The organism is Mesorhizobium loti (assembly GCF_003148495.1).
Classification (GTDB): domain Bacteria; phylum Pseudomonadota; class Alphaproteobacteria; order Rhizobiales; family Rhizobiaceae; genus Mesorhizobium; species Mesorhizobium loti.
Genome location: NZ_QGGH01000001.1, coordinates 973,621 through 1,028,973 on the forward strand (window position 1 = coordinate 973,621; position 55,353 = coordinate 1,028,973).

At 63.4% G+C, this 55,353-nt stretch carries 54 protein-coding genes (2 of these 54 cut by a window edge); 27 read left to right on the forward strand and 27 right to left on the reverse strand.

Translation table 11 applies throughout. The features are described 5' to 3' along the window. Both uvrB and C8D77_RS04930 read right to left on the reverse strand, forming a co-directional pair. Nucleotides 1-2,483, reverse strand: partial view of an excinuclease ABC subunit UvrB gene (gene uvrB / locus C8D77_RS04925; RefSeq protein WP_109659832.1) — the 5' portion only. Its footprint begins 685 nt before the window's first position; the window shows 2,483 of its 3,168 coding nt (coding positions 1-2,483); the start codon lies at nt 2,481-2,483; its stop codon lies beyond the left edge, outside the window. A gap of 125 nt (nt 2,484-2,608) precedes the next feature. Beyond that, on the reverse strand, nt 2,609-4,207 hold the full coding sequence (locus C8D77_RS04930) for a DUF2778 domain-containing protein (protein WP_109659834.1): 1,599 nt from the start codon (nt 4,205-4,207) through the stop codon (nt 2,609-2,611). A gap of 514 nt (nt 4,208-4,721) precedes the next feature. Between C8D77_RS04930 and C8D77_RS04935 the strand changes: the two genes are divergently transcribed. The 3 genes from C8D77_RS04935 to C8D77_RS04945 all read left to right on the forward strand — a co-directional run bounded on the left by C8D77_RS04935 (nt 4,722) and on the right by C8D77_RS04945 (nt 9,334). Next, a complete protein-coding gene (locus C8D77_RS04935) occupies nt 4,722-5,591 on the forward strand; it encodes a protein-L-isoaspartate O-methyltransferase family protein (RefSeq protein WP_109659836.1) in 870 nt (289 codons plus the stop codon). Between the two features lie 105 nt (nt 5,592-5,696). Then, nucleotides 5,697-8,402, forward strand: coding sequence for a hypothetical protein (locus C8D77_RS04940; protein ID WP_109659838.1), 2,706 nt, complete (start codon nt 5,697-5,699; stop codon nt 8,400-8,402). Then, nucleotides 8,402-9,334: a hypothetical protein gene (locus C8D77_RS04945; RefSeq protein ID WP_109659840.1), complete on the forward strand. Its 933-nt coding sequence runs from the start codon at nt 8,402-8,404 to the stop codon at nt 9,332-9,334. Before C8D77_RS04940 ends, C8D77_RS04945 begins: the two co-directional genes overlap by 1 nt. On the opposite strand, the gene C8D77_RS04950 is transcribed toward C8D77_RS04945, so the two are convergent. Beyond that, complete coding sequence (locus tag C8D77_RS04950; protein WP_109659842.1) at nt 9,331-10,587, reverse strand: hypothetical protein; 1,257 nt, start codon at nt 10,585-10,587, stop codon at nt 9,331-9,333. The genes C8D77_RS04945 and C8D77_RS04950 overlap by 4 nt on opposite strands. A 106-nt stretch (nt 10,588-10,693) precedes the next feature. On the opposite strand from C8D77_RS04950, the gene C8D77_RS04955 reads away from it, so the two are divergent. Both C8D77_RS04955 and C8D77_RS04960 read left to right on the forward strand, forming a co-directional pair. Further along, nucleotides 10,694-11,752, forward strand: a complete 1,059-nt coding sequence (locus C8D77_RS04955; RefSeq protein WP_109659844.1) for a CapA family protein — start codon at nt 10,694-10,696, stop codon at nt 11,750-11,752. A gap of 83 nt (nt 11,753-11,835) precedes the next feature. Continuing rightward, nucleotides 11,836-12,786 (forward strand): hypothetical protein, encoded by a 951-nt coding sequence (locus C8D77_RS04960; RefSeq protein WP_245951634.1) that lies wholly within the window; start codon nt 11,836-11,838, stop codon nt 12,784-12,786. Between the two features lie 17 nt (nt 12,787-12,803). Here C8D77_RS04960 and C8D77_RS04965 read toward each other — a convergent pair whose 3' ends face one another. Continuing rightward, nucleotides 12,804-13,298 (reverse strand): YegJ family protein, encoded by a 495-nt coding sequence (locus C8D77_RS04965; RefSeq protein WP_109661281.1) that lies wholly within the window; start codon nt 13,296-13,298, stop codon nt 12,804-12,806. 443 nt (nt 13,299-13,741) lie between these two features. Between C8D77_RS04965 and C8D77_RS04970 the strand changes: the two genes are divergently transcribed. From C8D77_RS04970 to C8D77_RS04985, 4 genes are all read left to right on the forward strand, one after another. After that, nucleotides 13,742-13,984 (forward strand): DUF1344 domain-containing protein, encoded by a 243-nt coding sequence (locus C8D77_RS04970; protein ID WP_013530037.1) that lies wholly within the window; start codon nt 13,742-13,744, stop codon nt 13,982-13,984. Nucleotides 13,985-14,176: 192 nt separating this feature from the next. Beyond that, on the forward strand, nt 14,177-15,799 hold the full coding sequence (locus C8D77_RS04975) for an FAD-binding oxidoreductase (protein ID WP_109659848.1): 1,623 nt from the start codon (nt 14,177-14,179) through the stop codon (nt 15,797-15,799). A gap of 96 nt (nt 15,800-15,895) precedes the next feature. Continuing rightward, nucleotides 15,896-16,519 carry a hypothetical protein gene (locus C8D77_RS04980; RefSeq protein ID WP_109659850.1) on the forward strand — a complete coding sequence of 208 codons (624 nt, stop codon included), beginning with the start codon at nt 15,896-15,898 and terminating at the stop codon, nt 16,517-16,519. Nucleotides 16,520-16,624: 105 nt separating this feature from the next. After that, on the forward strand, nt 16,625-17,155 hold the full coding sequence (locus C8D77_RS04985) for a dihydrofolate reductase family protein (RefSeq protein ID WP_109659852.1): 531 nt from the start codon (nt 16,625-16,627) through the stop codon (nt 17,153-17,155). 73 nt (nt 17,156-17,228) lie between these two features. On the opposite strand, the gene C8D77_RS04990 is transcribed toward C8D77_RS04985, so the two are convergent. From C8D77_RS04990 to C8D77_RS05005, 4 genes are all read right to left on the reverse strand, one after another. Then, nucleotides 17,229-17,750 (reverse strand): hypothetical protein, encoded by a 522-nt coding sequence (locus tag C8D77_RS04990; protein ID WP_109659854.1) that lies wholly within the window; start codon nt 17,748-17,750, stop codon nt 17,229-17,231. A 122-nt stretch (nt 17,751-17,872) separates the two neighbouring features. Continuing rightward, nucleotides 17,873-18,871: an alpha/beta fold hydrolase gene (locus tag C8D77_RS04995; protein ID WP_109659856.1), complete on the reverse strand. Its 999-nt coding sequence runs from the start codon at nt 18,869-18,871 to the stop codon at nt 17,873-17,875. A 15-nt stretch (nt 18,872-18,886) separates the two neighbouring features. Next, nucleotides 18,887-20,017 carry a hypothetical protein gene (locus C8D77_RS05000; RefSeq protein ID WP_109659859.1) on the reverse strand — a complete coding sequence of 377 codons (1,131 nt, stop codon included), beginning with the start codon at nt 20,015-20,017 and terminating at the stop codon, nt 18,887-18,889. 6 nt (nt 20,018-20,023) lie between these two features. Continuing rightward, nucleotides 20,024-20,458 (reverse strand): DUF4383 domain-containing protein, encoded by a 435-nt coding sequence (locus C8D77_RS05005; RefSeq protein ID WP_109659861.1) that lies wholly within the window; start codon nt 20,456-20,458, stop codon nt 20,024-20,026. A gap of 726 nt (nt 20,459-21,184) precedes the next feature. On the opposite strand from C8D77_RS05005, the gene C8D77_RS05010 reads away from it, so the two are divergent. Next, the gene (locus tag C8D77_RS05010) at nt 21,185-22,123 is read left to right on the forward strand and encodes a diacylglycerol/lipid kinase family protein (RefSeq protein ID WP_109659863.1); all 939 of its coding nucleotides are present in this window, start codon (nt 21,185-21,187) and stop codon (nt 22,121-22,123) included. Nucleotides 22,124-22,202: 79 nt separating this feature from the next. Here C8D77_RS05010 and C8D77_RS05015 read toward each other — a convergent pair whose 3' ends face one another. Genes C8D77_RS05015 through C8D77_RS05025 form a run of 3 tightly spaced genes read right to left on the reverse strand, consistent with a single transcriptional unit; the run spans nt 22,203 to nt 25,944 of the window. Beyond that, nucleotides 22,203-23,120, reverse strand: a complete 918-nt coding sequence (locus tag C8D77_RS05015) for an NAD(P)-dependent oxidoreductase (RefSeq protein ID WP_109659865.1) — start codon at nt 23,118-23,120, stop codon at nt 22,203-22,205. Continuing rightward, entirely contained in the window at nt 23,117-24,331 is a 1,215-nt protein-coding gene (locus C8D77_RS05020; RefSeq protein WP_057143496.1) for a mandelate racemase/muconate lactonizing enzyme family protein, read from the reverse strand. Before C8D77_RS05020 ends, C8D77_RS05015 begins: the two co-directional genes overlap by 4 nt. Further along, the gene (locus tag C8D77_RS05025) at nt 24,328-25,944 is read right to left on the reverse strand and encodes a GMC family oxidoreductase (RefSeq protein ID WP_109659867.1); all 1,617 of its coding nucleotides are present in this window, start codon (nt 25,942-25,944) and stop codon (nt 24,328-24,330) included. The genes C8D77_RS05020 and C8D77_RS05025 overlap by 4 nt, the downstream gene beginning before the upstream one ends. 259 nt (nt 25,945-26,203) lie before the next feature. Here C8D77_RS05025 and C8D77_RS05030 point away from each other — a divergent pair, with 259 nt between their 5' ends. The 3 genes from C8D77_RS05030 (at nt 26,204) to C8D77_RS05040 (ending at nt 27,967) form a co-directional block, all read left to right on the forward strand. Next, complete coding sequence (locus C8D77_RS05030; protein ID WP_109659868.1) at nt 26,204-27,145, forward strand: phosphoribosylaminoimidazolesuccinocarboxamide synthase; 942 nt, start codon at nt 26,204-26,206, stop codon at nt 27,143-27,145. Nucleotides 27,146-27,251: 106 nt separating this feature from the next. Further along, the gene (locus C8D77_RS05035) at nt 27,252-27,647 is read left to right on the forward strand and encodes an acyl-CoA thioesterase (RefSeq protein WP_056595507.1); all 396 of its coding nucleotides are present in this window, start codon (nt 27,252-27,254) and stop codon (nt 27,645-27,647) included. 116 nt (nt 27,648-27,763) lie between these two features. Then, nucleotides 27,764-27,967: a hypothetical protein gene (locus tag C8D77_RS05040; protein WP_109659870.1), complete on the forward strand. Its 204-nt coding sequence runs from the start codon at nt 27,764-27,766 to the stop codon at nt 27,965-27,967. Nucleotides 27,968-28,137: 170 nt separating this feature from the next. On the opposite strand, the gene C8D77_RS05045 is transcribed toward C8D77_RS05040, so the two are convergent. Beyond that, entirely contained in the window at nt 28,138-28,506 is a 369-nt protein-coding gene (locus tag C8D77_RS05045; protein ID WP_164548758.1) for a winged helix-turn-helix transcriptional regulator, read from the reverse strand. A gap of 89 nt (nt 28,507-28,595) precedes the next feature. On the opposite strand from C8D77_RS05045, the gene C8D77_RS05050 reads away from it, so the two are divergent. After that, the gene (locus C8D77_RS05050) at nt 28,596-29,201 is read left to right on the forward strand and encodes an NADPH-dependent FMN reductase (protein ID WP_109659874.1); all 606 of its coding nucleotides are present in this window, start codon (nt 28,596-28,598) and stop codon (nt 29,199-29,201) included. Nucleotides 29,202-29,276: 75 nt separating this feature from the next. On the opposite strand, the gene C8D77_RS05055 is transcribed toward C8D77_RS05050, so the two are convergent. Continuing rightward, on the reverse strand, nt 29,277-29,789 hold the full coding sequence (locus tag C8D77_RS05055) for a winged helix-turn-helix transcriptional regulator (RefSeq protein ID WP_425453706.1): 513 nt from the start codon (nt 29,787-29,789) through the stop codon (nt 29,277-29,279). Here C8D77_RS05055 and C8D77_RS05060 point away from each other — a divergent pair. Together C8D77_RS05060 and C8D77_RS05065 are read left to right on the forward strand one after the other, a co-directional pair. Next, nucleotides 29,788-30,768, forward strand: coding sequence for a quinone oxidoreductase family protein (locus tag C8D77_RS05060; RefSeq protein WP_109659879.1), 981 nt, complete (start codon nt 29,788-29,790; stop codon nt 30,766-30,768). The genes C8D77_RS05055 and C8D77_RS05060 overlap by 2 nt on opposite strands. Nucleotides 30,769-30,877: 109 nt before the next feature. Continuing rightward, on the forward strand, nt 30,878-31,804 hold the full coding sequence (locus tag C8D77_RS05065) for a DMT family transporter (RefSeq protein ID WP_109661283.1): 927 nt from the start codon (nt 30,878-30,880) through the stop codon (nt 31,802-31,804). Nucleotides 31,805-31,838: 34 nt separating this feature from the next. Here C8D77_RS05065 and C8D77_RS05070 read toward each other — a convergent pair whose 3' ends face one another. Next, complete coding sequence (locus C8D77_RS05070; RefSeq protein ID WP_109659881.1) at nt 31,839-33,347, reverse strand: winged helix-turn-helix domain-containing tetratricopeptide repeat protein; 1,509 nt, start codon at nt 33,345-33,347, stop codon at nt 31,839-31,841. Between the two features lie 130 nt (nt 33,348-33,477). On the opposite strand from C8D77_RS05070, the gene C8D77_RS05075 reads away from it, so the two are divergent. After that, nucleotides 33,478-33,732, forward strand: coding sequence for a DUF1127 domain-containing protein (locus C8D77_RS05075; RefSeq protein WP_109661285.1), 255 nt, complete (start codon nt 33,478-33,480; stop codon nt 33,730-33,732). Between the two features lie 27 nt (nt 33,733-33,759). Here the strand turns inward: C8D77_RS05075 and C8D77_RS05080 are convergent, their stop codons facing one another. Continuing rightward, nucleotides 33,760-35,070 (reverse strand): hemolysin family protein, encoded by a 1,311-nt coding sequence (locus C8D77_RS05080; RefSeq protein WP_109659883.1) that lies wholly within the window; start codon nt 35,068-35,070, stop codon nt 33,760-33,762. Nucleotides 35,071-35,145: 75 nt separating this feature from the next. After that, the gene (locus tag C8D77_RS05085; protein ID WP_109659885.1) at nt 35,146-36,060 is read right to left on the reverse strand and encodes a LysR family transcriptional regulator; all 915 of its coding nucleotides are present in this window, start codon (nt 36,058-36,060) and stop codon (nt 35,146-35,148) included. A 126-nt stretch (nt 36,061-36,186) separates the two neighbouring features. Between C8D77_RS05085 and C8D77_RS05090 the strand changes: the two genes are divergently transcribed. Next, nucleotides 36,187-37,209: a zinc-dependent alcohol dehydrogenase family protein gene (locus C8D77_RS05090; protein WP_109659887.1), complete on the forward strand. Its 1,023-nt coding sequence runs from the start codon at nt 36,187-36,189 to the stop codon at nt 37,207-37,209. Between the two features lie 13 nt (nt 37,210-37,222). On the opposite strand, the gene C8D77_RS05095 is transcribed toward C8D77_RS05090, so the two are convergent. After that, entirely contained in the window at nt 37,223-37,930 is a 708-nt protein-coding gene (locus C8D77_RS05095; RefSeq protein WP_109659889.1) for an LssY C-terminal domain-containing protein, read from the reverse strand. A 113-nt stretch (nt 37,931-38,043) separates the two neighbouring features. On the opposite strand from C8D77_RS05095, the gene C8D77_RS05100 reads away from it, so the two are divergent. Beyond that, on the forward strand, nt 38,044-38,763 hold the full coding sequence (locus C8D77_RS05100; RefSeq protein ID WP_109659891.1) for a gamma-glutamylcyclotransferase: 720 nt from the start codon (nt 38,044-38,046) through the stop codon (nt 38,761-38,763). 6 nt (nt 38,764-38,769) lie between these two features. Here C8D77_RS05100 and C8D77_RS05105 read toward each other — a convergent pair whose 3' ends face one another. The 3 genes from C8D77_RS05105 to C8D77_RS05115 form a co-directional block, all read right to left on the reverse strand. After that, nucleotides 38,770-39,573, reverse strand: coding sequence for an extensin-like domain-containing protein (locus C8D77_RS05105; RefSeq protein ID WP_109659893.1), 804 nt, complete (start codon nt 39,571-39,573; stop codon nt 38,770-38,772). A 117-nt stretch (nt 39,574-39,690) separates the two neighbouring features. Continuing rightward, nucleotides 39,691-40,767 (reverse strand): extensin-like domain-containing protein, encoded by a 1,077-nt coding sequence (locus C8D77_RS05110; RefSeq protein WP_170136695.1) that lies wholly within the window; start codon nt 40,765-40,767, stop codon nt 39,691-39,693. Between the two features lie 186 nt (nt 40,768-40,953). Continuing rightward, nucleotides 40,954-41,379 carry a DUF3775 domain-containing protein gene (locus C8D77_RS05115; protein WP_109659897.1) on the reverse strand — a complete coding sequence of 142 codons (426 nt, stop codon included), beginning with the start codon at nt 41,377-41,379 and terminating at the stop codon, nt 40,954-40,956. A 183-nt stretch (nt 41,380-41,562) separates the two neighbouring features. Here C8D77_RS05115 and C8D77_RS05120 point away from each other — a divergent pair, with 183 nt between their 5' ends. Both C8D77_RS05120 and greA read left to right on the forward strand, forming a co-directional pair. Beyond that, a complete protein-coding gene (locus C8D77_RS05120) occupies nt 41,563-42,099 on the forward strand; it encodes a tetratricopeptide repeat protein (protein ID WP_109659899.1) in 537 nt (178 codons plus the stop codon). Nucleotides 42,100-42,373: 274 nt separating this feature from the next. Beyond that, on the forward strand, nt 42,374-42,847 hold the full coding sequence (gene greA / locus C8D77_RS05125) for a transcription elongation factor GreA (protein ID WP_027039333.1): 474 nt from the start codon (nt 42,374-42,376) through the stop codon (nt 42,845-42,847). 243 nt (nt 42,848-43,090) lie between these two features. Here greA and waaC read toward each other — a convergent pair whose 3' ends face one another. The 3 genes from waaC to rfaD are packed head-to-tail and all read right to left on the reverse strand — an operon-like array spanning nt 43,091 to nt 46,007. Beyond that, nucleotides 43,091-44,080: a lipopolysaccharide heptosyltransferase I gene (waaC, locus tag C8D77_RS05130; RefSeq protein ID WP_109659901.1), complete on the reverse strand. Its 990-nt coding sequence runs from the start codon at nt 44,078-44,080 to the stop codon at nt 43,091-43,093. Further along, a complete protein-coding gene (waaF, locus tag C8D77_RS05135; RefSeq protein ID WP_109659903.1) occupies nt 44,077-45,084 on the reverse strand; it encodes a lipopolysaccharide heptosyltransferase II in 1,008 nt (335 codons plus the stop codon). The genes waaC and waaF overlap by 4 nt, the downstream gene beginning before the upstream one ends. Next, nucleotides 45,057-46,007, reverse strand: a complete 951-nt coding sequence (rfaD, locus tag C8D77_RS05140; RefSeq protein ID WP_109659905.1) for an ADP-glyceromanno-heptose 6-epimerase — start codon at nt 46,005-46,007, stop codon at nt 45,057-45,059. Before rfaD ends, waaF begins: the two co-directional genes overlap by 28 nt. A 164-nt stretch (nt 46,008-46,171) precedes the next feature. Here rfaD and C8D77_RS05145 point away from each other — a divergent pair, with 164 nt between their 5' ends. From C8D77_RS05145 to C8D77_RS05160, 4 genes are all read left to right on the forward strand, one after another. After that, nucleotides 46,172-46,804, forward strand: coding sequence for a LysE family translocator (locus tag C8D77_RS05145; RefSeq protein WP_109661287.1), 633 nt, complete (start codon nt 46,172-46,174; stop codon nt 46,802-46,804). Between the two features lie 157 nt (nt 46,805-46,961). After that, nucleotides 46,962-48,455 (forward strand): D-glycero-beta-D-manno-heptose-7-phosphate kinase, encoded by a 1,494-nt coding sequence (gene rfaE1, locus C8D77_RS05150; RefSeq protein ID WP_109659907.1) that lies wholly within the window; start codon nt 46,962-46,964, stop codon nt 48,453-48,455. A 7-nt stretch (nt 48,456-48,462) separates the two neighbouring features. Beyond that, the gene (locus tag C8D77_RS05155) at nt 48,463-49,035 is read left to right on the forward strand and encodes a D-sedoheptulose-7-phosphate isomerase (protein WP_109659909.1); all 573 of its coding nucleotides are present in this window, start codon (nt 48,463-48,465) and stop codon (nt 49,033-49,035) included. Further along, a complete protein-coding gene (locus C8D77_RS05160) occupies nt 49,028-49,687 on the forward strand; it encodes an HAD family hydrolase (RefSeq protein ID WP_109659911.1) in 660 nt (219 codons plus the stop codon). Before C8D77_RS05155 ends, C8D77_RS05160 begins: the two co-directional genes overlap by 8 nt. A gap of 4 nt (nt 49,688-49,691) precedes the next feature. On the opposite strand, the gene C8D77_RS05165 is transcribed toward C8D77_RS05160, so the two are convergent. Continuing rightward, on the reverse strand, nt 49,692-50,486 hold the full coding sequence (locus tag C8D77_RS05165; protein ID WP_109659913.1) for a glycosyltransferase family 2 protein: 795 nt from the start codon (nt 50,484-50,486) through the stop codon (nt 49,692-49,694). A gap of 264 nt (nt 50,487-50,750) precedes the next feature. Further along, nucleotides 50,751-51,230 carry an Lrp/AsnC family transcriptional regulator gene (locus C8D77_RS05170; RefSeq protein ID WP_057144879.1) on the reverse strand — a complete coding sequence of 160 codons (480 nt, stop codon included), beginning with the start codon at nt 51,228-51,230 and terminating at the stop codon, nt 50,751-50,753. A gap of 251 nt (nt 51,231-51,481) precedes the next feature. On the opposite strand from C8D77_RS05170, the gene trxB reads away from it, so the two are divergent. Then, entirely contained in the window at nt 51,482-52,456 is a 975-nt protein-coding gene (gene trxB, locus C8D77_RS05175; protein ID WP_109659915.1) for a thioredoxin-disulfide reductase, read from the forward strand. Between the two features lie 79 nt (nt 52,457-52,535). Next, nucleotides 52,536-53,432, forward strand: coding sequence for a LysR family transcriptional regulator (locus tag C8D77_RS05180; protein WP_109659917.1), 897 nt, complete (start codon nt 52,536-52,538; stop codon nt 53,430-53,432). 19 nt (nt 53,433-53,451) lie between these two features. Here C8D77_RS05180 and C8D77_RS05185 read toward each other — a convergent pair whose 3' ends face one another. Both C8D77_RS05185 and C8D77_RS05190 read right to left on the reverse strand, forming a co-directional pair. Beyond that, nucleotides 53,452-53,949 carry a methyltransferase family protein gene (locus C8D77_RS05185; RefSeq protein ID WP_109659919.1) on the reverse strand — a complete coding sequence of 166 codons (498 nt, stop codon included), beginning with the start codon at nt 53,947-53,949 and terminating at the stop codon, nt 53,452-53,454. A gap of 730 nt (nt 53,950-54,679) precedes the next feature. Next, nucleotides 54,680-55,353 carry the final stretch of an elongation factor G gene (locus C8D77_RS05190; protein ID WP_109659921.1) on the reverse strand. Its footprint extends 1,378 nt past the window's final position, so only the last 674 of its 2,052 coding nucleotides appear in the window; its start codon lies beyond the right edge, outside the window — the gene reads right to left on this strand; the stop codon is at nt 54,680-54,682.

Genomic DNA, 55,353 nt, shown 5'->3' on the forward strand with positions numbered 1-55,353 from the left:
CGGGCAGCTTTCTCGAAATCGAGATTGGCGGCGGCGTCGCGCATCTGCTTGTCCATGGCGTCGAGATGGGCTTTCAGATTGTTGCCCATCATGGCGCCGGCGTTGTCGGTGAACTGCGAGATGTCGGCGCGGACATGATCCTTCTCGTAGACCGAGTCCAGAATGTCGGAGATGCGCGACTTGACCGATTCCGGGGTGATGCCGTTGGCCTCGTTCCACTCCACCTGCTTTTCGCGGCGGCGGTTGGTTTCAGCCATCGCCCGCTCCATCGAGCCGGTGACCTGGTCGGCATAGAGGATGACCTTGCCGTCGACGTTTCTGGCAGCGCGGCCGATGGTCTGGATCAGCGAGGTTTCCGAGCGCAGAAAGCCTTCCTTGTCGGCATCGAGAATGGCGACGAAGCCGCATTCGGGAATGTCGAGGCCTTCCCGCAGCAGGTTGATGCCGACCAGCACATCGAAGGCGCCAAGCCGCAAATCGCGCAGGATCTCGATGCGCTCCAGCGTGTCGATGTCGGAGTGCATGTAGCGGACGCGGATGCCTTGCTCGTGCAGATACTCGGTCAGGTCCTCGGCCATGCGCTTGGTCAACACCGTGACCAGCGTGCGGTAGCCGGCCTTGGTGGTGTCGCGGATTTCGCCGACGACATCGTCGACCTGGTTCTTGGCCGGGCGCACCTCTACCGGCGGGTCGATCAGCCCGGTCGGGCGGATGACCTGTTCGGCGAAGACGCCGCCGGCCTGTTCCATTTCCCAGCCGCCCGGGGTCGCCGAGACGGCGACCGAAAGCGGGCGCATGGCGTCCCATTCCTCGAAGCGCAGCGGCCGGTTGTCCATGCAGGACGGCAGACGGAAACCGTATTCGGCCAGCGTCGCCTTGCGCCTAAAGTCGCCGCGATACATGCCGCCGATCTGCGGCACGGTGACATGGCTTTCGTCGATGAAGACCAGCGCATTGTCGGGAATGTACTCGAACAGCGTCGGCGGCGGATCGCCCGGCTGGCGCCCGGTGAGATAGCGCGAATAGTTCTCGATGCCGGCGCAGGAGCCGGTGGCTTCCAGCATTTCGAGGTCGAAACGGGTGCGTTGCTCCAGCCGCTGCGCTTCGAGCAGGCGGCCGGCCCGTTCGAGTTCGACGAGCCGGTGCTTGAGCTCTTCCTTGATCGACTTGATCGCCTGGTTGAGGGTCGGGCGCGGCGTCACATAGTGCGAATTGGCGTAGATCTTGACGCTTTTCAGCTCGCCGGTCTTCTGGCCGGTCAGCGGATCGAACTCGGTGATCTGCTCGATTTCATCGCCGAACATCGAGATGCGCCAAGCGCGATCTTCCAAGTGGGCCGGGAAGATCTCGATCGTGTCGCCGCGCACGCGAAACGAGCCGCGGACGAAGTTGATGTCCTGGCGCTTGTATTGCTGGGCGACGAGATCGGCGAGCAGAGCGCGCTGGTCGAGCCGGTCGCCGATCTGCATCTGGAAGGTCATCGCGGTATAGGTCTCGACCGAGCCGATACCGTAAATGCAGGACACCGAGGCGACGATGATGACGTCGTCGCGCTCGAGCAGCGAACGCGTCGCCGAGTGGCGCATGCGGTCGATCTGCTCGTTGATCGAGGATTCCTTCTCGATGAAGGTGTCGGTGCGCGGAACGTAGGCTTCCGGTTGGTAATAGTCGTAATAGGAGACGAAATACTCGACGGCGTTTTCCGGGAAGAATTTCTTGAACTCGGAATAGAGCTGTGCCGCCAGCGTCTTGTTCGGCGCCAGGATCAAAGCAGGGCGCTGCGTCTCCTCGATCACCTTGGCCATAGTGAAGGTTTTTCCGGAGCCGGTGACGCCGAGCAGCACCTGGGTGCGGTCGTTGTTGTCGACGCCTTCGACCAGATCTTTGATCGCGGTTGGCTGGTCGCCGGCCGGTTCGAAATCCGACACCATCTTGATGGTAATGCCGCCTTCGGATTTTTCCGGGCGGGCGGGGCGGTGCGGCGTCCACAGCACACCGTCCTTGTGCAGCGGATTGCCGGATTCGATCAGCGCCGACAGCGCGGCCACCGTCGCGGTGACGCTGCCCGAGGCCATCGTCTCGGCGTCTTCCAGCGAGATGTCGAGGCCGGCGACCGGATTGAGGCCGGCTGCCGTGCGCTCCCTGGCCGTTGCCGCGCCACCCATCGAGGTGCCGCGCGAACTGCGCCCCGGCGAGCTTGAGCGCTCGGGTATCTTCTTCGACGGCTTCGGCGATTTGCCGCCGTCGCCCTTGCCGACGAGACGTCCTTCCTTCTCGGCTTCCTGCTCGATCTGCTCGGCCCAATCCGCGATCGAACCGGTCAGCGGTGTGCCCGACAGTTCCGGCTGCGGCATCTCGGCGAAGCCGCCTCTGTGCAGCGGCTCCGAGGCGTCGAGGAAATCGGTCAGCGGACTGCGCCGCTTCGGCGCGGCGCGGTCGTCATTCGCCGTCGGCGGCGCTTTTTGATCGGGAGATTTGGCCATGTCCCGAATATGGGATTTCCTGGCCAAAATGGAAAGAGTGGGATGAGGTGAGGCGCCTCGCCGGATGCGGCTCCTGACAGAAGGCTGTCAGGAGGAGACAATGGTTGCGTGCCTGCCCAGGAGGATCAGGCGCCGCGTGCGTTGTCCGCCGCCACGCGGGTCGGCGATCCGTTCAGGCGCGGCACCACCACGAGGCGCTTGATTTTGCCCTTCTTGAAGGCGGCGAGGAAGCGCGCATAGTCCTTGAAGGCGACGCAACCGCTCGACTGGGCGTAGCGGCCCCGAAGCAGGTAGGTATGGGCCAGCAGGCCGTCGCGATTGTATTTGTTGCGGCCATCGACCGGTGTCAGGCGCAAGGCCTCCACACCATGAAAGCGCGACTCGCGCAGCGACAGATTGTAGGTGTTGGGCGGTGTCGGTCCGCGGTTCTTCTGGTTGGCATAGCGAGGCTGGTCCGCCATGGGGCCGATGCCCGAATGCGCCTCGAGCCTCGAGCCGTCAGGCATGTAGACGGTGCCGGCGCTGATGTCGTAGACGGCGACGCCATTGCTGGCTCCGCTGCTGGACCCTGGCGAGTTGAACAGGTTCCTGAATGCCTTGCCGAGGCCGCCCGAAGGCGTGTCCGGCTTGGCATAGGCCAGCACATTGCCGCCATCGGCCGGTCGGCCTTGCCGCGCCGGCTTGGTCGGCTGAGCCTGCTGGACGGTCTCGCGCGCCGGCTTCGGCTGCTGGACGGGCTTGGACTGCTGCTGCACGACCTTGGGCTGCTGCGGTGCGTCGAATTGCGGGCGGCGGGTCGGCAACGGCACGTCGTCGGTGAGCGCGTCCGGCAGCGAGGCGGCATCGCCGGGTTGGTCCTGCTGGGTTTCGACGGGCGAAACCGCGACGTCAGCCGACGATTCCTCGATCGGCAGCGGTGAGGCAAACGCCTCGTCGTCGACCGGCAGCGACTCCACGAGGGCAAGCGCCAGCTGCGAATTATCTGGCGTCTCCGACTGGGCAAAGCCTGTCGGTTGCGGCGCGGTCTGCACGACCACTGAGCCGGTATCCAGCCGGGCGAAGCGTTCCGCCGCCGGAGCCGGCATGTCATCCGACAGGCTGGCCATGACCTGGACGGATGGCACCAGCGACGCCTCGGCAATTTGCGGCGCGACCCTGGAAATGACCGGAAGTGCGGGTGTGTTGGCTGCCGGGGCAGGCTTGCCGGCACTCGCGAAGACAGCGGCGAGCTTCATCGGCGACAACGACGCTTCCATGCGTTCGAAGCGTTCCTGCGATTTCGATTTTGCAACGGTGGGTACGGGCTTTGCCTTCGCCACAAGGCGCTCGGATTTCTCCGCCAGGGGGCTCACCTCAGCCGGTTTGAAGCAGCTGGCGCCGCATTGCACGGCCTGGTCATGCAGCGCCTGAGCGCCGCCATGGGCATTGGCCAGCACGAAGGGTGCTTTCAAGAAATGCTGTTTCAGCGGATCGACAAGGGCGAGCGATCCCGACATCGACAGCGTCTGCGGCAGGCTACCCGAGGTCGCCGACAGCGAGGCGCCGACGGAGCTGAGGCCGGCCATGGTGCCGATCAGCCACAGGCCGATGGCGGTGCTGGCGCAAGGCAATGCGATCCAGCGGACGACCCGGCCAGTATTGAAGGAAGGGGAACGCGGGGCATCGACGAACTCGCCGCCTTCACGCTGGTCCCGGATTATTTTTTGTTTACTCGACAACGCCATGCAACCAATCTCGCTCCAATCGGTTTCCCCCGTACGTGGCCTTGTGAGCCGCGACGACCATTCTGCGAGTGATCCCAGGTGGTCCCCGACGCGTTTGCCGCGCCTGTCGTTGGTTGCCGATTGCTTCAAAATATGGACAAAGTTGGTTAATCAATCCCTCTCAAAACCAACGACGAGATGTGGATTTGGGCCAAATGAGGCTTCGTCCACAGCCAGGAAGTGGTGTTGTCGCCCTTCCGACGCAGTTTTGCTGCCTGTTTTTGACGGCCGAGTCAAGCAAAACAGCCCTTGCTAATTTTTTCGCAGTGCCCTGCAGTTGTACCTGCAGCGCAGCGACTGCCGACAGGAATTGCCTAAAAAGGCGCCTGGCGCCCGCAAAACTGTTGCTCGCCTGCCACAAATTCGCTGCCCGGACGGGCGCTTCCGGAGGGCCATTGACTCGTTTTGGGAGGCGGTGCAATCGAATTGAAGTGCTTGGTTTTGGGTGGCAAAGGCCACTTTGGGAGACTTTTCCATGAGGCGTCGGGACTTCTTGGCGCTGTCGGCGGGTGCGGCGGCGTTTTCCATTCTTCCGGGCGCCGCCAGGGCTGCCCTGCCAGCGCCCTACGATCGGAACGCCGAGGTGCCGGTGAACGACAAGAAGGCGTTCATCGAGTGGATGGTGGCCAATCGCGGCGAAGATCCGAAGTTTCTGGCTGAGCGATTCGATCGCTTCCAGATCATGGTCTACAACAAGGACGTGCTGGACGACCGCAACAAGCGCGCCTTCCTTTCCACACCGCGTGAAGAGTTCGTGCTGCCGCAGAATCTGGGGCGCGCCTATGATCACGCCTTTCTCGATATCGGCTATGGCGTGACCATTTCCGGTCCGCATCTGGTCGGGCGCATGACGACGGTCATCGACGTGCAGTTCGGCGAAGCCGTGCTCGAGATCGGCACCGGCTCGGGCTACCAGTCGGCCTATCTGGCCAATCTCACCGACAAGGTGCACACGATCGAGATCATCAACCCGCTGGCACAGCGCACCCGCCGGACCTATGACGCGCTGATCGAGCGCGGCTACAGTGTATTCGGCTCGGTCACCAGCCGGAATGCCGATGGCTATTACGGCTGGGAAAGCGTCGGCCCATTCGACAAGATCATCGTCACCTGCGGCATCGACCATATCCCGCCGTCTCTGTTGCAGCAGCTCAAGCCCAATGGCGTCATGGTCATCCCGGTCGGCCCGCCGGGCGCGCAGCATGTGCTCAAGGTGATCAAGCAGCAGCTTGCCGACGGCACGTTCAACATCGTCCGCTCGGATATCTACAATGGCAAGGTGGTGCCTTTCGTGCCCTTTACCAAGATGGAAGGCGACCAGATCGTCGGGACGCATAACAGCTGATTTGGCTATGCCGTGACGGCCTTTGTTTGTCGCAGGTTCTTGTCGCAAAACCGTGGGACACTTTTGCAGAACCTGCTGAGCTGAACCACCGCATCAAGGGGCCTCATGGCAGCCGTCGCATCGACCTCTCGACCAAGTATCGCCTCGCTTGAGGCGCCGCGGCTCGCCCACTATCTCGCGGTCGGGTTGATCGCCGGCGCCATCATCGCCTTGCAGATATCGGTCATGCGGGTGTTTGCCGTCGGCAGCTGGTCGCATTTCGGGTCGCTGGTGGTCAGCCTCGCCATGCTCGGCTTCTCGCTGTCCAGCGTCGTCATCTTTGCCGGCAAGGACTGGTTCGACAAGCACTGGCAAGGGGCCGCAACCGCCGCCCTGCTGCTGATCGGCCCGCTTGCCGTCGCCTCCAACCTCGTCGCCCAGACGGTGCCGTTCAACGCCATCTTCCTGGTCTCCGACCCCGAGCAGAAATGGCGGCTGCTGGCCAATTTCCTGCTCTACCTCCTGCCGTTCCTGGCCGGTGCGTTCTTCCTCGGCATCGTCTTCCTGAAAAGCCGCACGGCCTTTGGCCGCGTCTATTTCGCCGACCTCACCGGCTCGGGGCTCGCAGGCCTCGTCGTTCTGGTGTCGATGTATCTGTTTTCGCCGGAAACCATCATCGTCGTGCCGCTGCTGTTGTGGGCCGCCGGTTCGCTGCTGTGGTTCTTGGCCTTCGGTGCCTGGAAGAGCGTTGTCGCCGGCGTGGTCGTGGCAGCGCTGTCGATCGCCGGTTACCTCATGCTGCCCGGCCTGCTCGGCATCCCCGACATCGCCGTGTCGCAGTACAAGGGCGTCGCCTATGCCCGCAACTTCCCGGACGGCAAGCGCATCTACCGCAGCGTCTCGCCGTTCGGCGACCTGCAGGTCTATGCCAGCTCCTACATGCATTTCGCGCCGGGCCTGAGCGACAATGCCGCCTTCGGCATGCCCGAGGTTCCCGCCAACACCTATGTCGGCATGTATCGCGACGGCGACGGGCCGGAAGGCATCATGCGCAACCTGGCGCCGGCCGAGCAGGTCTATTTCCGCTATCTGCCGATGCACTACCCCTATGTCATCAAGGCTAGACCCAAGACCTTCGTCGTGCAGTTCGGCGGCGGCATCTCCACGCAGGCCGCGCTCGATGCCGGCTCGACCTCGGTGACTGTCGCCGAAAGCAACCCGATGACCTTGCGGGCGTTCCGCGACCCCATTCTCAGGGACGTCACCGGCGACATCCTGGCCGAGCCGCGCCTCAAGGTGATCGACTATGACGGGCGTCTTTTCCTCGCCAACACGACAGAGCGCTACGACGTCATCGATCTCAGCCTCGCCGACAGCGTCGGCCTGTCCAATCCGGGCGGCTTCGCCATCTCGGAGAAGTATGCCTACACGCACGAAGCGATGCTGAGCTACATGCATGCGCTGGCCGATGGCGGCGTGGTGTCTGTGACCTTGTGGAACAAGGAAGAGCCGCCGAAATCGGTGCTGAAGCTTTACTCGACCATCGCCGAGGCGGCCCGAACGTTCGACGGCCAAGGTGCCGCCAACGACATCTTCGCCGTGTCGAGCTATCTCTCGACGACGACGGTGCTGTTCAAGCGCGGCGGCTTCACCGAGGCGGAAATCAAGACGCTGCGCGACTACACCAGGTCGATGTCGTGGGAGGAGATCTATTATCCCGGCATGGCCTATGACGGCTCGGCGGCGCAAAAGATCCTCGACGATTATCGCGCCTCGATCTTCGGCAGCGGCGAGGATGCGACGCTGACCCAGCCCGCCGCCGATGCGACGGCGCCGGCCGATCCGACCGCCCCAGCAAATCCCGACTGCGATCCGACGGCGCCCGCCGATCCGACGCTCGATACCTGCGCGGGAGCTGGTGGCGACGCCGGTCCGCAGGTGCTGCCGGCGACGGCGCTGGAGCGCATGGCCTGGCACGCGCTGCTGACCGGCGGCTGGGAGAAGCTCGCCAGCGACTATGTCTTCGATGCACGTGCGCTGAGCAACGACCAGCCCTACTTCGCCGCCTATGTGAAGGTCGCCGACCTGCCGCGGACGCTGGACAGGCTCGACCTGTTCCAGGACGACTGGGGCTATCTGCTGATCTGGGCGACGCTCGGCATCGCCTGCATCACGGCCGCGTCGCTGGTGCTGCTGCCGGTCCTTTTCGGCTGGCGCATCGTGTTCTCGCGCTCGCGTGGCAAGCTCGGCACCATCCTCTATTTCGCTTGCCTCGGCCTCGGCTACATCATGGTCGAGGTCGGGCTGATCAGCCGCTTCACCGTGGCGCTGGCCAATCCGACCGTATCGGCTTCGGTGCTGATCTCGTCGATGCTGGTGTTTTCCGGCCTCGGCAGCCTGTTTGCCGAGCGCATTTTTGACCGCGCCAGGACGCTGCTGCCTGTGGTGCTCCTGGCGATCTGCGTGCTGCTTTTGGCGTACGGCTTCTATCTGTCGCCGGTGCTCGACTGGATCGGCGCCTATCCCTATGCCGTCCGGCTGCTGCTCTGCTTCCTCCTGGTGTCGCCGCCTTCCTTCCTGATGGGCATGCCGATGGCCACCGCCATGACCTGGCTGGCGCGGCTGGGCAAGGAGCATCTGTTCGTCTGGGCCTGGGGCATCAATGGCTGCTTCTCGGTCATCGGCTCGGCTGCGGTGCCGATCGTCGCCACCAGCTTCGGCCTCAGCGCCGTGCTGCAATGGGCGGCGATCGCCTATCTCGTCGCCATCCCAGCCTTCTTTGCGGTGCTGTTGCCGGCGAAGGCGCCTTCTGTCCGGCTGGTGACGGCCTGATGCCCGACCGGCGCGCCATCGTCGCTGGTTTGCTGGCCACGGCGGCATTTCCGGCGGCGAGCCAGGGCGCGCGTTTGCTCAAGGCGATATCGACGATCGTGCCGTTCAAGACATCGCCCTTTCCCTATCGGGGCAAGCTGCCAGACGGTTCCGGGCCGTTTCTCGATGTGACCGCCAACGGCCGGCATGGCCACACCTCGCCGCGCGGTGGCATCTATTGGGAAGACGAGACCTATTCCGACCGTAGCACGCTGCTGGCGGTGCCTCGGGGTTTCGACCCCGCCAGGCCGGCGGTCATCGTGGTGTTCTTCCACGGCAATGGCGCGACCTTGCAGCGCGATGTGGTCGGGCGCCAGCGGGTCGTCACCCAGGTCGAGGCGTCCGGCCTCAACGCCGTCCTGGTGGCGCCGCAATTCGCCAGCAATGCGCAGGATTCCAGCGCCGGCAATTTCTGGACGCCGGGCTATTTTGCCGGGTTCATGACGGAGGCGGCCCATGGCCTAGCCAAGCTGACCGGCGCCAAGGCGGCGAAATTCGACGCCATGCCGGTGGTGCTGGTCGCCTATAGCGGCGGCTACAACCCGGCCGCCTCCGTGCTCAGGAATGGCGACGTCAGCGGCCGGCTGCTCGGCGTCATCCTGCTCGACGCCGTGTTCGACGAAGCCGATATTTTCGCGGATTGGATCGCGCGCCACAGGAAGAGTTTTTTCGTCAGCGCCTATGGCCAGTCATCGGCCTCCGGCAATGCGGAGATCCGGCAATTGCTGGCGAGCCAGGGCATCGACGCCAACTCGGACCCGCCGCGCCACCTCGAAGCCGGCACCGTCGCCTTCCTCGCCTCGGATGCAGCCCACGACAGTTTCGTCACCCGCGCCTTCGTCGGCAATCCATTGCAATGGCTACTCGGTCGGCTGCACGGTTTTCCGCGCTAGTTGAACCAAAGCGCAAAAGTCAGGAACCCGCCGCCGCCGAACTGGCGCTGGATCTGGTCGAAATCGTCGCTGGTCAGGATCTTGCCGCTTTCGAGATAGGGCGCGATGGCAGGGCCGGTGATCGACAGCACCAGGTCGAAGTTTTTTGGCTCGTCGAAGAAGCGCTTCATGTTGATGCCCTTGCCGGTGATGCGGAAATGCGGCAGCAGCGTGCGGCCTTCGAGCAGACCCTCGGCCATGGTCAGGGCGGCGAGCCAGGCCTGGACCTGCTCTTCGCCAACTTCGAGGCCGGTGAGCGGGTTTTCGCCCTTCTGCTGCGGGCCGGGCAGCCATTCGCGGTCATTGTCGGTCTCGGCGCGGATCGCCTTCCAGTCCTCGCGCGACAGCCGGATCATTTCGAGCAGATGGCGGCGCGCCGCTTGCCGGCGCTCCGGTTCAACCACCGGCCAGTTGACGAGATGCACCAGCGAGATGAAATCGGCGATGCGCCATTCCGAGGCGAAGATGCTGCTGCCCATGTCGCCGGCCGGCGGCACGAGAATGTCCTGCAACGGCAGCTTGGCGCGCGGGAACAGCATGTGGAACGAACCGTCGAAAGTGCTCCTGAAATCATGCGCCAGCCAGAAATCGGCCTGCGCCATCAGGAACTCGGCATAGCCTTGTAGCCAGAAACCGTCGGCGCGGTCGAAGCGGAATGTCAGCGTGGGGGCGGCGGCGTCCGACGAGATGCCGCCGCGTGACAACGAGGCGATGATCGCCGCCATGCTTTCATCAGGCGCGATGGTGCCGTCCTCGTTGAGGTCGATGCCGGTATGGGTGAGGTCGATGACCATGCCGATATCGGCGTCTGCCGGCACCGACGCAAACGTGGCGGCGGATTTTTCGAGCCGGTCGCGGAAAGCGACCAGGATGGCGCGGAATTGCTCATAGGTCAGCGGCTCGGGGTTGGCGTTGTCCGGCACCGGCAGCCGCATCAGCGGCAGCATGAAGGATTGCGGGCTTTCGAAACCATGGCGGTGCAGGCCGCTGGCCAGTATCTCCAGCGCGGTGAAGAACTCGCCGGCCCCGGCCGCATAGGCCGATGCCGGGTCTTTTGGCGCGGCGGCTTCCAGCGTCGAGAGAGCGGTGTCGCGCGCAGCCACGGTCTTTGCCTCGAACAAGGTGGTTGCCGCTTCGGGCATTGCCGCCGAGGCGGAAGACAGCGGCACGATCAGCATGAAAGCGGATGTCAGCAGGCCTGCCAGTCGTGTCATCTCTTCCCCCAATATTTGTCGCGCAGAGCAAACATACACCATTTGCAGCGCCGCGCTTCAACCCGCCCCGCGGACGGTCTACACAGGGCAAACAATTGGGCGCCGCGTGTCGAACTATCCGCTTTCCTACAAGCTGTCCTGGTTGCCGCGTTTCGCGAAGCCATCGCTCGCCGGCGACGCACGCGACTTTGCGCCGATGACGGGAACGCTGATGCATCCGCCGCCAAGGCAGACGGTGCGGCTTGCCTTCGTCGGCGACATCTCGGCTGTGGCCAATCGCAGTGCGCCGGGCTGCGATCCGGAGATCAAGGCACTTCTCGGCGCTGCCGATCTGGTGATCGGCAATTGTGAAAGCCCTGTTGTGGACAGAGCAAGTGCGGCGCTGGGCACGAGGCTCGGCACGCATCACGCGATGAGCGAGCGGTTCCTGGCCGAGGCGCTGGCGGTGGCGGGTATTTCGCGCGAAAAGCTCGTGCTGTCGCTGGCCAACAACCATGTGCTCGACCAGGGCGTCGCCGGTTTCGACGAGACGGTCGCGGCGCTGCAGCGGCTCGGCATCCGCACGGTGGGCCTCGTTGCCAACGGTCCGGTGGTGCCTGTCCAGGTCGGACCGCTTGATATCGGCTTTGCCGCCTTCACGCTGTGGCGCAACGCCGATGAAAGCGTGTTCACGGGGCGCGTATCAATGGACAGTGATCCGGCGCGTTGGTCGCGCGATGGTGTCGATCTTCTTTGCGCCGTGCCGCATTGGGACTGGGAGTTCCGGCATTTTCCGCGCGCCGAGACGCGGGTGCTGGCCAGGCGGCTGGCCGGACAGGGCGTCGGGCTGATCGCCGGCCATCACGCCCATGTCGTGCAACCTGTGGAAAAGATCGACAGGACGATCGTCGCTTACGGGCTCGGCGATTTCCTCGGCACCGCCTTCGCCCGCCAGCCATGGCCCGGCCGCATCGGCGGAATATTTGTCGTGGATGTCAGTGTCGATGCCGGCTCCCAGGGCGCCATTGCGTCTTACCGGCTGCATCCCTTCATGCGCCTGCGCGCCGGCGACCACGAGCGGCTGCTGTTGGTGGAAGGGATGGAGGGGCGAATGCGCGGCAAGGTCGAAGCTCGGTTGAGGGCGGTCTTTCCTTCCTCTTCAAGCGAAGAGGGCGTCACCGCTTAACCGTCTGGCGGCCCTTGCAAAACCGACTATCATGCGACGGCAGAGGCAGGCTTGCGAGGGTAGCGGTGGAAACAGCGGATTTCATGCCTGGTGAGGCTGACATCGCCAGCATCCGGAAAGACATCGAGGCCTACGAAGCGGCCAGGGCCTCGGCGGTTCGGCAGGTGCGCTGGCGGGTGCCGCTGTTCGTCGGCCTGGTGCTGGTGGCCGTGGTGCTGGTCGCCTGGCTGTTCAACAAGGTCGCCGACCCCAACGAGCAATGGGTCTCGACGCCGCATGTGTTTCTCTATGTCATCGGCTTCGCGGCTTCGATCCTGCTCTATTTCCAGGCCAGGAAACCGGCGACGCGGCTGCAGCAATCGTTCCGCGAGACGCTGCTGCCGATCATCTTCGGCTTCATCGCGGATATGCGCTACCAGCACGGCGGGACGCCGAATTCCTTCGACCGGCTGCCGCGCACGGCGGTCGGTCCGTTCAACCGGCAGGCGTTCGACGACATCGTCGCGGGCCGCTATGAGGGGTTTCCGTTCGAGCTCTACGAGGCGCATCTGCGGGAAGGGTCGGGCAAGGGCTCGTCGACAGCCTTTCAAGGCGTCATCGTCGCTTTCGAGACCATCGCGCCGTTCCCCGGCATACTGGTGGCGACGCGGCGGACCAACGCGGTGATCAGCTTCTTTCGCGGCATGTTCGCCAGCAAGCTGCAAGAGCTGTCCAGCGGCGACGCGGCGCTCGACGCTGCCTACGAGTTCCGCACCGACAATGTCGGGGCGGCACAGCCACTGGTGAGCGGCCGGTTGGCGCAGGCGCTGAAATGGCTTGGCGAAACCTGGCCGGACGACCCGGCCCGCGTCGCGCTCAACGGCAGCGATGGTTTCCTGCTGCTGCCCCAGACGAAGAACTTTTTCGAGCTGCCGGATATTTCGGTGCCGCTCGACTACACCACACATGTCGCGCCGATGATCGCCGACATGGGCGCGATGCTGGCTACGGCGGCACTTGTGCGCAAGATCGGCGGGAGGGACGAGGCAAGCTAGTCCGGCCGGGCATACGATCAACAATCGTAACCGGATTTGTCGCGCAAATAGTCCGCTTCTTCCTGCGACATTCTCTTGAACATCACGCAGACGGTGAAGCTGCCGACTTGCCGCCCGTCGCGTCTGTATCCCCAGTCGGAAACATCGTCCCTGGTGAATTCTATGTTCTGGCCGAGGACGACATTGCGCACTGCTTCCGGCTGGTTTGCCAATATGCCGACGAAGCCGGTTTCCGTGCGCCGGAACGGGATGACCCAGAAGTGCTCGCTGACATTCCCATCTAGCACCTCGACCTTCAATTTGAACCTGTCCGTGCCTGAGGGCGGTGCTTCGGCCAGGGCCAGGAACTCATCCAAGCTGGCAAGCGCCTTCGCAGTCGCTACCGCCATCTCGGGATCGTCCTTAGCAAAGATAACCGTTTTGTCGTCGCCTGGGTCCGTGGCTTGTGCGCCGGCCAATCCTGGAGCAAGCGCAAGCATCAGGGACATCATGGTCCGGACTGCAAGTTTCATGGAAGGCCCCCCTTCATCGTAACAACGCACCATGCTGTATCCGTTCCCGATTTGCAACCGGAGCGCGAGTTCCATCCACTTTGGAGTGACGGTTTGAACTGATCCATGAAACAAAATGTGTATCGATGACCGGTCGGCAGTCTGTTTCGTGATGCCGCTCGAGACGGATTGCGGCGGCGGCGCCGTGATCGAAACCGCCCGCCACAATCCGGCTAAGCGACTCTTTTCGCGGACAGAAGTGCGCTCATCGGGGGAGCCGAAACGGCCGGAAATGATGTCGGCAGCAAGCAATGTGTCGGAATTAAGCCTATGATATTGTTTGCGAAAATTCACCCAACGTGATTTGCGGAGGGAGCGTTTTCCGTTCCAGTTTCGGGCCGTCCGGTGCTGTCGTTTGCCAAGGCGGCGGTCCGGAAAAGTGAAACAGCACGGAGTGCTTACCCATGAAGAAGACCCTCGCAACCACCGCCGCTCTGCTCGCCTTCCTCGGCACGGCCTATGCCGCGACCGTTCAGGGCACCATCCAGGCTGTCGACCCGACGACCAAGTCGATCACCCTCGACGACGGCAAGATCTACCAGCTGTCGCCGGAAGCGACGATCGGGAAACTGAAGGTCGGAGCCAAGGTGGCGGTGACCGTCGATGACAAGACCGGCATCGTGACGTCGATCAAGAAGGCTTCGTAAGGCGTGAGCGTCGTGCGTCGGCGGACCTGCTGACGCAGTTTTCAGACCCTGTTCCAATTCTGGCCGGTTCCTGGGGGGACCGGCCATTTTCGTGCTCTCCAGCCCTCGATGTCAGGCGGAACGCCGTCCCGACGGCGCCGCTATGGTTTTTGCCAAAGAGCCGCGCTATCCCTTGGCCAATGGGGGATATTCATGGCTGACGAACAAAAAGGGTTTCGCCTGTCGCGCAGGCTGCTGCTGGGTGCGGCTGTCGTCGGCGGCGCGGTGCTGTGGGGCGGCACCACGGTGGCGCGGCTGGCGCGCGGACCTTCGGGACCAAAGAACGCCGGCCGGATTGCCGATATTGACGGCATCGCGCTACCACTGAAGCCACTGGAGAATGCGCCGGCCTTCGATGCTTCGCTGCCCTGGTCGGCCAAGGGCGGCGACATCAACGATGCCAGCGGTCTGTCGAGGACGCCGGTCTATGGCGTCGTCGAGATCGGCGAGGAAGAGCACATCGCCAAGGCGCTAGCCTTCGCACGCGCCAACGGCTTGAAGGTTTCGCTGGCCGCCATCCGCCATTCGATGGGCGGGCATGCCTTCGACGACAACGCTCTGGTGCTCGACCTCAGAAAATTCAACAAGGTGACGGTGGATGCGGCGGCGAAGACCATGACGCTGCAGCCGGGTGCACGCTGGCACGACATCCAGAACCTTCTGCATCCGCGCTTTGCCGTGAAGGCAATGCAGTCCACCGACATCTTCTCGGTCGGCGGCTCACTGTCGGTCAATGCGCATGGCATGGACCATCAGGCGGGTTCCGTGGCGGGTTCGATCCGCTCGATGCGGGTGATGCTGGCCGACGGTTCGGTGACGACCTGCTCGCCCACCGAAAACACCGATCTGTTCCGCCACATCGTCGGCGGCTACGGCCTGTTCGGCGTGGTGCTGGAGGCCACGCTCGATATCGTCGACAACGCCGTCTACCGCACCTCGCGCGAAATCATCAAATCGGACGATTTTCCAAAATTCTTCGCCGAGGTGCTGGAGCCGAACAAGGAGATCGGCCTGTTCTACGGCCATCTGTCGACGGCGCCGGGCAATTTCCTCGAGGACATGATCGTCTACCGCTATGACAAGGTGGCCGATCAGCCGCCGGCTGACCAACCAGCGATTGGCGAACCGGGATCGGTCGGGTTGAAACGGGTGATCATCAACCTGGCGAAATGGGGCAGCCTGTTCCAGGAGCTGAAATGGTTCACCGAAAAGACGCTGGAGCCGAAATTCGAAAGCTGCACGGTGGCGCGCACCTCGGCCATGGCGGAAGGCGAGGCCTGCCTCGTCACCCGCAACAACCCGATGCACGATTCGGTGCCCTATCTCTTCAACGATCAGATGGATGAGACCGACATCCTGCACGAATATTTTATTCCGCGTGCCGCCTATGTCGAATTCATAGCGGAAGCCCGCGAGATCCTGCGCAACCAGACGCTGCCGGTGCTCAACGCCTCGGTGCGCATCGTCCACAAGGAGGATGTGGCGCTGACCTACGCACCGGAGCCGGCCTATTCGCTGGTGCTCTACATCAACCAGCCGACCGATGCCGACGGCAATGCCAGGATGCGGGTGCTGACCCGAGCGCTGATCGACGTGACGATCAAGCATGGCGGGCGCTTTTTCCTGCCCTACCAGCTGCATTATACGGCCAAGGAGTTGCTGGCCTCCTATCCCGAGCTGCCGGCCTTCCTGGCGGTAAAGCGGCAATATGACCCTACGGAACTGTTTTCCTCGACCTTCTACCGTGCCATCAAGGCGCTGAGTGGGGTGGCGTAAGAAGCAGTTCCAGGAAAGTGTGACGCGGTTTTCCCGGGGAAAGCGCGCAGCGCTTTCCCCGGGGAACTGCTCAAGAATAGAGCAGGAGAACAAGCCATGCGGATGGTATCAGCGGCGGCACTCACCCTCATCGCGCTGTGCGCTGGACCGGCCGGGGCCGAGGATCTCAAGGCCTTCAAGCTTACCATCGACGGCGTGACGATCGATATCGATCCCGGCGAGAGCACTGATGTGACGCTGCCCGGCGGCAAGCACAGCAAGGTGACGCTCGAGCGCAACGACTTCGCCACCTTCTCCGGCAGCGATTTCTCCTTCGTCCATCCGAGCAATATTTCGGTGACCAAGACCGATCTCGGCGAGAACATCACGCAATATCTGATGGCGTCGGCGCTGGGCACGATCGTCGTCGTGCAGGAATATGGCAAGATGAATCCGGTGTCGCTCAACCAGCTGATGCTGCAGGAGATGACCAGGGAATCGGTGCAGGCCGGCGCCACGCTGACGCAGCAGCCGACCACTCGCAAGCTCGCCGACGGCAAGGAATTGACCGGCATCCGCGCTCAGGTGAAGACACGCACCGACACGGCCGATTTCGAGATCGTCGGCTTCGGCCGGGCCGATCAAGGGTTGCTGTTCATCACCCGCATTGCCGGCGAGGACGCGGCGACTGAAAAGCCGCTGATCGACAAGTTCTGGCAGAGCCTGAAAGTCAAGCTATAGGAGACCAGGGTCGTGTCTCAGCTTGGATTTCGGCTGGAGGTCCACACTTCTGCGTAACGGCGGCCCACGTTATTCTGACGATCCGGGGGTTGGAGGTCCTACAGCATGGCGAAGCTCATTTTCAGAATGAACCAGTCTCTCGACGGCTATGTCGACCACCTGAAAATGTCGTCGGGCCCGACAATCTTTCGTCATTGGATAGAGCAAGTGCGCGACTTGGCCGGCAGTGTGTATGGTCGCGGCATGTACGAGGTCATGCGTTATTGGGACGAAGACAGTCCTGAGTGGAGCGCGGAGGCGCACGAATTCGCGGCGGCGTGGCGGAGCCAACCGAAATGGGTTGTGTCGCGCTCGCTGAAGTCGGTCGGCCCCAACGCCACACTTGTCGAGAATGACGTCGAGGCGGTGATACGTGGGCTGAAGGCTGAGCTCGTTGGGGAGATTTCAGTTTCTGGACCAAACCTGGCGCGAAGCCTGACCGACCTTGGTCTTATCGATGAGTACCAACTCTACTTCCATCCATTCGTGCTTGGTCACGGCAAGCCATTCTTCGCCGGCCCCCGGTCGCCGCTTCGCTTTGTGGCCAGCGATATGATTGGCGACGACGTGATCAGGTTGACCTATGTGCCTGCCTGATCTCGAACACCCGGTGCGACGATAGGATGCCGCGCTTGCATGTTGCGGTCGTCAAACCGAGACGCTAGCAGGACTACAGCCCCTTTGGCATCAACCCTGCCAGCCAGTTCACAGAGCGTTTCGCGGCGTCTGCGGTCGCCGAGGCGGCGCGGCCAAGATCGGTCTTGACCACGGCGTAGCCGTTTTTGGTGCGATAGAGCACGCCGGTTCCGCCATCGACCACTTGTTCATAAGCGACGGGCCGGGCGGCGTCGGCTTCCATGGCTGTCGTCGGCGAACCCACCGAGACGCTCGGCCGGTGGCTCAGTTCAGGCGGCAACGGGCTTTGGGTTCTAACCACCCGGCTGGCGGGCTTCAATTCCGGGCGCGACGCTGTCGCGGCCAGCTGCGAGGAGGACGACGAGCCCTTCGTGCGGCAGATGCCGGAGACGAGCGGATAGTTGAAATTGCGCTCGTGCAGCATCTGGCTTTTCATCGCCGCTTCGCACTCGGCGACGGTCGACCACTTGGCCGGCGTCTCGCCGATATATTCGCACAGCTTGGCGTCGCAGTCGCAGCCGACAATGGTCATGGCGACAAGGGCGGTCTTGATCACGGTCTTGTCCCTTCGAGATGCCCCCCGGCAGCCCATACTTCCTTCCCATTCCTTCGCGCGCGAACAAGGCGGGATTTGGCCGCGATTGTGAAATGAGCGTGGCGGAGCGCCAAACAGCCGGCCTATCGCGTGGCCGGCAAGGTCCGTTTGAGGAAATTCGCGATCAGCCGCACCACGTCTTGTGGGCGTTCAACCTGCGGGATGTGATTGACGCCATCGAGAACCGCCAGTTCGGCGTGTGGAAACAGCGAAGCAATCTCCTCACCCTGTTCGAGGGGCGTGGTCGTGTCCTCTCGCCCCCAAATGATGAGAACAGGCGGCGTGAAGGCGCGATAGTTCGCCTTGTTGGCGGCAAGCGATTTTCGCTCGTCGTTGAAGAGGCCGCTGAACAGCCAATGGCCCACCGCATTGGTCGTGCCTTCAACGTTGAGTGGGCGTGCGTAAATCGCGATGCGCTCAGGGGTCACCACGGCATCGTTCCCGATGAACGAGCGCAGACCCGGGCCGACCATGAGCGGATTGGTGAAGGTCGAGGCGGTCAGCAGCTGGCGAGGCCAGGCCATGTTCAGGAAGGATGCGAACGGCAAAGCCGGCGCCTCGGTCCGGCCGAGGCCAAGTGCCACGTCGAGCAGGATCAGCGAGTCGATACGAGCCGGGGCGGAGAACGCGGCTTCGATCACGCCACCGCCGCCATAGGAGTGGACACCGACGCTGAAATGACGAAGGCTAAGCGCGTCGGCGAAACCGAGGACGCGTTTGGCGTGGGCGGCGCGCGAATAATCCTGATCGGCCGGTCTCTCGGAATAGCCAAAGGGAGGCATGTCGGGCGCGATGACGCGAAAGCCCTGTTCTCCCAATGGCGCGGCGATATCGCGGTATGTTTCGGCCCAGGAGGCCGTGCCGTGGAACAGGAGCAGCGGCGGCCCGTCCGGAGGGCCCCAGACCTGATAGTGCATCTTCAACCCGTCGACCATTACGAACAGCGCTCCCGCCGGGGCTGCCTGCTCGGGTGACAGGGTCTCTCGCAACGCTGCCGCGCCGCGAAAGCCGACAAGCACAACGGCAACGAGCACGACCAGCGTGAGCGCGAGCCAGGCGACAACGCGGATCAGTCGGCGCATTGCCGGGCTATCATCTCAATAATCATAGACGTGTTCGAGCCTGGCGCCCGACTTGATCAGCGCCGGCAGAACGAGATGCAGCTTGCGCACGGCAACGACCAGCCCGGTGCGGCGCGTTGCCGGATCGGCCGGCAGCGGATAGCTGAACAGGATGCGCATGCCTTCGGGGACGGCGATCGTATCGGTGGACAGCACGGTGACCATGATCTCGTCATTGCCGCCGATCTCGACGAAAGAGACGCCCTTGTCGATCAGGCGCGGGATCATTTCGGTGAACACCTGATAGCGCTTGGTGACGAAGACGGTGCCGTCCGCACCCATGTCGCGCTCGAGCAAGGTGTCGGGCTCGTTGCGCGTGGCTTCGCCGACCGGCCCCTTGGCCCAGACATGGATGTCGAGGAAGGCAGGGTCGGACGTCGCGGCGAGTGCCTTTTTGATCAGGTCGGCATAGCCCTGCTTGATGGTGTCGGCGAGGCCGAAGGCAAGTTTGCGTTCGCTGGTGCGGACGGAACTGTCACCCGGCGCCGGCTGCACGGCAAACAGGCCGGCGCGCTTTTCGGCATAGGGGAACTGATACCAAGGCACCTGGTCGAGGAAAGCGGCATAGTCGGCCGCCACCTTGGCCTGATAGATGTCGGCGGCGGTGCGTTTGGCAGATGTCGCCTCGGTGGTGCGGCCGACCGTGTTCTCATAGGCCCATTGCAGGATATGCTCGATCGAGTGGCTGGTGCCGATGATGACCAGCATCTGGTGGTTGGCGTAGTTGAATTTGTAGGGAGCGCTGGCGCGGATCACCATGGCGTAATCCTGCCAGAAGCGGCCGACATAGGACCAGTAAGGAAAGCCGCTCGGCTGGTCCTTGTCGACGAAGCCGGCATATTCACGCGCGGCGTAGACGATCGCCCATTCCGGATAGGTGAGGAAGGTCGATTCCTCCGGCCGCTGGTAGAAGGGGATCTCGGCGCGGATCTTGTCGGCCAGCGCCTTGGGCGGCGCGCCGTCGGCAATGCCGGGCAGCGGCGTCTTGTCGAGCGACGACGTCGTCAGGAAGCCGTAACTCAGCCCGACGATCGGGATGAGGATGACGATGACGATCAGCCAGAGGATCGTCTTGATGATGCGCTTCAGCCAGCGGAACAGGAACATGGCCGATCAGGCCGTGGCGAAGTGGTCGTGTACGCGCTTGGCTAACCAGAAGCCGACATAGACGGCGAAGCCGCCAATGACGATGTGCGGCAGGTTGGCGAAGAAACGGGCCGGGAATTCGATATCGTTGAGGGAGCGGAAGCCGTTGATGAAGATGCCGGCATCGAGGCAGCCGGAACCGGTGACCAGCCCGAGCACGCCGTCGAACAGGTAGACCGAACCGAACAGCTTGAAATAGAACACCGCCTGGCGGTGCGAGATGAAGGCGGCGGCCAGTGCCCAGACGCCGGAAAAGGCGTGCAGCAGGTCGTCATACCATTGCAGCGAGAACAGGCCGAACAGATTGCCGTTGGCATCGTTGAACGCCGGTATGTAGCCGATGGCGACGACGCCGAAGAACAGGAAGGCGTAGGCAACGGCAAGCTTCTGGATCAACGTCATGAAGTATCCCCCTCCTACGAGCCTGCTTTGCAAACAGACTCTGACGACACAGCGATACTAACCGATTTTAGCGCGCGGTGAAGCGGCGCTCGCAAGATCGCCGGCAAAGGGCATCGAGGGGGGAAAAGACAGTCGGCGCCGGGATTTCTCCCAGCGCCTCCCTGTCAGATCAGGACACGGTCGCGGCAGCAACTTCCGTAAAGTCGTCGCGCCTTGCCGGCCTTGATTTTGACGGTCCTGCCAGTCCGCCACCCGAGAGCAGCGTCCGTTCGGGACCACGCCGGTTTCCACCCTTGCGAGCTTTGCCCTGCGCACCATCGAAGGTTTTTGCCGTCCTTCATGGCAGCATCGGTCCGCCGTCGGCGTTGGCACGCTTTCCGCGGCCCCGTAGGTCTCGGCATCCGTCCCTCGACCAGGCAAGCCTGCTCTCGATCCGGGCCGTACGGGCCTCAGGAAATCCGCCTTTCACTTCGCCTTTCGGCTTGATGATCGGTAGCCGCCTGAGATGGGTTTAACGTACGCCGGGTAAGGGTCGTAGGGAATGGCCATGGGCCTGTGGATAACGGGATTATCGGGGATCAATCAGGGATAGCGGGATTTTCGTATCCGTCATGATGGGCGGCGGAGGCGGACATTCGGCCCTTGCCCTGCCGACCGGTGCGGGCTTCAATGCCGGCAAAGGATTCGAGGCCCAAGCGTCTTCGATGTCCTTGCGGGAGGGTGTGCTTGAAAGTCGGGGTGGTTCTCAATCCGATTGCCGGTGGCGGCCGGCTCAAACGGCATTGGCCCGAGGTCGCCGCGTCGCTGAAGAAGCATTTCGGCGAATTCGAACTGCGCGAGACGCAGGCCGAAGGCGACGCCGAAAGGCTGGCAATCGATCTTGCGATGAGCGGCTTCGATCTGGTGATTGCGGCCGGCGGTGACGGCACCGCCAGCGAAGTGGCCGACGGGCTGCTGCAGGCGACCCAGGAGAGCGGCCGGATCACCGAGCTTGGCCTGTTGCCGTGCGGCACCGGCATCGATTTCGCGCGCGGGCTCGGTCTGCCGAAAGAAGTGGACGCCGTGCTGAAGCGGATCGCCGAGGCCAAGGGTCGCAAGGTCGATGCCGGGCGCATCTGTTACATCGACGACCATGGCGCGCTGGCCAGCCGGCACTTCATCAACATCGCCAGCCTGGGGCTTTCCGGCGCCACCGACCGCGCCGTCAATGCCGACAAGCGCAAGGGCAGGATGTCGGCCAAGGCGCTGTTCCTGTGGCGCACCGTGGTCGAGTTCATCCGCTACCGCTTCCAGGACGTCAGGATCACCGTCGACGACGGCGCCCCGGTCGAAGCGCGCATGGCGCTGGTGGCGGTGGCCAATGGAAAGTTCTTCGGCGGTGGCATGATGATCGCGCCGGACGCCGAACTGACCGACGGGCAGTTCGACATCGTCATCCTGCGCGCCGCCGGCAAGCTGAAGTTGATCTGGGACATCCGCCTGCTCTATGGCGGCCGGCACCGCAACCATCCGGCGATCACCATCCTGCGCGGCAGGAAAGTGGTGGTCGAACCGCTCGGCGATGTCGAGAAGAACGGCGCGCTGGTCGACATAGACGGCGAGTCGCCGGGACGCATACCCGCGACCTTCGAGATCCTGCCGGGGGCATTGACGCTCAGATACTGAATCAAGCCGTTGACAGATTGATTCAAATGGATCCGCCGATCCAGTCAACGCCTTGAAATCGCTTGATATCCGGCTGGCGTCAAAGTTCGAGTTTGGCCGGGAAACCAGGCGCGCGCAGGTCGGTGCCGACGGCATCTTCCAGCAATTTGACGATCTGGGTCGACCAGGCGCCGCCGCCATAAGCAGCCTTGCCGTGCTCGAAAATCGTGTTGACCCGCGATGCCAGGTCGAGCGGCACGCCTGACTGTTCGCCCATGGCGAGCGCGAAGCCGAGGTCCTTCAGCGCCAGGTCCATGGTGAAGCCGATGTCGTAGGAGCCGTTGAGAACCAGCTGGCTTTCGGTCTCGTGGACGAAGCTGTTGCCGGAGGAGGCAACGATGGCGTGGTAGGATTGGGCGAGGTCGAGCCCGCCCTGTTTGGCCAGCATCAGCGCTTCGCCGGCGGCTACGAGATGGATGAAGGCGAGCATATTGGTGATCACCTTGATCACCGCCGCCGAGCCTACCGGACCCATCAGGAACGATTTTGCACACATCGCCTCGATGGCCGGGCGATGACGCTCGTAGAGCGCTGGATCGCCGCCGACCAGCGCGGTGATCTTTCCGACCGCGGCCAGATGCACGCCACCCGTGACCGGGCATTCTAGGGTCTCGACGCCCCTGGCCGAGGCGAGCGCGGCCAGACGCATGATCTCGTCGCGGCCATTGGTCGACATCTCGATCCAGGTGCCGCCCTGGGGCAGGCCTTCGAGCAAACCTCCGGGGCCGGCCAGCACTGCTTCGCTGACCTTGGGCGAGGGCAAGCATGTGATCGCATTGCCGGCCTGCGCGGCGGCCTTGGCAGGGCTGTTCGCTGCCACTGCGCCGAGCGCCACGAGCCGCTCGACGGCGGTGGGATCGCGGTCGAAGACGGTGACGGCAAAGCCGTTGCGGATCAGGCTGGCGGCAAGGTTACCGCCAAGATGGCCAAGGCCGATGAAGGCGTAGCTTTCGCTCACGGCATCAGCGGCGTCTGCATCATCTGTAGATGCAGGTCCTTGCCCGTATAGGGGTGCGCATCGCAGACGGCTTCGTTCAACTCGACGCCGAGGCCGGGCTCCTTCGACGGGATGACGTTGCCGTCCTGCCATTCGATCTTCTTCTTCAGGAGCGTGGCGTGGAAACCGTCCCACTGCTTCAGCGATTCCAGGATGAGGAAGTTGGGCAGCGTCACCGCCAGCTGGATGTTGGCGGCACCGACGATCGGCCCGCAATAGCAGTGCGGGGCGATCTGGATGTGATAGGCCTCGGCCATGGCGGCGATTTTCTTCGTCTCCAGAATGCCGCCGGAGCGGCCGAGATCGGGCTGCAATATGGTCGCGGCACGGTTCTCGATGACGCGGGCGAATTCGAACTTGGTCGTCAGCCGCTCGCCGGTGGCGATCGGGATCGAGGTGCCGCGGGCGACCTGCGCCATCACTTCGGGCATGTCAGGCGGCACCGGCTCCTCGAACCACAGCGGATCATAGGGTTCGATGGCGCGCGCCATGCGCAGCGCGCCGGACGCGGTGAACTGGCCGTGCGTGCCGAACAGGATGTCGGCGCGGGTGCCGACCGCCTCGCGGATCGCCTTGATCATGCGGGTGGAGACATCGATGTCGACGAGGCGCGGCTGATGGCCGTCGAAAGCGGTATAGGGGCCGGCCGGGTCGAGCTTGACGGCATTGAAACCCTGCTCGACATATTCGAGCGCGCAGGCGGCGGCGAGATCGGGGTCGTTGTAGACGTTCTTGCCGTCAGGCGCGTCCTCGGAATGAACGCTGCCGGTGTGCGGGTAGAGGTAGGTGTAGGAGCGCAGCGTTTCGTGTACCTGGCCACCGAGCAATTTGTAGACCGGCTTGTTGGCCTCCTTGCCGATGATGTCCCAGCAGGCCATTTCCAGCGCCGAGAAGCAGCCCATGCCGGACACATCGGGGCGCTGGGTGAAGCCGGACGAATAGGCGCGGCGGAAAAAGTTCTCGATGTCGTGCGGATCGCGGCCGACGAGATAACGCTCGGCCATGTCCTCGACCATCTTCGCCGTGACATGGGCGGAGAAGGTGGCGTTGTAGGCCTCGCCATAACCGACGACGCCCCCATCGGTGGTGAGCTTGACGAAGATGAAATACTTGCCGCCGATGCCGGGCGGCGGGTTGCCGACAACCCAGGTCTTGACGTCGGTGATCTTCATTTTTGGTCCTCCAGAACCAGTTCGGCGCCCTTCCGACCGGTCATGATCGAGGCGGCGTTGGTGTTACCGGTGATGTTGTCGGGAAAGATCGAGGCGTCGATGACGCGCAAGCCTTCAAGACCATGCACCCTGAGACGTGGGTCGACGACGGCGCGCGCGGGATCAGGCCCCATGCGGCAGGTCGAGACCGGATGATAGACGGTGCCGGAGCGTTTCCTGAAATCCTGAATCAGGTCTGCATCGGAAGTGATTGAAGGACCAGGCAAAACCTCTTCCTCGATGATCTCGGCCATTGCAGGCATCGAGGCGATCTTGCGCACGAATTTCACGGCGTCGAGCATCTCATCGACATCGGCATTGGTGGAGTAGGCGTTGGCGACAATTTTGGGATAGTCGCGCGGGTTGCTGGAGCGGATCATGATCTCGCCACGGCTTGATGGCCGGCAGTTGGACAGGCCGATGGAAAAGCCCGGCCATGGATCCGGCGTCAGGATCGGGCGCTCGCCGCTTTTGGGAATGACGGTCGAGAACGCCTGGAAATAGAGCTGCATGTTGGGCCGCGTCGCCGCAGGGTCTGTGCGGAAGAAGCCGCCGGCATTGTTCATTGACAGCGACAGCGGGCCCGAACGGGTCAGGATGTATTGCATGCCGACCAGCAGCTTGCCCCACCAGGGACGCAGCGTCTGGTTGAGCGTCGGCAGCCTGCCCTTGAAGGTGTAGTTGATGCCGACATGGTCCTGCAGATGCGCGCCGACATTCTCGTTGGCATGAAGGACGGGAATGCCCAGACCACCAAGCAGAGCGGAGGGGCCGACGCCGGACAGCTGCAGCAATTGCGGCGAGTTGACCGAACCGCCTGATAGAATGACCTCGCGGCCGGCACGTGCCGTCTTCGTCTCGCCGTTCTGTTGATACTCGACGCCGATGGCGCGCTTGCCTTCGAACAGGATCCTGGTCGCCAGCGCATTCATCTCGACGCGGACGTTGGCGCGCTTCATCGCCGGGCGCAGGAAGGCGCGCGCCGCCGACATGCGGCGGCCGTTGCGGGTCGAAATCTGGTAGATGCCGACGCCTTCCTGGGCAGCACCATTGAAATCCGGATTGAGCGGCAGGCCGGCCTGCTGGCCGGCGGCGAGATAGCGTTTGGTCAGTGGATGGACGGCGTTTGAACAGTCGGTGACATGCAGCGGGCCCCCCGTGCCGCGCCATGCATCGGCGCCGGCCTGATTGTCCTCGAGCGCCTTGAAGGCGGGCAGCAGGTCGTCATAGGCCCAGCCGGGATTGCCGGCAGCCGCCCAGGCATCGAAATCCTCGCGCGCGCCCCTGATCCAGACCATGGCGTTGATCGAGCTCGAACCGCCGAGCAGCTTGCCGCGCGGCCAGTGGTCGGCATTGCCGGCGAGCCCCGGGTCCGGCTCGGCCTTGTAGTTCCAGTTGACATCAGGATCGAAGAAGGTCTTGCCGTAGCCAAGCGGCATCTGCACGTAGAAGCGGCGGTCGGTGCCGCCGGCCTCTAGCACCAGCACCGAGAAGCGCCCCGAGGCCGACAGTTTGTCAGCCAGGACCGAGCCGGCCGAGCCGGAGCCGACGATGATGAAATCATAGGTCTGCATGATTGAAATGAGCGGCTCCGGAAATCTGGCTGCAGCCTAGACGCGACGGGTTGACCGCGTCGCCGCGCCATCCGGCATCAGTTGTGAAAAAAGCGACCGTCCAACTGGTCGGGTTTGCGGGGATTCCCGACAATCGCGCTTGATATGCACCGGCCCGACAGCCTATGCGATGGCATTATTTTGGCGCATGATTTTTTCCGAAAAGTCTGCAACTTTTCGGAATCATGCTCTGGCCACTCTGCGGAAGGCAGGAAATCATATGCGTGTCCTGTCGGATGCTTTCATTCCCGAACTGCCGGGTCACTACAGCGGCAAGGTCCGCGAAAATTACGACCTGGCGGATGGCAGGCGCATCATCATCGCCACTGACCGCCTCAGTGCCTTCGACACCATCCTGACCTCGATCCCGTACAAGGGAGAGATTCTCACCCAGACGGCGCGCTACTGGTTCGAGGACACCGCCGATATCTGCCCCAACCATGTTCTCGAATACCCCGACCCGAACGTCGTCGTCGGCACAAGGCTCGACATCCTGCCGGTGGAGATCGTCGTGCGCGGTTATCTGGCGGGAACCACCAGCACCTCGATCCTGACCCGGTACCGGCGCGGTGACCGCGACATGTATGGCATCCGCCTGCCGGATGGCCTGCGCGACAATGAAAAGCTGGCCGAACCGATCATCACGCCAACCAGCAAGGCTGCGCATGGCGGCCATGACGAGCCGCTGTCCAGGGCCGAGATCCTTGACCAGGGTCTTCTCACGCAGGCGCAGTGGGACACCGTGTCCGGCTACGCCTTGCGGCTGTTCGCCCGTGGCCAGCAACGTGCCACTGAGCGCGGCCTGATCCTCGCCGACACGAAATACGAATTCGGCACCGACAAGAACGGGACCATCATTCTTGCCGACGAAATCCACACCCCGGACAGCAGCCGGTACTGGATCGCCAAGAGTTACGGACAGGCACTCGCCAGCGGCAGCCGGCCGGAGAGCTTCGACAAGGATTTCATCCGCTCGTGGGTCTCGGCGCGGTGTGATCCTTACAGCGACCCGATCCCCAAAATACCCGACGAGATCGTCGAACAGGCCTCCAGGGTCTATGCGCAAGCCTATGAGGCGATCACGGGCAGGAAATTCTCTCCTGATGTTTCCGGGGATACCGTGCTCGATCGCATTCGCACGAACCTCGAGCGTTACTTTTAGCGGCCAGGCGAACCTTCACAGGGGGTACAGTCGGCAGAGGCGCGTTGACCTGTCGGCGCCGTGACGATACGGGATCGAGGGCAACCGCTTTCGAAGGATTTTCCCCATGGTGCAGTACGCTGAAGGACGGCCGCTCGGCGATCTGACGCTGCGCACGCTGGCCATGCCTTCGGATGCCAATGCGGCCGGTGACATTTTTGGCGGCTGGGTGATGGCGCAGATGGATCTGGCCTGCGGCATCCGGGCCGCCGAGCGCGCCAAGGGCCGCGTGGTGACGGCGGCGGTCAAAGAGATGTCGTTCGCCAAGCCGATGAAGATCGGCGACACGCTGTGTATCTACACCCATGTCGAGCGCGTCGGCCGCACCTCGATGACGCTCAAGGTCGAAGCCTGGGCGCAGCGCTACCTCTCCGACCTGATGGAAAAGGTCACCCACGCCGATTTCGTCATGGTGGCGCTGGACGGCGAGGGCAAGCCGAAAGCGGTTCCCGCCGAAGGCTGACGGAAGCCGTTTCTCCCAAGATCGGCCATTTGTAACAGCGTCCGTGCGGGAGGCGCTTTTCGCGACATCCAACGGTTGCCTCCAGGCCCGATTGTGCGGGCGTCGGAGGGGAGACAATGCGTCAACATATGCTGAACGGCTGGCTTGTGGCAGCCCTGGTCGCCTTGGTCTGCCTGCTTGGCGTGACCGCCTATGCCGAAGTCAAAGAAGACCTTCCGCACACCGTCTGCTCGCATGGCAATGTGGGCGTCAGGGAGCCAGCCGCGACATGCGCGATCTGCAGCCCGGCGCCTTGCGAAGTCATGGCGCCAAGAGCCTGAAATGGCCGCCTTTGGTATGCGATTATCGTCGGCAGAGTGGCGCGCGTGTTGGTCGACCTTAGGCACCGCAAGACAAAGTTGATAGGCCTCGTTTAGAGAACCACGAATTCACCTGTCGTCAGGCAATTTCGCTCACCGCGAAACTCCGGATTCCTTGCCATGCAAGGGTTTCAGGCATGCATGCCGTCGAATTTTTCGCGCGCCGCCTTGACGCGCGTGGTGTTCTTGCGCGCCCATTCGCCCAGCGCGCTGACCGGGATCAGCAGCTCGTGACCGAGCTCGGTCAGCTCATAGTCGACACGTGGCGGAATGGTCGGGAACACGGTGCGGGTGACGAAGCCGTCGCGCTCCAGCCCGCGCAAGGTGGTGGTCAGCATCTTCTGTGAAATGCCGCCGACCGCGGCACGCAATTCGTTGAAACGCAGCGGTCCGTCGCCCAGCTTGCCGACCACCAGAACGGTCCATTTGTCGCCGACGCGCTGCAGGATTTCCGAGATGGCGCGGCAGTCCTCGGTGCGGTGCGGGTGCCTCAGTAACAAAAAGGTGCCTCCTTGCTTCTCGAGTTGACAGTATCTCATATAGCGCCGGTATCCAAACGATACCAGCTTTACTTGCAAGGAGAGCCCCCATGTCAAAACCCAAGATCGCCATCATCATCGGTTCGACGCGTGCTGCGCGCTTCGCCGATGTGCCGACCGAATGGATCGCCAAGATCGCCAAGTCACATGCCGACATCAACGTGGAAGTCGTCGACCTGCGCGACTTCCCGCTGCCCTTCTTCGACGAGGTCGCATCCTCCGCCTGGGCACCGTCGCAGAACGAAGTGGCACAGCGCTGGCAGAAGAAGGTCGCCGAATTCGATGGCTTCATCTTCACCGCCGCCGAATACAATCATGGCCCGACGGCCGTGCTGAAGAACGCCATCGACTACGCCGCCAACGAATGGAACAAGAAGCCGGCCGGCTTTGTCGGCTATGGCAGCGTCGGTGGCGCCCGCGCCGTCGAACAGCTGCGCCTTCATGCGGTCGAATTGCAGATGGCGCCGGTCAAGTCGGCCGTCCATATCGCCTGGGGCGATTTCCTCGCCGTCCGCCAGGGCGAGAAGAAGCTCGAAGATCTCGAGCACCTGAACCAGGCCGCCGCGGCGCTGGTCAACGACGTTGCGTGGTGGGCCAAGGTGCTCAAGGCAGCGCGTCAGGCCGATGCCGTCGCCGAGGAAGTCAAGGCGGCCTGACCGCCGGTTCGAATTATCCTCCCAAGGATATGGGGCGGCGCTTGCGCCGCCCTTTTCAATTCCGGTCGCCCCTTTTCAGTTCCGGGAAGTCATGGCGTCGTGTTGTGCTTGTCTTGGCCGGATGATGCAGTCGGCGAGACGGTCCATCTCGTTGAGCTCGTCGGCGTGATGCTGGCCCCATTGGCAGAGCGCCAGCAGGATCGGCTCGAGGCTGAGGCCGAGACCTGTCGCAGAGTATTCGACGCGCGAGGGCACTTCGGCGAAGATTTCGCGGCTGACGAGGCCGTGCTCTTCCATTTCCCGAAGTTGCTGGATCAGCACTTTCTGGGTGATGCCAGGCATCAGCGCCTTCAGCGCCGACAGCCGCCGGGGACCATCGAACAGGTGGTAGAGGATGACCGCCTTCCAGCGCCCCGCAATCACTTTCAGCGCCCGTTCCGCCGGCAGCATCGGCAGCCTTTTGATGGGCATTCTCCTGGGATTGGGCATGGTCACCTCCTGGTCAGCAGGGGACAAATGAGTGTGTAGTCGAGGCTCCGCAGATAGTGGCAAACAGCGGCCGACGCCAGTGCGATCGGAGTTTGCCATGAAAGCCATTCAACTTAGCCGTTTCGGCGGTCCCGACGTGCTGGAGGTGGTCGATCTGCCGGCACCGGTGCCGCAGGCTGGCGAGGTGGTGATCCGGGTGCAAGCCGCCGGGATCAACTTCTTCGAAGTGCTGATGCGGGCGGACCGCTACGCAGTGACGCCGCAACTTCCCATGATCCTGGGCGTGGAGGCGGCGGGCGTCGTCGAGGCCGTCGGAGAAGGCGTGGATGCACAATTGCTGAGGCGCCGCATCGCTGCGCCGCTGTTCATGTCGCAGCGTCCCCACAGCGGCTATGCGGAGCAGGTGACGATGTCAGCCGATCTCGCCGTGCCGCTGCCGGATGCGCTGCCGTTCGAGGATGCGACGGCGCTGATGGTGCAGGGGCTGACGGCTCTTCATTTGCTTCGGCAAAGCCCGCCACGGGCCAAGTCGGTGCTGGTCCCGGCCGCGTCTGGCGGCGTGGGATCGTTGCTTGTCCAACTGGCCAGGCTGAAGGGCGCACGCCAGGTGATCGCGGCCGCCGGCGGCAAGGCGAAATTGCATTTCGCTCTGTCGCTCGGCGCCGATGCCGCGGTCGACTACAGCAAGCCGGATTGGCCAGCCCGGGTGCGCGAGATTGCAGGCGGGGAGGGCAACGACATCATCTACGACACAGTCGGCGGCGCGCTGACGGCTGCGTCGCTGCAGGCTCTGGCGCCTGGCGGCGAACTGGTGTTCGCGGCGCTCGGCCGCTATGCGCTCACGGCTTCCGATCTGGAGGCGATGATCGGCCGCAACCAGTCGCTGAGGGGTTTCGCGCTGCTGCCGCTGCTGTCTCCCGACGTATTGAGAGCCAGCCTGTCCGAGCTGTTCAATCTGGCGGCAAGCGGCCGGCTTCGGGTTGCGATCGGCGGCCGCTTTCCGCTCGATCAGGCCGGCGAAGCGCACCAGCTGCTGGAGGAGCGCCGCTCGACAGGGAAGGTGGTGTTGATGCCCTAGCATCGCCATAGCGGGGATGCGACGCCAATCGGGATTGGACCTCTACATCGATGGTCCTGCCATCTGGCCGCGCCGTCTTGCCCTGATATATCCGGCTGCAATCCATCACATGAGTGAAGCCGTGAAGACATCCAGCCTGACCGGCGCCGTTTCCCCGATGATCCCGGTGCTCGTATGCGCGCTCGGGATCTTCCTGCTGTCCGGGATGGATGCGGCGATGAAGACGCTGGTCATTGCGGTCGGCGTCTACAACACGGTGCTGTGGCGCAGCATGGTGGCGACTGTCGTCGCGGGTGCGGCCTGGTCAGTAGGGACGCGCTCAAAGCCGGCCCTTCCGGTGCTGAGACTGCATGCGCTGCGTGCCGCAATTGTCGGCATCGTTCTGATATCCTTTTTTTGGGGCCTCGCCAGGCTGCCGCTCGCCGAGGCGATCGGGCTCAGCTTCGTCGCGCCCCTGTTTGCGCTGTTCCTCGCCGCGCTGCTGCTGGGCGAACGGATCCGGCGGCAGGCTGTCTGGGCATCCTTGGCCGGCATCGCGGGCGTCGCGATCATCATGGCCGGCCAGTTCGGGCAGGCAAGCTATTCCAGAGATGCCATGCTTGGCACGGCAGCGGTGCTCGTATCGACGGTGTTCTACGGCTACAATCTGATCCTCGCCCGGCAACAGGCGCAGTTGGCCAAGCCGATCGAGATCATGTTGTTCCAGAACCTATGCGTTGCAATCATCCTCGGCCTCGCCGCACCCTGGCTCGCCGTCGCCCTGCCGACCGATCTCTGGCTTCCTTTGGCCGGGGTGACGGTGCTGTCGCTTGCCGGGCAATTCCTGATGAGCTGGTCCTACGCCCGTGCCGAAGCGCAATATCTGATCCCGACCGAATACTCGGCCTTCATCTGGGCGGTCGCGCTTGGCTGGTTCTTCTTCGGCGAGGAGGCGACCTGGACCACGCTGACCGGAGCATGCCTGATCGTCGCCGGCTGCCTGATCGCCGCGCGGGCAAATCCCAGGCTTGCCGAGCCAATCGAGGCGGCGGTTTGAGGAAGTCATGTGATGCCGGGATCACGCCCGCGCGTTACTCGGGAAGACCGGCTTTGCGAAAGCCATCAACGAAATGCTCGAGCGTAGCGGCGTCGCGGAACGGCTCCATCGTGACCCAATGGCTGGTTGTAAAATGCGGGTTGCCGACGAGGAACAGTTCGGCCTCCGCGTGCGCCTCGTCGAGCCGGCCGAGTTGCGCCAGGCTTGCCGCCAGGAAACGGCGTGAGCTTGTGCGATAGGTCTCGTCCCTGAGCAGGGTCTCGACAGCGGCGTCGTAATCGCGCGCCGCATATTGCGCCTGGCCGAGCGTCATATGATACCAGCTTGCCGGAAACGGGTTCAGCCGGAACGCCTTGCTGATATGCTCGAGGCCCTCTTCGACCCGTCCGGCCAGGACCGCGATGTCGGACAATGCCGCCCAGGTGTCGGCCTCGTTCGGGTCGAGTTCGATCGCCTTGGCGAATTCCGCATCTGCTTCAGTGAAGCTGCGCTCGTAGGCAAGCAGGTAAGCCAGTATCCAGCGACAGCCGGCATCGTTGGGATCGATCGCCACGGCCTTGCGGGCCAGTTCCAAGGCAACGCTGCGGGCGGCTTCGGTTGGTCCGCCCCAATGCACCTGTCCCATCCAGTGGTTCATGGCAAGCCAGCGATAGGGCTCGGCGTATTCGGGATCGAGCGACACCGCGCGCGTGAGCATCAGATGCGCTTCCTGCGCCATCTGCGGCGAGTCGTCGATCAGCTTGCGCGCCCGCACGCAGAGGTCGTAGGCCTCGAGATTCTTGGGCCGGTTGCGCGGCGGCGATGCGCGCAGCCGGCCGAGCAACGCCTCCACGATCTTGGCCGTCACCTCGTCCTGAACGGCAAAGATGTCTTCCAGGCCGCGATCGAAGCGTTCCGCCCACAGATGATCGCCGCTCACCGCGTCGACCAGTTGGGCGTTGATGCGCACACGCCCCGCGGCACGTCTTGCGCTGCCCTCCAGCAGATAGCGCACGCCAAGATCCCCGGCGATCTCGCGCACGTCCATCGCTTTTCCCTTATAGGCAAAGGCCGAGTTGCGCGCGATGACGAACAGATCCGAGATCCTGGACAGGTCGGTGATCAGGTCTTCGGTCAACCCGTCGGCGAAGGAGTCCTGCTCGGGATCGTTGCTGAAATTGACGAAAGGCAGCACGGCAATCGATGGTTTGTCGGGCAGTGGCAATGGTTTTCGCTTCGCGTCGGCGAGCTGTTCGACGGCGCCTGCGAAGCGGTAGCCGACGCGCGGAACCGTGGATATCCATTCACCGCCGTCGGCCACCGGACCAAGCAGCTTGCGCAGCTGCGCGATCTGGACGGTGAGGTTGCCTTCCTCGACGGCCGTGCCCGGCCACGCCGCGTCCATCAGTTCGGCCTTGCCGAGGATGTCGCCGGGCCGTCCGACAAGTGCTGCAAGCAGACTTAGTCCGCGGTAGCCAACGGCAACGGGCACATCATTCCGAAGCAGCGTTCCCGCACCCGGATCAAGCACGAACGGACCAAAGGCAAAGCGCGATCCCTGCATAGGCGCATCTATAGCTCGTTTGGAAGTTTTGAGAACTATTTGGGAGGGCTTAATTACGGCGCCGTCCGTATCGCGCAGAATTCAACCTCATCGAGAGCCACCGCGCCCTCAAAACCATATGGAGGTTGCCATGACCAATACCCTCACTTCTTCCTTGCATTGTGCAGCGCGGCCGGGAACGCCCGTGCGGCCGGCATCGCGCCGGCTCCTGACGACCCTGCGAAGCATCATCGCGAGCTGGCACGATCGGACCTGGCGCGAGCGGATACGCTTTCGCTGGCAACTCAGGCAAATGTCGAAGGATAATCCGCATCTGATCGACGATATCGGTCTGACGATACAGCAGGTCGAGGGAGAGATCGCCAAGCCCTTCTGGGAACGATAGAGCGAATGCTGCACATCGCGTCGACCGTCAGCGCACCGCCTCGCGGTGGCCGCCGGGCAGGCGGGTGGCGATCAGCTTGTCGATGCGGCGGCCGTCGAGATCGACCACCTCGAAGCGCCAGCCCTGCGCGTCGACGCATTCGCCGGTCGCCGGCAGATGGTGCATGTGCGCCAGCACGTAGCCGGCGACAGTCTCGTAGTCGCGGTTTTCCGGCAGGTCGATGCCGAGAATGTCGGCCATCTCGTCGGCCTGCATGTAGCCGGCAAGCAGCCACGAGCCATCCTCGCGCTTGACGGCATTTTCTTCATCGCCGGCGTCGGTGTCCGCCCGGAACACGCCGGTGATGGCTTCCAAAATGTCGGCCGGGGTGACGATGCCTTCGAAATGGCCGTATTCGTCATGCACCAGCGCCATCGGCACGTCGGATTCCTTGAGCTTCTGTAGCACATCCAGCGCATCGGCCTGATCGTAGACGATGGGGGCGGCGCGCACATGCCTGCGCGGATCGAGCACGCGGCCGGCAAGCAGTGCTGCCAGCACGTCGCGCGTCTGGACGACGCCGACCATGACATCGACGCCGCCGTCGCCGGCCGGCAGCCGGGAATGCTGGGTTTCCATCAAAAGCTTGCGGATGGTGCTTTCGTCGGACTGCAGATTGATCCAGTCGACCTCGGTGCGTGGCGTCATCACGGCGCGCACGGCGCGGTCGCCAAGCCGCATGACGCCGGCGATCATGCGCCGCTCGTCGGATTCGATGGTGCCGTGATGCTCGGCCTCGGCGACCAGCATCTTGATCTCTTCGTCGGTGACCTTTTCCTCGCTTTCGCCGCGCTGGCCGAGCAGCCACAGGATGGCGCGGCCGGAGAAGTCGAGCAGGAAGACCAGCGGCGCCGAGACGGTGGCGAGGATGGTCATTGCCGGGGCGACCCTGGCGGCGACCCTTTCAGGATCACGCAAGGCGATCTGCTTGGGCACCAGTTCGCCGACGATCAGCGAGAAATAGGTGATGATGGCAACGACGATGCCGACGCCGAGCGGATCGGCGACGGTCTCACGGATGCCGGTCGAGGCCAGGAACTGCGCCAGCCGCTCGCCGAGCGTAGCGCCCGAAAAGGCGCCCGACAACACGCCGACAAGGGTGATGCCGATCTGCACCGAGGAGAGGAACTTGCCGGGATTCGAACCAAGCTCGAGGGCGCGGCCGGCGCCATTGATGCCGCGGTCGATCATCGCTTTCAGCCGGGCCGGGCGCGACGAGACGATGGCCAGTTCGGACATCGACAAAAGGCCGTTCACGCAGATGAGGACGACCACGATAGCGATTTCGACGTATAGCATGAGCGGTCAATAGCATTGCCGCGCGGTCTTCGAAAATAGTCCGGCGTGTTTTTTGAGAAATGACCGGTATTTCGCTCACGCGGCATCCCAGGGCGGCGCCGAAAAATGTTCGACGAGAGCGTCGACGACAACCCGCACCTTTGGCGTGAGCGTGCGCGTCACCGGCCAGACGGCATGCACGACGATGTTCTCGACCAGGCAGTCCGACAGCACCATTTCGAGATCGCCGCTTTTGAGGCTGTCGGCGGCCAGCCATGTCGGCAGGAAGGTGATGCCGCAGCCGGCAAGCGCGGCATCCAGCATCGGCTCGCCATGGCCGAGGACGAGCCGCGCCCTGGGCACGAAGGTTGCCAGATGGCCGTCGGCGTGCCTGATGACCCAGGGACGGACGACACCCTCGCGGCCATAGCCGATGACGCTGTGATCGGCGAGATCCTCGACCGATTGCGGCCGGCCATGCCTGTCGAGATAGGCAGGAGCAGCACAAATGGCCGAGCGCTGGGCGTAGAGGCGCCTGGCCGCAAGCGACAGGCTGTCGTCGAGTTCGCCCATGCGGATCGCCAGGTCGATGCCCTCCTCGATCAGGTCGACGCGGCGGTCGTTGAAGGAGATTTCTACCGTCAGGTCCGGAAACTTCCTCGAGATCTCGAACAGCACGGGGGCGACGCAGCGGCGGCCGAAGGCCAGCGGCACGTCGATCCGAAGCCGGCCGGACGGGACCTGCCGGCGCGAGGCGAGCAACGACTGTGCGGCTTCGATCTCGGCCAGGGCCCGGACGCAGGCTTCATAGTAGCTGACGCCTTCGCTGGTCGGGCTGAGGCTGCGGGTGGTGCGGTTCAGCAAGCGAACGCCGAGTCTCTGTTCCAGCTGCGCGATCGATTTGCCGATCGCCGACTTCGTCACATGCAGCCGCTCGCCTGCGCCCGTGAAGCTGCCAGCCTCGACCGATTGAACGAATGCAACGATGCCTTGCAGGCCGGCCGTTTCCATGGCGATTTCCTATTGTCGACTTGTAGTCCGCAATCAGTCGCCGAATATGCCGCACAGAAGCACTATTTTCCATAGTCGGAAGGCATAAATGTCTCGCGTGGCATCACTCAAGGAGCGCGAGACGACATGAGCACCCAAACCAACAGATCCTGGCAGATGAGCGGCTTCGGCCTGTCGAAGCTAAGCCAGGTGGAAGGCAAGGTTCCCCAGCCAGGGCCGCACGATTTGCTGGTGCGGACCAAGGCCGTATCGCTCAACTACAAGGACAAGATGATCGTCGACGGCGTGCTGATCCCGGATCTCGCCTTTCCCTTCGTGCCGACATCCGACGCGGTGGGTGAAGTGGTCGCCATCGGCAGCGCGGTCAGGCGCTTTCGGGTCGGGCAACGCGTGCTCGGCCAGGTGATCGCCGACTGGCCGGATGGCGACGCGCCGCCGGTGCTGCACAAGCACACGTTGGGATCGTCGCTGTCGGGCATGCTTTCCGATCATGTCGTCTTCGGCGAGGACGCCGCAGTGCTGGCGCCGCCGTCGCTCAGCGATATCGAGGCCGCGACGCTGCCGATCGCGGCGCTGACGGCTTGGTTCGCCATGGCCGAGGCGACCAGACCCGTGGCGGGCCAGACCATTCTGATCCAGGGCACCGGTGGCGTGTCGCTGTTTGCGCTGCAGTTCGCCTCGGCGTTTGGCCTGCGCGCCATCGTCACCTCAAGCAGCGATGAGAAGCTTGAGCGGGCAAGAAAACTCGGCGCCTGGCAAGGGATCAACTACCGCACGCAACCGGCATGGGACGAGGCCGCGCGTGAGCTGACGAATGGGCTGGGCGTGAACCACGTGCTGGAAATGGTCGGCGGCGACAATGCGCGGCGATCGCTGAACGCGCTGGCCGCCGATGGCCGGCTGTCGATCATCGGCCTGCTGGGCGCGATGGAGCTCAGCTTCCCGATCATGCCCTTCATGCGCAACCGCATCACCGTGCAGGGCCTGTCGGTCGGCCATCGCCGCGCCTTCGAGCGTATGAATCAGGCGATCGAGGCGCTGGCGATCAAACCGGTCATTGACAAGGTCTTTGGCTTCGACGAGGTGCCGCAGGCCTTGCAGCATCTGGAGAAAGGGCCGTTCGGCAAGATCGTGATCACCACAACCTGACCTTTGCGATGTGTCAGGGCAACGGCTTCAACAGACCGACAATCGCCTCGCCGTCGGTGACATAGGGATCGCCGCCGCCATTGCGCCCGGTGGCTGTCGCGCCAATGCCTGCAAGGTAGCTGGTCGAGCTCAACGTGCCGGCGGTCGCCAGATCGCGCATCAGAAAATCGCGCTCGGCGTCGATGTCGGGGCCGATATGGTGGGTGACGGCGCCGGTGTCGTGGCTGAGGCCGACGCCGCGGTCGAAGCTGGCCGAGCCCAGCCACAGCGGCCGGCCATCATCGCCGGCAGCATTGGTCTGCCAGAAGCGGACATGATGCCGGCGGTCGGCGCTGGGGCCCTCCGGCTTTTCGAAGGCGAGATCCTGGGCGCGGCCGTCGAACAGCAGCCGGCTGACCGGCGCATCGGGGTAGGGGTGGTCGAACAACACGCTTTCGCCGATTTCGATCGCGGTCTTCAAGGTCACCGCGTCGGCGGTGTCCCAGCCGGCAACGGCGAAGGCATGGACCACCTCCTTCTGCGTGCCGACCAGGCCGACATTGATAGGGTCACCGGGAATGCCTTGCGGCGTATGCGTCACCATCTCGAAGCGCTGCGTGCGAAAACCGCGATCGTGAAACGTCCAGAATTCCGGTGCGGCGAAATAGGCCAGCGCCAGATAGGCCGCGCAGAGCGCCACCAGCCAGGTCAATGCGCGTCGTCGCAGGCTTCGTTGGCTCATGAATGCGGCTCGATCCGTGCGGTATCTGTTGCCTGACGGACCCTGGAAATCAATGGTCAGCAGCGCGCAGCCGTTCTATCGTCTGCCATCGTTTTTGCGTGGGGTGAGCAGGAATGGAGTGGAAGCCGGTGGGTCGCAGCTCGATGGCATTGACCGCTGACCTTGTCGCAAGGGTCGAGCGTATCGAACCGGATCCGGGTCCCGAGCCCGGAACAACCGAGCATACAGACGCGGAGTTCGATAGTCTTGTCGAGCAACTCCTGTCGGAACATCGGCCTGAAGCGCTGTGGGTTTTTGCCTATGGGTCGTTGATCTGGAACCCCGAATTCGCCCATGTCGAGCAGCGCCCGGCCACGGCGCCGGGATGGCACCGCTCGTTCTGCCTGAAGCTGACCCGCTGGCGCGGAACCCGCGATTTGCCGGCCTTGATGCTGGCCCTCGATCGAGGCGGCAGCTGCAACGGCATCGTCTATCGGCTGCCTGCGGAAGACCATTTCGGGCAACTTGGCCAGTTGATGCGCCGCGAGATCGATGCCAACCCGCCAACCAACGTGCCATGCTGGATCAAGGTCAAGACCAAGGACGGGCCGCTGCGTGCCTTGGCCTTCGTCGCCGCGCCAGACGGCAGGGCCTATGCCGGCCGGTTGCCATTGGAGCAGGTTGCCGACACGCTGGCGCGGGCTGCCGGTCATTGGGGCTCGTCGGCGCAGTACCTATTCCGAACCGTCAGCAAACTGGAGGAGAGCGGGATTCGCGACCAGAATCTCTGGCGCATCCAGGATCTGGTGGCACGACAAATCATCGCTTCCACAGGTGGCGCCCAGCGCACCTGATCTTTCCTAGCGGCAGGCGCGATAACCGTTCTTGCGGTTCTTGATGTCGAAATGGAAATGGTTGCGGTGGTCGTAATTGTAGCCGGGGCCGAGCACGGTGGTGAAATACTGGCAGCCATCGGCGCGCACATTGTTGAGGAAGCCGCGGGTGCGGAAGGCGAACAGGCCGGGCTTGCGCACATCGATATCGTCGCCATTGTTGAGCTCGATGCTCATGACGTCGAGCGCATTGCCCTTACCGTGCTCGGACAAGACACCTTCGCCGGCGATGTTGCGGCAGGAATAGCTGGAGCCCTGGTGGATGGTCTTCACGCCGGAGAAATAGCGCCAGCGGGCCGAGGGAACGAGTTCGTTCCTGGTCCAGCCGGCAAAGGTGGCGGCCATGTCGCAGGTCAGCGTCGCGGCGGGCTTCATCTGGATGTTGCCGATGGCCGAGACCTTGACCGGATAATCGATGCCGCACTGGCCTTCATGGATCGGCACCAGGTCGGTGAAGGCAACATCGAGGCGCTTCAATTGCTGGCGACAATCGGTTTCGCTGGCCGGCATTTGCTCGACCGGGGACATCGGCTCGTCCATGCGCGGATAAGCGGCCTGGGTCATGTAGGGATTGGAGGGAACGAGCTTCTGCATGCCTGTGTATTGCGGCACGGCTGAAGTCTGGGAGCCGACGTCGACGGCCGGTTCAAGCGACAGCACGCTGCCGGTGTTGCAGGCGGAAACCGCCACGAGGGCAAGGCCGGCGGCAAGCCCACCGATTGCCATGCGCATGCGTCTCGATTGCCGTACGGCGGCAAATATCCCGGCCATTCGCGGAATCCCTGTCCCTAGATCTCGGGCATTTTAACGATCAAGGGTAAAGGAAAACTCAGTGCCCGCGTTCATGCCTGCGGCCGAATTGCGGCACGCGGCCCCGGCCAACCATCTTCACTGGCAGAACGTCCCGCCGTGCCGGCGCGGTTCGAGATCAAGATGGAAATGCAAGGAATGATCGGCGTCGGCGCCTGGGCCGAGCACGGTCTTGAAGGGTCCGCAGGCGGCCTTGCGCACGGCGTTGAGGAATTTGCCGTCCTTCTCGGGCGGCGCAGGGCCGACCTCGATCTTTTTGCCATCCGATAGCGTGAAGCTGGCGATGTCGAGCGCGTTGCCGAAGGCGTGCTCCGACAGTTTCCGGGTGCCATGACGTGGCCGGCAAACAAAGGCCGATGCCTGGCTGATCGATTTCAGGTCTGCGCCGAATTCGACTTTCGCCGCCGGCTGGATCACATCGGCGGCAAAACGGGCCGCCGCCTCGGCCAGCGGGCAGTTGAGTTCGGTGCCGGGGGCAATCGCGATCGACTTGCCGAGTGTCTTCAACACCAGGGGATAGGGGATCGAGCAGCCGATTTCTGGATCGCTTTCCGCCTTGTGCTCCTCGAATTCGACGCCGAGCGCCTTCAGCCGTTCGCGGCAAGCGACTTCCCCGGCGGGCATCTTGCTATCGGGGAGATCGGCCGAGCGCGGATCGGGCAGCATCTTCTCGTCGCCTGCTTCGGCCGGCTTTTGCTGCGGCGCAACGGCCGGCGGCTCATCCTCGGGTTCTGCGATGTCCGGCTTTTGTGTCGGAATCGGCGCGACCGCTGGTGGTTTCGGCTCGCTTTCCGTATCGGTTGAGGGTTCGTGTGCCGACGGCTCGGGAAGTGCCTGCTTCTTCTGGTGGGATTCTTCTTCACCGATACGGGCGGGCGCTCGGGCGGTGTTCGGAGCTTCCGTTTTCTGCTCCTCGGTCTTTGCAGCGTCGGCCTTTGGAGCGTCGGCCGGTCGTGGCTCGGGCAACGGAATACCAGGCTCTGGTGCCGGGACACCGGATCCGGGTATCGGGATACCAGCTGGCGAGGACGGCAAATCCTGCGGTTTCTGCCGTGCCTGGTTCGGCGTGACGTGCCGTTTGCCCCGCGGTTTCAGGCGCTGCCCGCCCCGCGGTTTGAGGGGCTGGTCGGCTCGCGGTGTCAGAGGCTGCTCCATCCGCGGCGTTAGCGGCTTGTGATGCCGATGGCGATGTCTGGCCTCGGCCGGCATCACCAGCAAAGCCGTGACGGCCATGAGCAATGCGACCCTGCATGTTCGGGAAAAGACAATCGACCCCATGGCCCTCAACGGCGCCGAGGCAAGGAGGTTGCCTTGGCCGCATCACGAACGGTAACCACGTCGTTACGCGCCGATCGCTTCCAGCCCTTCCTCCAGCCAGTCGGCGAGCAGCGGCATGCCAAGCAGGTATTTTGCGGTGCGCTTGTTGGCGCGTTCGCGCGCCGCGGCAAGCGCGTCCGCCCATTCGGCGGCGTCGTAGTCGCCGCGGCCGACCCAGGCCAGCGCGATCAGTTCGGCTGCTTCATCGACATTGAGGTCGTTAATCAACTCGCGCAGCTCTTCTTCGGTAAGGTTCTCGGAGCTTTCCTCGGCAAGGCCATCATGGTGATGGTTGACATGGGACTCGCCGTCGAGCTCGACCTCGTGCTCCGAGCCATCGGCATAGTCTTCGTTGACGGCGGCACTCAGCGCTTTGGCCTTGAGGATGAACAGACGCACGGTGTCGGGACCGATCGAAAGCTCCCAGTCCTTTTCAAGCCGCTGCTGCACGAGCAGTCTCCCAAGTGCCGAAATCCTGGCAAGTGCCGAAATCCTGGCAAGTGCCGAAATCCTGGCCGATGATAACGGATTTGCAGCATCCGTCACCTGATGTTCTCCCGCACGCATTTTTCCGGGATGAAACGGCGGGCGCTTGGCGTTAGTGTTGCATTCTCACCCCTCAAGGAGGCTTCGATGCATAAAAGAATGCTGATCCAGGCGGCGACTGCCCTTGTCGCGCTGCAGTTCCTTGCCGTTCCTGTGTTTGCCGCGGGCAGTGGCGGTGGCAGCGATCAGACCGTCACCCAGTGCAAGAAGGGCGAAGTCTGGGACAAGAAGAAGAAAAAGTGCGTCGCGCCCCAGGAAGGCATGCTCGACGACGACAGCATCTATGATGCGGGCCACGCGCTGGCGATGGCCGGGCGCTACGACGAGGCGATTGCCGTGCTCAGCCTCGCCGCCAACAAGCAGGATCCGCGTATCCTCAACTATCTCGGCTATTCGCATCGCCATTCCGGCCGCGTCACCGTCGGCCTCGGCTATTACGAGGAAGCGCTGCGCATCGATCCCAACTATACGCTGGTGCGCGAATATCTCGGCGAAGCGCATCTGCAGATCGGCGATCTGGCCGGCGCCCAGCAGCAGTTGATGGAGATCGAGAAGCGGACCGGCAAGGGTTCGCGCGAATACGGTATGCTGTCCGAGCAGATCGACCATTTCATGAGGAGCTGAAAAGACACCAGGGGTTCTTAGGAGCGGCCGCGAGCGATCGCGGCCGCTTTTTTGTTACCCCTCGGACTTATTAGCCGCTCTCGACTGATGAAAGCGGGGATGATTTTTGCAAAACCGATTTTTGGACGTGAAAAACCCGCGAAGATTGCTATATTCAGGGAAATTGCGGTGAAACGGTTCCGTTAGCCCGAGGCTGCCGGACCGTTTTCTTTTTGTACCCATCGACAAGGCTTTCCCCGAAACGCGGGGGTGGCAGCAGGAAAGGTCAGGCATCATGAACAAGGTCCCGATGACAGGCGAGGGGTTCGCGTCATTGAAGGAAGAACTGCGTTGGCGCCAGCAGGAAGAGCGGCCGCGCATCATCGAGGCGATCTCCGAAGCGCGCTCGCATGGCGACCTGTCCGAAAATGCCGAGTATCATGCCGCCAAAGAGTCGCAGAGCCTCAATGAGGGCCGCGTCAACGAGCTTGAAGATTATATCGCGCGCGCCGAGGTGATCGACGTGAGCAAGCTCAGCGGCGACAAGATCAAGTTCGGCGCCACCGTGGTGCTGGTCGACGAGGACACCGAGGAGAAGAAGACCTACCGGATCGTCGGCGACCAGGAAGCGGACGTGAAGTCCGGCCGCATCTCGATCTCCTCGCCGATCGCGCGTGCGCTCATCGGCAAGGAAGTCGGCGACGCCATCGAAGTCAACGCGCCGGGCGGTGCCAGGGGGTATGAGATCGTCCAGGTGCAATTTATTTAGGTCGAAAGCCCGGCTATTAAGCCTTTAGCGGGCTATTTGTTTCAATCACAAACGCCGCGCCGCCCCTCATCTGGCTGCCGCCATCTTCTCCCCGTGAACGGGGAGAAGGACGCCTTTATTGATGATTCCGGCAATTCTCAGCGTTGCAAAGAAGGTGCCGGCGTTGCCGCCAGCTTCTTTCCCGTTCACGGGGAGAAATGCCCAGCAGGGCAATGAGGGGCAGCGCCAGCCTCCCGATTGAATTCAATTCTTACCAGCATTGGGCCTGCCAAGGACCTGAAGTCCCGCCAGCCTCTCTGCTTCCGCCACCGCCTCCGCCGGCGCAACGCGCTCCCCAGGCGCGGCCAAAAGCGTCGATGCATAGGGCCCGCGCGGGCCGGTCAAACCCGGCTCGGTCGCCAGGAACACCGCAACCGTCGGCAGGCCGAAAGCGCTGGCAAGGTGGGTCAGCCCGGTGTCGGCGCCGATGACCAGCGTCGAGCGGCCGATGAATGCGGCGATCTCGGCCAGCGGCGATTTCGGCACCACGACCGTTGACGGAACGGCCCCCGCAATCGCTTCGGCCACGGTTTTCTCACGCTCGTTCGACCATGTGGTGAACGGCGTCATTCCCCGCTCAACCAGCAGGCGGGCGGCTTCGATCCAGTCCTGGACGGGCCATTTCTTGTCTTCGCGGCTGGTGCCGTGCAGCAGGAAGGCGGTTTTACCGGGGATGTTGGCCAGATTGCCGGCCGGCGGCACGATGCCGGAGTCCAGCGTCGAAAGATCGGGCTGATAGCCGAGCGCCAGGCCGAACAGCCGCCGCGTCCGCTCGATGGCGTGCAGGTTGCGCGGCACGGCATAGATGACATCGTAGAACAGCGTCGCTGAGGGTTCGCGCGCGCTGGAGCGGTCGAAGCCGGCAATGGGTGCGCCCGCCTGTCTTGCCACCAGAGCCGATTTCAGCAGGCCTTGCGCGTCGATAACCAGGTCGTAGCGGCAATCGCGCAAGGTGCGACGCAAGGCGGCCGCCTCGCGCCAGGTACCGCCATCGAGCAGCGCCTTGCGCCAGCGCCGGATCGCCACCGTGTGGATCCTGTCGATTGCCGGGTGAAGCGCCACGATGCCGGCGAATGCTTCTTCGACGCACCAGTCGAAGGTTATGTCCGGCCGCTGGCGGCGGACATCCTCGACGGCCGGAAAGGTGTGGATGACATCGCCCATCGAGGATGTCTTGACGATCAGCACCTTCATGCCGCGGCCGGGATTTCCAGCAGGCGGTCCGCTGCCGCCGCGACCTGGCCGACTTCAAGCGTCTTCAGGCAGTTGAGGTGGCCGAGCGGGCAGACCTTCTGGTGGCATGGCGAGCACGACAGGCCAAGCCAGACCAGTTCCCGGTGCTCGGCCAGCGGCGGCGTGTTCTCGGGCGAGGTCGAGCCATAGACGGCTACGATCGGCGTGCCGACGGCGGCCGCGACATGCATCAGCCCGCTGTCGTTGGACACCGCCAGCCTGGCGGCTGATAGCAGGTCGATGGCGTCCTCCAGCCGCGTCTGCCCGGCGAGGTCGACGAGGCCAGGGGCAAGGGCGGCGATTTCCGCCGTCACGTCGCGGTCGTTCTTCGAACCGAACAGTGCGACTTTCAAACCTTTGCCCATGAAATCGCGGGCAAGACCCGCATAGCTTTCGCTCGGCCAGCGCTTGGCGGGGCCGAATTCGGCGCCGGGCATCAGTGCCACGAATTTCTGCGGCGCCAGCCCGAAGCGGTCGAGCAGCGTGACCTGGTTTTTCGTGTCCACGCTCAGCCGGGGCGCCCGGAAGCTGCCGCCCTGGGCGAGGCCGAAATAGGCCTGCGCGGTGCGTCGTTTGACGCTGTCGGGCAGCGGTACGATGTCGGTCAACAGGCCGTAGCGCATTTCCCTGAGATTGCCGACACGGCGCGGAATGCGGGCAAAGAACGGGATCAGCGCCGATTTCCAGCTGCCCGGCAGGATATAGGCCATGTCGTAGCGGCCGCGCAGCAGGCGGCCGAAGCGGCGGCGATGGGTGAATTCGAGCGCGCCGGGTTTGAGCGGAAAGTCGATCTGCTGGCGGATTTCGGGCATGCGCTTGACCAGCGGCGCGGCCCAGGCCGGCGCCAGCACATCGATGGCTGCGTTGGGATGCAGCTCCTTCAGCGCCGAAAACAGGCACTGCGCCATCACCATGTCGCCCACCCAGCGTGGGCCGATCACGAGGATCGTTGGGCTTTCAGCCATTCGACATAGTCTCTGACACCGGTTTCCACTGTCCGGAATTGGCCATTGTAACCGGCCGCGCGCAAACGGGACATATCAGCTTGCGTAAAGCTCTGGTAGCTGCCCTTGAGATGGTCGGGGAAGGTGATGAACTCGATTTCGCCCTTGCCCAGCGTGTCGATCACCGTTTCGGCGATGGCGCGGAAGGGCTGGGCGCGGCCGGTGCCGCAATTGAAGATGCCGCTTGAGCCCCGTTTCCACAGCCACAGATTGACGTCGGCGACGTCGCCGACATGGATGAAATCGCGGCTCTGTTCGCCCGGTCCGAAGCCATCGTAAGCGCCGAACAGTTTGGGATTTTCGCCGCGCCCGACCTGGTTGAACAGATGGAAGGCGACCGAGGCCATAGCGCCCTTATGCGCCTCGCGCGGGCCATAGACGTTGAAATAGCGCAGGCCCGCGACCTGCGAATGATCGGTGTCGAAGACGGTGCGCCTGACATAGTCGTCGAACAGTTTCTTCGAATAGGCGTAGACGTTGAGCGGCCGCTCGAGCGCCGGCTCTTCGCGAAACTCGGAACCGCCGCCATAGACGGAAGCCGAGGAGGCGTAGAGGAAGGGCACGCGCAGCGCCTGGCAGGCATGCAGCAGCCGCTTCGAGTAAGCAAAATTCACCTCCATCATGAACTTGCCGTTCCACTCGGTGGTGGTCGAGCAGGCGCCCTGGTGGAAGACGGCCTCGATGCGGCCGAGCGAGCCGGCCTCCATGCGGGGCAGGAAATCGTCCTTGTCGAGATAGTCGGCGATCTGCAAGTCGGCGAGATTGGCGATCTTGTGGCCATCGGTGAGGTCGTCGACGACGAAGATGTCGTCATGCCCTTCGGCATTCAGTGCGGCGACGATGTTGGAGCCGATCATGCCGGCGCCGCCCGTGACGATGATCATGTGGTTGGCCCTGATACGCGTTTCACTTGCCGATTCCGGCCCTTATAAGGGAGGCAGGGTGGGCTGTCGATAAAGCAGGCAACGGAGCGGATGTCACAGTGGCGCCGCAAAGCTTCCGCTTCAGTCGGTTTGTGCCGCTCGGCATGATCGTGAGGGACAAAGAAATGCCGTCGACCGAACTGCTGCTGGCGTTTTTCGCCACCACGGCGATCTTCGCCTACATTCCCGGCCCGGCGATGCTCTACGCCGCCGCGCAGACGATGGCGCGCGGCCGTTGGTCCGGCCTGACGGCGGCGCTGGGCATTCATCTGGGCGGCTATGTGCATGTCTTCGCCGCCGCCGCCGGCCTGTCGGTGCTATTTCACGCCGTGCCGACGCTGTACATGGCGGTCAAGCTGATTGGCGCGCTCTATCTGATCTGGCTCGGCGTCTCGCTGTTTCGCAAGCGCGCGGAGGGTGACACGGCGCTGCCCGCGATCGAGCGGAAATCGGCACGACGTGCCTTTTTCGAGAGCATCACCGTCGAGGTGCTCAATCCGAAAACGGCGATCTTCTTCATGGCATTCCTGCCGCAGTTCATCGATGCCGCGGCGGCATTTCCGGTCTGGCTGCAGTTCGTCGTGCTGGGCACAACAGTCAATCTGATGTTCTCTTCGGCCGATGTCGTCTGCGTGTTCCTGGCGGGCGCCGTGATCGGCCGTTTGCGGCGTTCGAGCCGTGCACAGCAACTGATGCAGCGGGCCGGCGGCGCGATGCTGGTTGGGCTTGGTGTCCATGTCGCCTTGCAGAAGAGCTGACCGCCCGGGCCTCGCGGTCATGCCCTGCCGTTGCACTGCATGGATTTGCGGTATATCGGCTTTTGCCATGAACGATCTGGGCCATGAACGATCCGGCCTGTCTGATGATGATGACCAGCAAGATTGAAATCGGCCTTTTCCATGCGTTGCCAGTGACATGATCAAGCACAATCCGCCTTCTCCCGAACCCCTGCACCGCGCCATTGCGCGGTTCGGCCAGGCCACCGTGCTGGTGGTCGGCGACTTCATCCTCGACCGTTTCGTCAATGGCGTCATCGAGCGGATCTCGCCGGAAGCGCCGATCCCGGTGCTGCACGGGCGCGGCGAGACCTCGACCATGGGCGGCGCCGGCAATGTCGTGGCCAACATCGTTTCGCTCGGCGCTGCCGCTGTTCCTGTCTCGGTCATCGGCACCGATGTAGCGGGCGACAGCCTGGTGCGGATGCTCGGCGAGCTTGGCGTCGACACGGCTGGCCTGGCGCAGGAGCGCGGCCGCATGACCTCGTCGAAGAGCCGCTTCAGCGCGCTCAACCAGCAGGTGCTTCGCTTCGACGAGGAGGAAATCAAGCCGCTGGGTGCTGCGGAGCGCGCCGGCCTGATCCGGCATTTCCGCGATGCACTGCCGCGCGCCGACATCGTCATCCTGTCCGACTACGGCAAGGGCATCCTGCTCGACGGCGTCGCCGCTGATCTGATCGCCATCTGCCGCGAGGCGGGAAAACCGGTGCTGGTCGACCCGAAGGGCCGCGACTATGCGCGCTATGCCAGGGCGACCGCCATCACCCCCAACCGCAAGGAACTTGGCGAGGCGGTCGGCCATGCGGTCTTCGCCGATGACGAGATTGTGGCTGCGGCACGCCAGCTGATTTCGGCGCACAGTTTCGACTTCGTCGTTGCGACGCGCAGCGAAAAGGGCATGAGCGTGGTCGGCCCGACCGAGGCACGCCACATCGCCACCCAGGCGCGCGAAGTGTTCGACGTCTCGGGCGCCGGCGACACGGTGATCGCGAGCTTTGCGCTGGCATTGGCCGTAGGCGCCGATACCGTCATGGCGGCCTCGATCGCCAATGCGGCTGGCGGCGTCGTGGTGGGCAAGCGCGGCACCGCGCGGCTGACGGTCGAGGAACTCACCGGCGCGCTGTTCCGCTCGCATGGACCGACCGCCCACAAGGACGCCATCCTCGATGCCGCATCGGCCGCGCGCATGGTCGCGGCGTGGAAGGAAGAAGGCTTGAGCGTCGGCTTCACCAATGGCTGCTTCGACATCCTGCATGCCGGCCATGTCAGCCTCTTGCACGCGGCGCGCAGCCAGTGCGACCGGCTGGTGCTCGGCCTCAACAGCGATGCCTCGGTGCGGCGTCTGAAGGGGGCAGGGCGGCCGGTCAACGACCAGCACGACCGCGCCTGCGTGCTGGCGGCGCTCGCCTCGGTCGATGCGGTCGTGGTGTTCGAGGAAGATACGCCGCTGGCGCTGATCGAAGCGCTGCTGCCCGACATACTGGTCAAGGGCGCCGATTACACCGTCGACACCGTGGTCGGCGCCGATGTGGTGCAGAAAGCCGGCGGCCGCGTCGTGCTGGTCGATCTCGTCGCCGGCAAGAGCACCACCAACACAATCGGCAAATTGCGCGCTGGCGGCACGACAAACTGAGGGTTTCATGTCCGACTTGAACGATTATCTGGTCCGCTCGGCGGCTGCCATATCAGCCACGGTCGAGCGCGACCTGACCAGCGAGATGGAGCGGGCGGCGAGCGCCGTCGTATCGGCGCTTTCGTCGGGGAAAGCCTTGCTGATCTGCGGCAATGGCGGCTCGGCCAGCGACGCCATCCACATTGCCGGCGAACTGGTCGGCCGTTTCCTGAAGGAGCGCAAGGCCTACAACGTCATCGCGCTGCCGGCCAATGCCGCCGTGCTGACGGCCTGGGGCAACGACTATGGCTTCGACACGGTGTTTTCGCGCCAGGTCGAGGCGCATGGCGCGGCCGGCGGTGTGCTTCTGGCAATCTCGACCAGCGGCAATTCGCCGAGCATCCTCGCTGCCGCCGAACAGGCGCGGATGATGGACATGACGGTGATCAGCCTGACCGGCGACACCGGCGGCAAGCTGAAGCCTTTGTCCGACATTCTGCTCAACGTGCCGTCGACCTCGACGCCGATCATCCAGCAGGGGCATCTGTGCCTCTATCATTATCTGTGCGAGGTGGTCGAAGCGCGTCTCAGCAATGGCTGACTCCACGACGTCCGGCCCCTATCCGCTTGCGGAGCCCGGCCTATGGGTCGAGCGGGTCGGCCGGACGGTGTTTCCCGCCGGTACGCCGGCGCTGTTCCTCGACCGAGACGGCACCATCAACGTCGATACCGGTTATCCCGACGATCCAGCCGAAATGGTGCTGCGCGCGGATATAGCCGCAGCGATCTCTGCCGCCAACCGCGCCGGCATTCCCGTCATCATCGTCACCAACCAGTCGGGCATCGCGCGCGGCTATTACCGTTGGGGCGATTTCGCTGCCGTCAATGGCCGCGTGCTGGAATTGCTAGGTGGCGAGGGCGCATTCGTCGACATGGTGCTGGCCTGCGCCTATCACGAAGCGGGCTCCGGCCCGCTTGCGGTCGCCGATCATCCGATGCGCAAGCCCAATCCGGGCATGCTGCTGGAGGCGGCCAAACGCCTCGGGCTCGATCTGCGGCGTTCGCTGATCGTCGGCGACAAGAAGGCGGACATGGAGGCGGGACAGCGTGCCGGCCTCTCGCAGGGCTGGCTGGTCGACGGGCAAGCGGCAGTTCAATCGGGCTTCACGGTCGGGCCATGGCGCGACCGCGAGGATTTCAACGGCCTGCTCGCCGCAATAGCGGGACTTGGTGCCGTGTCAGGCGAGCGGTGACGGCTCACGCCGGATCGTTGTCTCGCCAGGCTTCATAAAGCTTGGCCTCGGTGGCGAACGAATAGACCATCACCATCATCGAATAGACGAAGCCGTGCCGGCCGCACAGGAAGTAGCGCTTGGCCAGGTAGAATTTCAGGAAGTTGCCGAGCGGCGACAGCACTAGCTTTACCAAGCCTGGCTTCTTGCCCCTCTCGACCAGCGTGGCAACCTTGAGGCTGGAGTAGGTGTTGGCCCTGGCCAAGTCCTCCGCGATGCTCATTTCGCGGCGGTGCAGCAGCACGCCATTTTCAATCGTGCCGGTTTCGCCCGGCACCTCGAACGATTCATGGACCCGCAAGTTGAGGTCCATGGTGGCCTTGTCTCGGCGGAAGAGACGCAGCAGCCTGTTGTGCAGCACCCAGCGGTGCGCATAGCCATAGCCTTTCAGCTTGTCGCGGCGCCTTATGTACCATCCGTCGAAGCCGACATTGCGAGGCTGCGTCACGTCCATGATCGACTGCCTGAGCAGGTCGTCGATGGCCTCATCGGCTTCAATCGAAAGGCACCATGGCTGCGTGGCCTGATCGAGGGCGAATTGCCGCTGGCGGGGAAAACCCGGCCAGTCGTTGTGAAACAGCCTGATCGGGTAGCCCTTGGCGATGAACTCCTGGACGACGTCCAGGGTGCTGTCCGTCGAGCCTGAATCGACGACGATGATCTCGGCGCAGAAGTCGACGCTTTCCAGGCACTGGCCGATCATGTCGGCTTCGTTCATGCAGATGACCAGCGCCGAAACCGGGCTAGCAAATCGAGTCATGGTCCCACCCTACGGCACACTGTTCTCGGAATTGCGCTGCTTTGCGCCATCTGTTTTTACGCAATCCCCAAGCGCTAAGCGCTTTCCCAGGAAAACCGTTACACACTTTTTCTGGAATTGCTTTAGGAAACCAACAGGGCGGGCCACGGCAGAACGATCCGGCTTTCTACACGACAGCCTATCGAATGCCAAAGCGGCCCTGATATGGCGAAGCCCGCAACCCGCATCTGCCACGCCCGATGTGGCGCTGGCGTTCAAACCGACTCAGGGCTGTGCAAACGAGACCAGCCCTTCATCCTTGACCCGGCGGATGGTGAGTGCGGTGCGCACCGTGTCGACATTGGGGGTCGAAGTCAGCTCCTCGATGACGAAGGTCTGGAAGGCGCCGAGGTCGCTTGCCACGCAATGCAGCAGGAAATCGGATTCGCCCGACACCATCCAGGCGTCGCGTACGATCGGCCAGCCGCGGGTGCGTTCGGCAAAGGTGCGCAACTCGGCGTCGGCCTGGTGATGCAGGCCGATCAAGCAGAAGGCGACGACATCGAGGCCGAGCGCCGGTGCATTGAGCAAAGCGCGGTAGCCGCGGATGATGCCGGCTTCCTCCAGCCGCTTGACGCGGCGCAGGCATGGTGGCGCAGAAATACCGACGCGGTTCGACAGTTCGACATTGGTCATGCGGCCGTCGCCCTGCAGTTCGCGCAGGATCTTCCAGTCGATGGCGTCGAGGTCGGCCTTGAGCGGCATGAGGGCTCTCGAGAAGTCAGGGGCAACACGCAAGAATCTTGCGTGATTTTGTAATTAAACGACTTCGCTGTCCATTCCATCCCTCGCCCGGAATATTTCGCAGGATCAGGCGGGCAACAGGGTGCGACAAAGCTTTCCGGGGACGAACGCCAACTTGCCTTGCTGGTGTCGTGGGCAACACTTACATTACGCGCGATACAGACCGAGTTTTCCATGCCGCAATTGCCGGCAGCCCTCCGCAGAGGCTTTAGATGACCACCAAGCACGCGCCCGTTCTCATCATCGGTTCCGGCCCGGCCGGCTATACGGCAGCGGTCTACGCCGCCCGCGCCATGCTGAAGCCGATGCTGGTTGCCGGGCTGCAGCAGGGCGGCCAATTGATGATCACCACCGATGTCGAGAACTATCCCGGCTTCGCCGACCCCATCCAGGGTCCGTGGCTGATGGAGCAGATGCTCAAGCAGGCCGAGCATGTCGGCACCGACATCATCAACGACATCATCACCGAGGTCGACCTCAATGTGCGGCCGTTCCGCGCCAAGGGCGATTCCGGCACCACCTACACCGCCGACGCACTGATCATCGCCACCGGCGCGCAAGCGAAATGGCTGGGCATTCCGACCGAACAGACCTTCATGGGCTTCGGTGTCTCGGCCTGCGCCACATGCGACGGTTTCTTCTATCGCGGCAAGGATGTCGCGGTCATCGGCGGCGGCAATTCAGCGGTGGAAGAGGCGCTCTACCTGTCGAACCTCGCCAGGAGCGTTACTGTCATTCACAGGCGCAACGATTTCCGCGCCGAACGCATCCTGCGCGAGCGGCTCTTGAAGAAGGACAATGTCCGCGTCATCTGGGACACGATCGTCGACGAGATCACCGGCCGTCCCGGCAAGACGCCGCTGCCGCCTTCGGTCGAGGGCCTGAAGCTGCGCAACGCGGTGACTGGCGAGGAAACGCATCTGAAGATCGACGGCGTGTTCGTGGCCATCGGCCACGCGCCGGCGGTCGAACTGTTCGCCGGCAAGCTGAAGCAGAAGCCGAACGGCTATCTGTGGACGGCGCCGGATTCGACCCGCACCGACGTGCCTGGCGTGTTCGCGGCCGGCGATGTGACCGACGACATCTACCGCCAGGCAGTGACGGCGGCAGGGCTCGGCTGCATGGCCGCACTTGAGGCGGAGAAATATCTGGCCGGCATCGAAGTGCACCGCGAAGCGGCCGAGTAGAGAGTTCAGAGAGCGGCTTAGAAACGCCGTGTAAAAGCCTGATTTTTCATTCAGACGCCAAAACAGAACGAGGGGTATCATGGCGTTGGACTGGGACAAGCTACGCGTGTTTCACGCTGCGGCGGAGGCGGGGTCTTTTACCCATGCGGCCGAGACATTGCATCTGTCGCAATCGGCGATCTCGCGGCAGGTCAGCGCACTCGAGCATGATGTCGGCGTGCCGCTCTTCAACCGCCACGCCCGCGGGCTGGTGCTGACCGAGCAGGGCGAAATGCTGTTCCGCACGGCGCATGACGTGCTGATGAAGCTTGAGACCATCAAGTCACGACTGACCGAGACCAAGGACCGCCCGTCGGGCGTGCTTCGGGTGACGACGACGGTGGGCTTGGGCGCCGGCTGGCTGACCGAGCGGGTGCAGGAATTCATCGAGCTCTATCCCGAAATCAGCCTGCAGCTGATCCTCGCCAACGAGGAACTCGACCTCACCATGCGCCAGGCCGACTGCGCCATCCGGCTGCGCCAGCCGCAGCAACCGGACCTGATCCAGCGCCGCCTGTTCACCGTGCATTTCCACCTCTACGCGGCGCCATCCTATGTCGCCAAGCACGGCAAGCCGGCTTCCGTCGCCGAGCTGAAGAGCCATCGCATCGTCACCTTCGGCGTGCCGGTGCCCTCGCATCTGTCGGAGCTGAACTGGCTTGAAACGGTCGGTGATTTCGACGGTGGACAAAGGGTGCCGACGCTGCAGATCAACGACATCTTGTCGATCAAGCGTGCGGTGCAGGGCGGTGCCGGCATCGCCATGCTTCCCGACTATGTGATCAGCAAGGACTCCGACCTGGTGCAATTGCTGCCGGAGACCGAAGTGCCGTCCTTCGACACCTATTTCGCCTATCCCGACGCGATGAAGAACCAGGCCAAGCTGCACGTGTTCCGCGATTTCATCATTGCCAAGGCCAGGAGCTGGTCCTTCTGATTTTCTCGCTGTTCTGAAGTTAATCCCGCCAGGGCGTCAGGCGAGGCAGCCAGCCGGGCACGTTGCGGCGGTAGGTCTCGTATTCGACGCCGTAGCGGTGGGCCAATGTCGGCTCTTCGTAGAACCGCACGAAGGAGCCCATGGCAATCGCGCCGATGACGACATAGGCGACCAGCGTCCAGCTCGAGAACAGCAGCGCCTGACCCAGGATGATCGACAGCACGGCGACATACATCGGGTTGCGGACATGGCGGTAGATGCCGCCGATCACCAGCCTTTCGGTCGGGGCGACCGGAGCGGGCGTGCCGAGGCCCTCAAGCGCAAAGCGACCGAAGGCATGCAGGAGTGCTGCGATCGCGGCGACGATCAGGAGCCCGCCAACAGGCGCAAAGCCCGGCAGGCTTGACCAAGGCAAGCCCCAGCGGTCTGTCAACAGCCAAGGCACCAGCCCGGCAACCACGCAGGGCGCCGCAATGAAGAAGGCCGCACTGCCGGCGATCGCCGAAAACGCCCGCATTGGCTGCTTCCTCCCCGATTGCCTTAGAAATGAACGCCTGCTGCCCGCTTCCACATCATCACGCAGTTTTCGCAATTTGGGGCAAAAACCGGTGGGGATTCGCGATTCTCTAGTGACAATCGCCCGGTTCAGCGCTCCATTTTGACGATTCTGCTGGTCCTATTGGCTCCTGGAATGGGTTAGACCACAGCCTGCGTCTTTTTGCATGCGTGTGTTGCAAAATAGATGCTTGTTTCTTGGGCATGATGAGCACATATATAGATCATCTCCTGGGCGCGTTCTCCTCCCATTAGCGCCCTAGAGTGTTCCCCTCTGGAGGTTAGCCTTAACAGGCACTTCCAATCAAACTCAGCCGGATCTTCGTTGATCCGGCTTTTTTGTTGCCTGTGCCCTGCTGGGTTGACCAAAAAATCCATCACAATTGCCACGTAACAGTGACATGTAACCTCTGGTAACATATCCCGGACGGCCGCGACCTGCTATGTACAGCATAGGACGCGGTGTGGTTCGAACGGGAGATGGGGGCATCACTCGTACGGCCCGGGCTCAGGCGGCTACCGCGTCCGAACCGTTTCTTCCGCCGAGTTCGGCGGCATCAAATGCGGCGGACCTGCCGTTTTACCTCCCAAGGAAACGGTCCGCGAACAAAACGACGTCCGGTCCCCGCCGGGCGTCGTTTTCTTTTTGCCCCTCGAACCGAGGTTCGAGGGGTGTGTGATGGTGCTACGGGTCAGGCAGCCTTGCCGTCGGTGTTCATCGCCTCGTCGGCCAGACGGCCGGTGAGTTCGGCCATGTGGTCGAAGACGGCACGGTAGCTGGCGACGCCCGCGGTCGCCGAGCGCAACTCGATGATCAGGTCGCCGATCTCGGCTTGCGGCATGGTTGCCTCGACAACATCCCATCCCGGCCAGTCAGGCCGCGCGTCATAGCCGAGGATCTGGCCGCGCCGCTGCGGGATGAGTGCGATGATCTTCGAGGTGGCGTCGGACGGTGTGACGATCTCGACCTTCATCACCGGTTCCAGAAGCACAGGCGAGCACGCGGCCATGCCTTCCTTCATGGCCAGCCTGGCCGCCATCTGGAAGGCCATGTCGGAGGAATCGACCGCGTGGTAGGAGCCATCCGACAGGTTGACGGCGACATCGACGACGGGAAAGCCGAGCGGCCCAGACTTCAGATAATCGCGCACGCCGGTTTCGACCGACTGGATGTAGGTCTTCGGCACGACGCCGCCGGTGATGGTGTCGGTGAACTGGAAGCCGGAGCCGCGCGGCAGCGGCTTGATCTCGATCACCACGTCGCCGAACTGGCCATGGCCGCCGGACTGTTTCTTGTGACGGCCGCGCTGCTGCGCCGGTTTGCGGATCGTCTCGCGATAGGGCACCGCCGGTGCATGGCCTTCGA

Bases quoted from the DNA above. Each gene is read 5' to 3' on its own strand.
- C8D77_RS04930 (WP_109659834.1), bottom strand. From the start codon at position 4,207: ATGGCGTTGTCGAGTAAACAAAAAATAATCCGGGACCAGCGTGAAGGC.
- C8D77_RS04935 (WP_109659836.1), top strand. From the start codon at position 4,722: ATGAGGCGTCGGGACTTCTTGGCGCTGTCGGCGGGTGCGGCGGCGTTT.
- C8D77_RS04940 (WP_109659838.1), top strand. From the start codon at position 5,697: ATGGCAGCCGTCGCATCGACCTCTCGACCAAGTATCGCCTCGCTTGAG.
- C8D77_RS04945 (WP_109659840.1), top strand. From the start codon at position 8,402: ATGCCCGACCGGCGCGCCATCGTCGCTGGTTTGCTGGCCACGGCGGCA.
- C8D77_RS04950 (WP_109659842.1), bottom strand. From the start codon at position 10,587: ATGACACGACTGGCAGGCCTGCTGACATCCGCTTTCATGCTGATCGTG.
- C8D77_RS04960 (WP_245951634.1), top strand. From the start codon at position 11,836: ATGCCTGGTGAGGCTGACATCGCCAGCATCCGGAAAGACATCGAGGCC.
- C8D77_RS04965 (WP_109661281.1), bottom strand. From the start codon at position 13,298: ATGAAACTTGCAGTCCGGACCATGATGTCCCTGATGCTTGCGCTTGCT.
- C8D77_RS04970 (WP_013530037.1), top strand. From the start codon at position 13,742: ATGAAGAAGACCCTCGCAACCACCGCCGCTCTGCTCGCCTTCCTCGGC.
- C8D77_RS04975 (WP_109659848.1), top strand. From the start codon at position 14,177: ATGGCTGACGAACAAAAAGGGTTTCGCCTGTCGCGCAGGCTGCTGCTG.
- C8D77_RS04980 (WP_109659850.1), top strand. From the start codon at position 15,896: ATGCGGATGGTATCAGCGGCGGCACTCACCCTCATCGCGCTGTGCGCT.
- C8D77_RS04985 (WP_109659852.1), top strand. From the start codon at position 16,625: ATGGCGAAGCTCATTTTCAGAATGAACCAGTCTCTCGACGGCTATGTC.
- C8D77_RS04995 (WP_109659856.1), bottom strand. From the start codon at position 18,871: ATGCGCCGACTGATCCGCGTTGTCGCCTGGCTCGCGCTCACGCTGGTC.
- C8D77_RS05000 (WP_109659859.1), bottom strand. From the start codon at position 20,017: ATGTTCCTGTTCCGCTGGCTGAAGCGCATCATCAAGACGATCCTCTGG.
- C8D77_RS05005 (WP_109659861.1), bottom strand. From the start codon at position 20,458: ATGACGTTGATCCAGAAGCTTGCCGTTGCCTACGCCTTCCTGTTCTTC.
- C8D77_RS05020 (WP_057143496.1), bottom strand. From the start codon at position 24,331: ATGAAGATCACCGACGTCAAGACCTGGGTTGTCGGCAACCCGCCGCCC.
- C8D77_RS05025 (WP_109659867.1), bottom strand. From the start codon at position 25,944: ATGCAGACCTATGATTTCATCATCGTCGGCTCCGGCTCGGCCGGCTCG.
- C8D77_RS05030 (WP_109659868.1), top strand. From the start codon at position 26,204: ATGCGTGTCCTGTCGGATGCTTTCATTCCCGAACTGCCGGGTCACTAC.
- C8D77_RS05035 (WP_056595507.1), top strand. From the start codon at position 27,252: ATGGTGCAGTACGCTGAAGGACGGCCGCTCGGCGATCTGACGCTGCGC.
- C8D77_RS05040 (WP_109659870.1), top strand. From the start codon at position 27,764: ATGCGTCAACATATGCTGAACGGCTGGCTTGTGGCAGCCCTGGTCGCC.
- C8D77_RS05050 (WP_109659874.1), top strand. From the start codon at position 28,596: ATGTCAAAACCCAAGATCGCCATCATCATCGGTTCGACGCGTGCTGCG.
- C8D77_RS05060 (WP_109659879.1), top strand. From the start codon at position 29,788: ATGAAAGCCATTCAACTTAGCCGTTTCGGCGGTCCCGACGTGCTGGAG.
- C8D77_RS05055 (WP_425453706.1), bottom strand. From the start codon at position 29,789: ATGGCAAACTCCGATCGCACTGGCGTCGGCCGCTGTTTGCCACTATCT.
- C8D77_RS05065 (WP_109661283.1), top strand. From the start codon at position 30,878: ATGAGTGAAGCCGTGAAGACATCCAGCCTGACCGGCGCCGTTTCCCCG.
- C8D77_RS05070 (WP_109659881.1), bottom strand. From the start codon at position 33,347: ATGCAGGGATCGCGCTTTGCCTTTGGTCCGTTCGTGCTTGATCCGGGT.
- C8D77_RS05075 (WP_109661285.1), top strand. From the start codon at position 33,478: ATGACCAATACCCTCACTTCTTCCTTGCATTGTGCAGCGCGGCCGGGA.
- C8D77_RS05080 (WP_109659883.1), bottom strand. From the start codon at position 35,070: ATGCTATACGTCGAAATCGCTATCGTGGTCGTCCTCATCTGCGTGAAC.
- C8D77_RS05085 (WP_109659885.1), bottom strand. From the start codon at position 36,060: ATGGAAACGGCCGGCCTGCAAGGCATCGTTGCATTCGTTCAATCGGTC.
- C8D77_RS05090 (WP_109659887.1), top strand. From the start codon at position 36,187: ATGAGCACCCAAACCAACAGATCCTGGCAGATGAGCGGCTTCGGCCTG.
- C8D77_RS05095 (WP_109659889.1), bottom strand. From the start codon at position 37,930: ATGAGCCAACGAAGCCTGCGACGACGCGCATTGACCTGGCTGGTGGCG.
- C8D77_RS05100 (WP_109659891.1), top strand. From the start codon at position 38,044: ATGGAGTGGAAGCCGGTGGGTCGCAGCTCGATGGCATTGACCGCTGAC.
- C8D77_RS05105 (WP_109659893.1), bottom strand. From the start codon at position 39,573: ATGGCCGGGATATTTGCCGCCGTACGGCAATCGAGACGCATGCGCATG.
- C8D77_RS05110 (WP_170136695.1), bottom strand. From the start codon at position 40,767: ATGGAGCAGCCTCTGACACCGCGAGCCGACCAGCCCCTCAAACCGCGG.
- C8D77_RS05120 (WP_109659899.1), top strand. From the start codon at position 41,563: ATGCATAAAAGAATGCTGATCCAGGCGGCGACTGCCCTTGTCGCGCTG.
- greA (WP_027039333.1), top strand. From the start codon at position 42,374: ATGAACAAGGTCCCGATGACAGGCGAGGGGTTCGCGTCATTGAAGGAA.
- waaC (WP_109659901.1), bottom strand. From the start codon at position 44,080: ATGAAGGTGCTGATCGTCAAGACATCCTCGATGGGCGATGTCATCCAC.
- waaF (WP_109659903.1), bottom strand. From the start codon at position 45,084: ATGGCTGAAAGCCCAACGATCCTCGTGATCGGCCCACGCTGGGTGGGC.
- rfaD (WP_109659905.1), bottom strand. From the start codon at position 46,007: ATGATCATCGTCACGGGCGGCGCCGGCATGATCGGCTCCAACATCGTC.
- C8D77_RS05145 (WP_109661287.1), top strand. From the start codon at position 46,172: ATGCCGTCGACCGAACTGCTGCTGGCGTTTTTCGCCACCACGGCGATC.
- rfaE1 (WP_109659907.1), top strand. From the start codon at position 46,962: ATGATCAAGCACAATCCGCCTTCTCCCGAACCCCTGCACCGCGCCATT.
- C8D77_RS05155 (WP_109659909.1), top strand. From the start codon at position 48,463: ATGTCCGACTTGAACGATTATCTGGTCCGCTCGGCGGCTGCCATATCA.
- C8D77_RS05160 (WP_109659911.1), top strand. From the start codon at position 49,028: ATGGCTGACTCCACGACGTCCGGCCCCTATCCGCTTGCGGAGCCCGGC.
- C8D77_RS05165 (WP_109659913.1), bottom strand. From the start codon at position 50,486: ATGACTCGATTTGCTAGCCCGGTTTCGGCGCTGGTCATCTGCATGAAC.
- C8D77_RS05170 (WP_057144879.1), bottom strand. From the start codon at position 51,230: ATGCCGCTCAAGGCCGACCTCGACGCCATCGACTGGAAGATCCTGCGC.
- trxB (WP_109659915.1), top strand. From the start codon at position 51,482: ATGACCACCAAGCACGCGCCCGTTCTCATCATCGGTTCCGGCCCGGCC.
- C8D77_RS05180 (WP_109659917.1), top strand. From the start codon at position 52,536: ATGGCGTTGGACTGGGACAAGCTACGCGTGTTTCACGCTGCGGCGGAG.
- C8D77_RS05185 (WP_109659919.1), bottom strand. From the start codon at position 53,949: ATGCGGGCGTTTTCGGCGATCGCCGGCAGTGCGGCCTTCTTCATTGCG.